The organism is Helicobacter sp. MIT 99-5507, from assembly GCF_003364295.1.
Lineage (GTDB): Bacteria > Campylobacterota > Campylobacteria > Campylobacterales > Helicobacteraceae > NHYM01.
On record NZ_NXLO01000001.1, the window covers coordinates 57,672 to 115,342 of the forward strand.

General features: G+C 28.4%; 56 protein-coding genes, 5 tRNA genes and 2 pseudogenes (2 of these 63 cut by a window edge). 43 read left to right on the plus strand and 20 right to left on the minus strand.

The features are described from left to right. The 15 genes and pseudogenes from CQA42_RS00285 to CQA42_RS00355 form a co-directional block, all read left to right on the plus strand. Nucleotides 1-848, plus strand: a pseudogene (locus tag CQA42_RS00285) (sigma-54-dependent transcriptional regulator) (it extends 441 nt beyond the left edge of the window). A 34-nt stretch (nucleotides 849-882) separates the two neighbouring features. Further along, nucleotides 883-1,203: a rhodanese-like domain-containing protein gene (locus CQA42_RS00290; protein WP_115582717.1), complete on the plus strand. Its 321-nt coding sequence runs from the start codon at nucleotides 883-885 to the stop codon at nucleotides 1,201-1,203. Between the two features lie 3 nt (nucleotides 1,204-1,206). After that, nucleotides 1,207-2,562, plus strand: coding sequence for a TolC family protein (locus tag CQA42_RS00295; RefSeq protein ID WP_115582718.1), 1,356 nt, complete (start codon nucleotides 1,207-1,209; stop codon nucleotides 2,560-2,562). Nucleotides 2,563-2,593: 31 nt separating this feature from the next. Continuing rightward, nucleotides 2,594-3,586, plus strand: a complete 993-nt coding sequence (locus CQA42_RS00300; protein ID WP_408941426.1) for an HlyD family secretion protein — start codon at nucleotides 2,594-2,596, stop codon at nucleotides 3,584-3,586. 21 nt (nucleotides 3,587-3,607) lie between these two features. Beyond that, on the plus strand, nucleotides 3,608-4,738 hold the full coding sequence (locus CQA42_RS00305) for an ABC transporter permease (RefSeq protein ID WP_115582719.1): 1,131 nt from the start codon (nucleotides 3,608-3,610) through the stop codon (nucleotides 4,736-4,738). Further along, entirely contained in the window at nucleotides 4,735-5,874 is a 1,140-nt protein-coding gene (locus CQA42_RS00310) for an ABC transporter permease (RefSeq protein WP_115582720.1), read from the plus strand. Before CQA42_RS00305 ends, CQA42_RS00310 begins: the two co-directional genes overlap by 4 nt. A 4-nt stretch (nucleotides 5,875-5,878) precedes the next feature. Beyond that, a complete protein-coding gene (locus tag CQA42_RS00315; RefSeq protein WP_115582721.1) occupies nucleotides 5,879-6,574 on the plus strand; it encodes an AzlC family ABC transporter permease in 696 nt (231 codons plus the stop codon). A 1-nt stretch (nucleotide 6,575) separates the two neighbouring features. Then, on the plus strand, nucleotides 6,576-6,890 hold the full coding sequence (locus CQA42_RS00320; RefSeq protein ID WP_115582722.1) for a branched-chain amino acid transporter permease: 315 nt from the start codon (nucleotides 6,576-6,578) through the stop codon (nucleotides 6,888-6,890). Further along, on the plus strand, nucleotides 6,880-7,401 hold the full coding sequence (gene nadD, locus CQA42_RS00325; RefSeq protein WP_115582723.1) for a nicotinate (nicotinamide) nucleotide adenylyltransferase: 522 nt from the start codon (nucleotides 6,880-6,882) through the stop codon (nucleotides 7,399-7,401). The genes CQA42_RS00320 and nadD overlap by 11 nt, the downstream gene beginning before the upstream one ends. Before the next feature lie 42 nt (nucleotides 7,402-7,443). After that, complete coding sequence (gene rsfS, locus CQA42_RS00330; RefSeq protein ID WP_115582724.1) at nucleotides 7,444-7,782, plus strand: ribosome silencing factor; 339 nt, start codon at nucleotides 7,444-7,446, stop codon at nucleotides 7,780-7,782. An 88-nt stretch (nucleotides 7,783-7,870) separates the two neighbouring features. Continuing rightward, a complete protein-coding gene (locus CQA42_RS00335; protein WP_115582725.1) occupies nucleotides 7,871-8,806 on the plus strand; it encodes a radical SAM protein in 936 nt (311 codons plus the stop codon). 41 nt (nucleotides 8,807-8,847) lie between these two features. Further along, on the plus strand, nucleotides 8,848-9,516 hold the full coding sequence (locus tag CQA42_RS00340; RefSeq protein WP_115582726.1) for an ankyrin repeat domain-containing protein: 669 nt from the start codon (nucleotides 8,848-8,850) through the stop codon (nucleotides 9,514-9,516). 57 nt (nucleotides 9,517-9,573) lie between these two features. Then, nucleotides 9,574-9,648 (plus strand) — tRNA-Asn (locus CQA42_RS00345). A gap of 155 nt (nucleotides 9,649-9,803) precedes the next feature. After that, the gene (gene asd / locus CQA42_RS00350; RefSeq protein WP_115582727.1) at nucleotides 9,804-10,829 is read left to right on the plus strand and encodes an aspartate-semialdehyde dehydrogenase; all 1,026 of its coding nucleotides are present in this window, start codon (nucleotides 9,804-9,806) and stop codon (nucleotides 10,827-10,829) included. A 134-nt stretch (nucleotides 10,830-10,963) separates the two neighbouring features. Further along, nucleotides 10,964-13,330 carry an outer membrane protein transport protein gene (locus tag CQA42_RS00355; protein ID WP_258865510.1) on the plus strand — a complete coding sequence of 789 codons (2,367 nt, stop codon included), beginning with the start codon at nucleotides 10,964-10,966 and terminating at the stop codon, nucleotides 13,328-13,330. On the opposite strand, the gene CQA42_RS00360 is transcribed toward CQA42_RS00355, so the two are convergent. The 10 genes from CQA42_RS00360 to CQA42_RS00405 form a co-directional block, all read right to left on the minus strand. Next, a complete protein-coding gene (locus tag CQA42_RS00360; RefSeq protein WP_115582729.1) occupies nucleotides 13,311-13,814 on the minus strand; it encodes an HIT domain-containing protein in 504 nt (167 codons plus the stop codon). The two genes, CQA42_RS00355 and CQA42_RS00360, sit on opposite strands and share 20 nt — an antisense overlap. 126 nt (nucleotides 13,815-13,940) lie before the next feature. Next, nucleotides 13,941-15,380 (minus strand): UDP-N-acetylmuramoyl-tripeptide--D-alanyl-D-alanine ligase, encoded by a 1,440-nt coding sequence (locus CQA42_RS00365; protein WP_115582730.1) that lies wholly within the window; start codon nucleotides 15,378-15,380, stop codon nucleotides 13,941-13,943. After that, nucleotides 15,373-16,077, minus strand: coding sequence for an alpha/beta fold hydrolase (locus tag CQA42_RS00370; protein ID WP_115582731.1), 705 nt, complete (start codon nucleotides 16,075-16,077; stop codon nucleotides 15,373-15,375). The genes CQA42_RS00365 and CQA42_RS00370 overlap by 8 nt, the downstream gene beginning before the upstream one ends. Further along, nucleotides 16,077-17,105 (minus strand): D-alanine--D-alanine ligase, encoded by a 1,029-nt coding sequence (locus tag CQA42_RS00375; RefSeq protein ID WP_115582732.1) that lies wholly within the window; start codon nucleotides 17,103-17,105, stop codon nucleotides 16,077-16,079. The genes CQA42_RS00370 and CQA42_RS00375 overlap by 1 nt, the downstream gene beginning before the upstream one ends. Before the next feature lie 12 nt (nucleotides 17,106-17,117). Continuing rightward, nucleotides 17,118-18,227, minus strand: a complete 1,110-nt coding sequence (locus CQA42_RS00380) for a glycosyltransferase (protein WP_115582733.1) — start codon at nucleotides 18,225-18,227, stop codon at nucleotides 17,118-17,120. Then, complete coding sequence (locus CQA42_RS00385) at nucleotides 18,224-19,186, minus strand: glycosyltransferase (RefSeq protein WP_115582734.1); 963 nt, start codon at nucleotides 19,184-19,186, stop codon at nucleotides 18,224-18,226. The genes CQA42_RS00380 and CQA42_RS00385 overlap by 4 nt, the downstream gene beginning before the upstream one ends. Before the next feature lie 25 nt (nucleotides 19,187-19,211). Beyond that, nucleotides 19,212-20,168, minus strand: a complete 957-nt coding sequence (locus tag CQA42_RS00390; protein WP_115582735.1) for a glycosyltransferase — start codon at nucleotides 20,166-20,168, stop codon at nucleotides 19,212-19,214. Nucleotides 20,169-20,170: 2 nt separating this feature from the next. Continuing rightward, on the minus strand, nucleotides 20,171-21,367 hold the full coding sequence (locus tag CQA42_RS00395) for a HAMP domain-containing sensor histidine kinase (RefSeq protein WP_115582736.1): 1,197 nt from the start codon (nucleotides 21,365-21,367) through the stop codon (nucleotides 20,171-20,173). Next, entirely contained in the window at nucleotides 21,357-22,064 is a 708-nt protein-coding gene (locus tag CQA42_RS00400) for a response regulator transcription factor (protein WP_115582737.1), read from the minus strand. The genes CQA42_RS00395 and CQA42_RS00400 overlap by 11 nt, the downstream gene beginning before the upstream one ends. Nucleotides 22,065-22,152: 88 nt before the next feature. After that, nucleotides 22,153-22,599, minus strand: coding sequence for a DUF1104 domain-containing protein (locus CQA42_RS00405; protein ID WP_115582738.1), 447 nt, complete (start codon nucleotides 22,597-22,599; stop codon nucleotides 22,153-22,155). Nucleotides 22,600-22,717: 118 nt separating this feature from the next. Here CQA42_RS00405 and CQA42_RS00410 point away from each other — a divergent pair, with 118 nt between their 5' ends. Continuing rightward, a complete protein-coding gene (locus CQA42_RS00410; protein WP_115582739.1) occupies nucleotides 22,718-23,755 on the plus strand; it encodes a GDP-L-fucose synthase in 1,038 nt (345 codons plus the stop codon). Nucleotides 23,756-23,787: 32 nt separating this feature from the next. Here the strand turns inward: CQA42_RS00410 and CQA42_RS08175 are convergent, their stop codons facing one another. The 4 genes from CQA42_RS08175 to CQA42_RS00425 form a co-directional block, all read right to left on the minus strand. Then, nucleotides 23,788-23,946 carry a hypothetical protein gene (locus tag CQA42_RS08175; protein ID WP_181881431.1) on the minus strand — a complete coding sequence of 53 codons (159 nt, stop codon included), beginning with the start codon at nucleotides 23,944-23,946 and terminating at the stop codon, nucleotides 23,788-23,790. Between the two features lie 57 nt (nucleotides 23,947-24,003). Continuing rightward, complete coding sequence (locus CQA42_RS00415) at nucleotides 24,004-24,249, minus strand: tetratricopeptide repeat protein (protein ID WP_115582740.1); 246 nt, start codon at nucleotides 24,247-24,249, stop codon at nucleotides 24,004-24,006. Between the two features lie 210 nt (nucleotides 24,250-24,459). After that, nucleotides 24,460-25,449 (minus strand): glycosyltransferase family 10 domain-containing protein, encoded by a 990-nt coding sequence (locus CQA42_RS00420; RefSeq protein ID WP_115582741.1) that lies wholly within the window; start codon nucleotides 25,447-25,449, stop codon nucleotides 24,460-24,462. 98 nt (nucleotides 25,450-25,547) lie between these two features. Next, the gene (locus tag CQA42_RS00425) at nucleotides 25,548-26,387 is read right to left on the minus strand and encodes a DNA ligase (RefSeq protein WP_115582742.1); all 840 of its coding nucleotides are present in this window, start codon (nucleotides 26,385-26,387) and stop codon (nucleotides 25,548-25,550) included. Nucleotides 26,388-26,719: 332 nt separating this feature from the next. Here CQA42_RS00425 and purD point away from each other — a divergent pair, with 332 nt between their 5' ends. The 8 genes from purD to CQA42_RS00465 all read left to right on the plus strand — a co-directional run bounded on the left by purD (nucleotide 26,720) and on the right by CQA42_RS00465 (nucleotide 34,141). Further along, the gene (gene purD, locus CQA42_RS00430; protein WP_115582743.1) at nucleotides 26,720-27,985 is read left to right on the plus strand and encodes a phosphoribosylamine--glycine ligase; all 1,266 of its coding nucleotides are present in this window, start codon (nucleotides 26,720-26,722) and stop codon (nucleotides 27,983-27,985) included. Continuing rightward, nucleotides 27,985-28,452, plus strand: a complete 468-nt coding sequence (locus CQA42_RS00435; RefSeq protein ID WP_115582744.1) for an RDD family protein — start codon at nucleotides 27,985-27,987, stop codon at nucleotides 28,450-28,452. The genes purD and CQA42_RS00435 overlap by 1 nt, the downstream gene beginning before the upstream one ends. A 3-nt stretch (nucleotides 28,453-28,455) precedes the next feature. Beyond that, a complete protein-coding gene (locus CQA42_RS00440) occupies nucleotides 28,456-30,618 on the plus strand; it encodes an LPS-assembly protein LptD (RefSeq protein ID WP_115582745.1) in 2,163 nt (720 codons plus the stop codon). A gap of 6 nt (nucleotides 30,619-30,624) precedes the next feature. Beyond that, nucleotides 30,625-31,311 (plus strand): phosphoribosyltransferase, encoded by a 687-nt coding sequence (locus tag CQA42_RS00445; protein WP_115582746.1) that lies wholly within the window; start codon nucleotides 30,625-30,627, stop codon nucleotides 31,309-31,311. Between the two features lie 2 nt (nucleotides 31,312-31,313). Beyond that, entirely contained in the window at nucleotides 31,314-33,368 is a 2,055-nt protein-coding gene (locus CQA42_RS00450; RefSeq protein ID WP_115582747.1) for a polyribonucleotide nucleotidyltransferase, read from the plus strand. Between the two features lie 106 nt (nucleotides 33,369-33,474). Continuing rightward, nucleotides 33,475-33,792: a F0F1 ATP synthase subunit C gene (locus tag CQA42_RS00455; RefSeq protein ID WP_115582748.1), complete on the plus strand. Its 318-nt coding sequence runs from the start codon at nucleotides 33,475-33,477 to the stop codon at nucleotides 33,790-33,792. A 62-nt stretch (nucleotides 33,793-33,854) separates the two neighbouring features. After that, nucleotides 33,855-33,939, plus strand: a tRNA-Leu gene (locus CQA42_RS00460). Nucleotides 33,940-34,054: 115 nt separating this feature from the next. Continuing rightward, nucleotides 34,055-34,141 (plus strand) — tRNA-Leu (locus CQA42_RS00465). A 9-nt stretch (nucleotides 34,142-34,150) separates the two neighbouring features. On the opposite strand, the gene CQA42_RS00470 is transcribed toward CQA42_RS00465, so the two are convergent. Further along, entirely contained in the window at nucleotides 34,151-35,182 is a 1,032-nt protein-coding gene (locus tag CQA42_RS00470; protein WP_115582749.1) for a bifunctional 3,4-dihydroxy-2-butanone 4-phosphate synthase/GTP cyclohydrolase II, read from the minus strand. A gap of 112 nt (nucleotides 35,183-35,294) precedes the next feature. Between CQA42_RS00470 and CQA42_RS00475 the strand changes: the two genes are divergently transcribed. The 6 genes and pseudogenes from CQA42_RS00475 to xseA all read left to right on the plus strand — a co-directional run bounded on the left by CQA42_RS00475 (nucleotide 35,295) and on the right by xseA (nucleotide 40,856). Then, a tRNA-Gln gene (locus tag CQA42_RS00475) sits at nucleotides 35,295-35,369 on the plus strand. A gap of 13 nt (nucleotides 35,370-35,382) precedes the next feature. After that, nucleotides 35,383-35,459, plus strand: a tRNA-Met gene (locus CQA42_RS00480). Nucleotides 35,460-35,648: 189 nt separating this feature from the next. Further along, nucleotides 35,649-36,215: a cytochrome C gene (locus tag CQA42_RS00485; protein WP_115582750.1), complete on the plus strand. Its 567-nt coding sequence runs from the start codon at nucleotides 35,649-35,651 to the stop codon at nucleotides 36,213-36,215. Between the two features lie 16 nt (nucleotides 36,216-36,231). After that, nucleotides 36,232-38,723, plus strand: a pseudogene (locus CQA42_RS00490) (molybdopterin guanine dinucleotide-containing S/N-oxide reductase). A gap of 118 nt (nucleotides 38,724-38,841) precedes the next feature. Beyond that, on the plus strand, nucleotides 38,842-39,504 hold the full coding sequence (locus tag CQA42_RS00495) for a uroporphyrinogen-III synthase (RefSeq protein ID WP_115582751.1): 663 nt from the start codon (nucleotides 38,842-38,844) through the stop codon (nucleotides 39,502-39,504). After that, the gene (gene xseA / locus CQA42_RS00500; protein ID WP_115582752.1) at nucleotides 39,501-40,856 is read left to right on the plus strand and encodes an exodeoxyribonuclease VII large subunit; all 1,356 of its coding nucleotides are present in this window, start codon (nucleotides 39,501-39,503) and stop codon (nucleotides 40,854-40,856) included. The genes CQA42_RS00495 and xseA overlap by 4 nt, the downstream gene beginning before the upstream one ends. Here xseA and CQA42_RS00505 read toward each other — a convergent pair. Continuing rightward, the gene (locus CQA42_RS00505) at nucleotides 40,851-42,305 is read right to left on the minus strand and encodes a DASS family sodium-coupled anion symporter (protein ID WP_115582753.1); all 1,455 of its coding nucleotides are present in this window, start codon (nucleotides 42,303-42,305) and stop codon (nucleotides 40,851-40,853) included. The genes xseA and CQA42_RS00505 overlap by 6 nt on opposite strands. Nucleotides 42,306-42,443: 138 nt before the next feature. Between CQA42_RS00505 and CQA42_RS00510 the strand changes: the two genes are divergently transcribed. The 3 genes from CQA42_RS00510 to CQA42_RS00520 all read left to right on the plus strand — a co-directional run bounded on the left by CQA42_RS00510 (nucleotide 42,444) and on the right by CQA42_RS00520 (nucleotide 45,876). Continuing rightward, nucleotides 42,444-43,202, plus strand: coding sequence for a DUF3943 domain-containing protein (locus CQA42_RS00510; protein WP_115582754.1), 759 nt, complete (start codon nucleotides 42,444-42,446; stop codon nucleotides 43,200-43,202). A gap of 71 nt (nucleotides 43,203-43,273) precedes the next feature. Continuing rightward, nucleotides 43,274-44,251, plus strand: coding sequence for a flagellar basal body P-ring protein FlgI (locus CQA42_RS00515; protein ID WP_115582755.1), 978 nt, complete (start codon nucleotides 43,274-43,276; stop codon nucleotides 44,249-44,251). 5 nt (nucleotides 44,252-44,256) lie between these two features. Beyond that, the gene (locus CQA42_RS00520) at nucleotides 44,257-45,876 is read left to right on the plus strand and encodes a hypothetical protein (protein WP_115582756.1); all 1,620 of its coding nucleotides are present in this window, start codon (nucleotides 44,257-44,259) and stop codon (nucleotides 45,874-45,876) included. Here the strand turns inward: CQA42_RS00520 and hypF are convergent. Continuing rightward, nucleotides 45,861-48,098, minus strand: a complete 2,238-nt coding sequence (hypF, locus tag CQA42_RS00525; protein WP_115582757.1) for a carbamoyltransferase HypF — start codon at nucleotides 48,096-48,098, stop codon at nucleotides 45,861-45,863. The genes CQA42_RS00520 and hypF overlap by 16 nt on opposite strands. A gap of 115 nt (nucleotides 48,099-48,213) precedes the next feature. On the opposite strand from hypF, the gene CQA42_RS00530 reads away from it, so the two are divergent. From CQA42_RS00530 to CQA42_RS00570, 10 genes are all read left to right on the plus strand, one after another. Further along, nucleotides 48,214-48,639, plus strand: coding sequence for a PepSY-like domain-containing protein (locus tag CQA42_RS00530; protein ID WP_220271567.1), 426 nt, complete (start codon nucleotides 48,214-48,216; stop codon nucleotides 48,637-48,639). Between the two features lie 32 nt (nucleotides 48,640-48,671). After that, nucleotides 48,672-48,923 carry a hypothetical protein gene (locus tag CQA42_RS08180; protein WP_181881432.1) on the plus strand — a complete coding sequence of 84 codons (252 nt, stop codon included), beginning with the start codon at nucleotides 48,672-48,674 and terminating at the stop codon, nucleotides 48,921-48,923. Next, a complete protein-coding gene (locus CQA42_RS00535) occupies nucleotides 48,853-49,560 on the plus strand; it encodes an NAD(P)-dependent oxidoreductase (RefSeq protein WP_181881433.1) in 708 nt (235 codons plus the stop codon). The genes CQA42_RS08180 and CQA42_RS00535 overlap by 71 nt, the downstream gene beginning before the upstream one ends. Before the next feature lie 188 nt (nucleotides 49,561-49,748). Then, nucleotides 49,749-51,125, plus strand: coding sequence for a lipopolysaccharide biosynthesis protein RfbH (gene rfbH / locus CQA42_RS00540; RefSeq protein ID WP_258865514.1), 1,377 nt, complete (start codon nucleotides 49,749-49,751; stop codon nucleotides 51,123-51,125). After that, a complete protein-coding gene (locus tag CQA42_RS00545) occupies nucleotides 51,122-51,388 on the plus strand; it encodes a hypothetical protein (RefSeq protein WP_115582759.1) in 267 nt (88 codons plus the stop codon). The genes rfbH and CQA42_RS00545 overlap by 4 nt, the downstream gene beginning before the upstream one ends. A 1-nt stretch (nucleotide 51,389) precedes the next feature. Further along, nucleotides 51,390-51,788 (plus strand): DapH/DapD/GlmU-related protein, encoded by a 399-nt coding sequence (locus CQA42_RS00550; protein ID WP_115582760.1) that lies wholly within the window; start codon nucleotides 51,390-51,392, stop codon nucleotides 51,786-51,788. After that, a complete protein-coding gene (locus CQA42_RS00555; protein WP_220271568.1) occupies nucleotides 51,781-53,061 on the plus strand; it encodes a class I SAM-dependent methyltransferase in 1,281 nt (426 codons plus the stop codon). The genes CQA42_RS00550 and CQA42_RS00555 overlap by 8 nt, the downstream gene beginning before the upstream one ends. Further along, a complete protein-coding gene (gene rfbC / locus CQA42_RS00560; protein WP_115582761.1) occupies nucleotides 53,058-53,612 on the plus strand; it encodes a dTDP-4-dehydrorhamnose 3,5-epimerase in 555 nt (184 codons plus the stop codon). The genes CQA42_RS00555 and rfbC overlap by 4 nt, the downstream gene beginning before the upstream one ends. A gap of 10 nt (nucleotides 53,613-53,622) precedes the next feature. After that, nucleotides 53,623-54,453 carry an FkbM family methyltransferase gene (locus CQA42_RS00565; protein ID WP_181881434.1) on the plus strand — a complete coding sequence of 277 codons (831 nt, stop codon included), beginning with the start codon at nucleotides 53,623-53,625 and terminating at the stop codon, nucleotides 54,451-54,453. A gap of 28 nt (nucleotides 54,454-54,481) precedes the next feature. After that, nucleotides 54,482-55,810 carry a glycosyltransferase 61 family protein gene (locus tag CQA42_RS00570; protein ID WP_115582763.1) on the plus strand — a complete coding sequence of 443 codons (1,329 nt, stop codon included), beginning with the start codon at nucleotides 54,482-54,484 and terminating at the stop codon, nucleotides 55,808-55,810. Here the strand turns inward: CQA42_RS00570 and CQA42_RS00575 are convergent. The 3 genes in view from CQA42_RS00575 to CQA42_RS00585 are tightly spaced (each overlapping or abutting the next) and all read right to left on the minus strand, a layout consistent with a single transcriptional unit that may run on beyond the window. Continuing rightward, nucleotides 55,807-56,691 carry an NAD(P)-dependent oxidoreductase gene (locus CQA42_RS00575; RefSeq protein ID WP_258865515.1) on the minus strand — a complete coding sequence of 295 codons (885 nt, stop codon included), beginning with the start codon at nucleotides 56,689-56,691 and terminating at the stop codon, nucleotides 55,807-55,809. The genes CQA42_RS00570 and CQA42_RS00575 overlap by 4 nt on opposite strands. Next, the gene (locus CQA42_RS00580; protein WP_115582764.1) at nucleotides 56,688-57,239 is read right to left on the minus strand and encodes a dTDP-4-dehydrorhamnose 3,5-epimerase family protein; all 552 of its coding nucleotides are present in this window, start codon (nucleotides 57,237-57,239) and stop codon (nucleotides 56,688-56,690) included. Before CQA42_RS00580 ends, CQA42_RS00575 begins: the two co-directional genes overlap by 4 nt. Next, on the minus strand, nucleotides 57,240-57,671 hold the end of the coding sequence (locus tag CQA42_RS00585; RefSeq protein ID WP_115582765.1) for an NAD(P)-dependent oxidoreductase. The gene runs 483 nt beyond the window's last position; 432 of the gene's 915 nt are visible here — the last part of the coding sequence; its start codon lies off the right edge, out of view; its stop codon occupies nucleotides 57,240-57,242.

Sequence of the window (57,671 nt, forward strand, 5' to 3'; positions counted from 1 at the left end):
CTAAAGAGTGCTAAAAGTGATATAAATGTATTGCTATTAGGTGAGAGTGGGGTAGGCAAGGAAGTATTTGCAAAATTTATTCATAATAATTCAAATAGAAGTAGCGAGCCTTTTGTAGCTATAAATATGGCTGCTTTACCAGAGAATCTATTAGAATCTGAATTGTTTGGATATGAAAAAGGTGCATTTACTGATGCTTCAACTTCTAAAATGGGACTATTTGAGATTGCAAATAAAGGTAGTTTTTTTTAGATGAAATAGGCGATATGCCGCTACCATTGCAGGCAAAATTGCTTCGGGCAATTCAAGAAAAAGAGATAACAAGACTTGGTGGCACAAAAAGCATTAAAATCGATGTTAGATTTATATCTGCTACAAATACAAATATTTATGAAAAAATCCAAAATCATAGTTTTAGAGAAGATCTATTTTATAGATTACAAACAATTATACTTGAGATTCCACCACTAAGAGAAAGGCAAGATGAGATTATAAGCATTGCAAATTCTCATTTAAATGAGGTTGCAAAAACTTATCAATGTGGTAATAAAAAACTATCCCCCGAAGCAATTTCTTCTTTGTTATCTTATAGATGGCCTGGAAATATTAGAGAATTATTAAGTATTATTGAAAGAGCTACGATATTAAGCGATGGTGAATATATCACAAAAGATGATTTATTTTTAGAATCTAGAAATAAAAAAGTATCAAAATTTGATGATTTAGAGAGGCAATATTTAAAAGAAGCATATATTGCAAATAATAATAATATAGAGCAAACAGCAGAAATGCTTGGTATGAATATAAATATTTTGAAATATAAAATTTCAAAATTAAATATTTTATAGTATTATCTAACTAAAAAATATACGGATATAAATAATGGACACAAAAGCAATAAAGCCAAAAGATTTAAAAAATAAAATTGATGAATTTTTAGTAATTGATGTTAGAGGTGAAGGCTATTATTTGATAGATCATGTAAAAAATGCTATAAATGTAGAATCTGTAAAGCGAATTAGCTATATAGCAAAAGAACATAGTGATAAGAAAATATTATTATATTGTCATCATGGTATAACAGCAAAATACATGAGTGATGAGCTAAAAACAATGGGATTTGATAATATCTATTATATAGATGGTTCATTTTCAGAATTAGTAAAACAAGGCATAGAAATAGTATATTATAGTAAAGAGTAAAAAATGGCTAAAATTATTTACTTATTATCATTTATAATTTCTTTAAATGCATATGATTTGAGCTTAAAAGAATCTTTTGATAATGTTTTACGTAATAATGATGGTTTAAAAGCAAGTGAATTAAATATAGACAAAGCAAGAAAATTAAAAACAGCTACAAATATGCTATATCTACCAAATATAGATATTATAGGCAATTATACATATATTAGTGATCCTATGAAATTCGATCTATCCATCCCTTTAAATATTGCAAATATTGGCAATATAAATCATTCCCTTCGTATTAGCACTAATAATCTTGCATATGGTGTTATAAGTATAATGTATCCATTATTTACAGGTGGCAAAAGAATTGCTGCATCAAATATATCTGATTTAAATATAGATGATTCAAATTTTTTATTTCAATTAAAGAAAATTAATCTATTTGAGACATTGGTAAAAAATTATTATGGTTTGATACTAAATATAGAGATTCTAAAAACTTTAATTGATGTAGAAAATGGACATAAGATACATCTTGATAATGCAATAGAATTAGAAAAAAATGGACAAATTGCAAAGCTTGAGCGGCTAAATGCGCAAGTTGCATATGACAAAGCAAGAAATAAGACGCTTGAAGCAAAAGATTCTCTTCAAATTGCACTTTTATCATTTAAGACAATATTGCAAAATGAAAATATCACAAACAATGTGGAAGTAGGCGATGATGGTATTACAAATCTAAATTTGACCTCATCTTTGCAAATTAGCCAAAAAGAATTAAATGATATTTCTTATTATAAAAAAAGAGTGCTAGATTCTTATCCTATGCTAAAATCAATAGAAATAAAAAAACTACAAGCAAAAGAATTAAGTAATATTGAATTTGCAAGTTTTTTGCCTACAATTGCACTATATGGTGGATATGTTTTAAAAGATAATAATATTTTATTAAATAAGATGATTTCAAATTGGAATGTTGGTGTTATGGCAAAATTCTCAATTTTAAGTAATACAGGCAGAATCTTTAGATATCAGGCAAGTAAAATCGCACAAAATGAGGCAAATTATCTACATTCCCAAGCAAAGCAAGATATATTGCTATTGACAGAAAAAACTTATAAAGAAGTTTTATTTGCAAAAGAAAGCTATCAAAACCTAGCCTCAAGCCTAGAGCTTGCAAAAGAGAATCTAAAATTGCAAGAAGAAGCATTTAAAAATGGTATGAATGATAGCACAAAAGTTAGCGATGCAAGAAATGCGATCTCTGGTGTTACAATCGAGCTAAAAAATGCAGAATATAGATATATTACCGCACTTGCAAAACTCTTAGCTTTAAGTAATGACATTGATTCATTTTATACATTTTATTAAGGCAAATTTCTTATGATAGAGGTTTATGATGATAAATAGGAAAGCTCTTGATTTATTTAAAGTTATAAGTATTGGTATTATTATCGCAATCATTGCAATTTGGCTTGTTTTTAGCTTTTATTTGGCACATAAGCCAAAATCATCTTTTTTGCAAGGACAAATAGAAGCTACTCAATATAGTATTTCATCAAAAGTGGCAGGAAGAGTTGGTGAAATATTTGTTAAAAAAGGTGATTTTATAAAAGAAGGTGAGTTAGCTTATAGTATTTTTAGTCCTGAATTAGATGCAAAAATAAAACAAGCACAAGCTGGATATAAAGCAGCACAAGCATTAAGCGAGGAGACAAATAAGGGTGTTAGGGTAGAGAATGTAGAATCTGCAAAAGATTTATATGAAGCAGCAAAGGCTATGGCAGAACTTGCAGAAAAAACATATCTTAGAATCCAAAATCTCTATGATAGTGGTGTTGTAAGCTTACAAAAAAGAGATGAAGCAGAGACTAATTATAAAAGTGCTAAGTCTAATGAAGATGTGGCTTATCAGCAATATAAAATAGCACTTGATGGAGCTACAAAAGAGACAAAAGAGGCATTAAGACAAAAAGAATTAGCCGCACTTGGCACACTTGATGAGGTAGAATCTTATGCAAAAGATACGCAAGCATTTTCTCCAATTAGTGGTGAAGTAAGCAATGTATTATTACATACAAATGAATTAGCCCCAAGTGGCTTTCCTGTCGTTCTGGTAGTAGATATTAATAATGCATATTTGAGATTTAGTGTAAGAGAGGATAAATTAGAAAGATTTAAGATTGGAAGTGAGTTTGAAGGATTTATCCCAGCTTTGAATAAAAATGTAAAGTTTAAAGTTAGATATATTTCATTGCTTGGAGAATTTGCTGTATGGAAAGCGGCAAATAAAGATAAAAGCTATGATATGAAATCATATGAAGTCGAAGCTTCTTTTGTAGAAAAGATTGATGGTTTTAGAGTTGGTATGAGTGTATTAATACCGCAAGATTGATATTTCTTAAGGTTAAATGCATTGCTAAAGATATTAAATTTAGAAATAAAGAAAATATTGCAAGATAGATTCTTGTTATTTATGTATTTTATTATGCCTTTATTTGTAGGTTTTTTTGTATATAGCACGATTTCTAAAGCTTTGATTGAAGATATGCCAATTGGTATTATTGATTTGGATAATTCATCGGCATCTAGAAGTTTGATATTTGATGTAGATTCTTCAAGCACTATTAAAATAACAAAACAATATAGTAGCATAAAAGAGGCAAAAGATGATATAAGCACAAAAGAAATATATGCCTTGCTTGTGATACCAAAAGATTTTGAAAGCGATATTAAAAAGTATATTACTCCTAGTGTTGCTATCTATTATAATACGCAATTAGTTTTTATTGCAAAAAATATACAAGCTGCTTTGGCTTTGGTATTTAAAAATAAAGATATTACATTAAATTTTGCAAGAAATATTGTAGATTCTAAAAACACCACTTTGGCACTTGGAAAAAGCATAGAATTCATACCAAAAATCATCTCTTTATATAATCCAAGTAGTAATTTTTCACAATTTTTATTAACAGCAATTCTGCCTTGCTCGTGGCAGCTTTTTATTATTCTTTGTATGATTTCATTAATTGCATATGATAGAAAAGATATTGGTTTTATAAAAGGTAAAGTCTATAAAATAAATGCTATATATAGTCATTTAGGTGTAAAATTTTTAATAAATACTATTATATTTTTTATTTGGTGGCTTATTATGAGCTATACATTCCTTTCACTAGATTATCAAAACGGAAGTTTTTGGATTCTATTAATTAATGCAATAATAACAATACTTGCATACAATAGTATAGGATTATTTATTTATTCTTTGATTGGAACGCATGTTAGGGCAATTAGTATCGCTGCTTTTTATGCTGCACCAAGCCTCGCATTTTTAGGTATTACTTATCCTTTAAATAGTATGGATTTATTTCCAACTTTTTGGGGCTCAATACTTCCTATAATGAGATATATGCAAGTCTATATACAACAAGCAAATTATTCCATAGAGCCACTTTGTAGCTTAAGATTAATAATGCAGAATCTTCCATTTTTGTTATTTGGAATCTTAGGTGCAATGGTATATAAAAAGAAGAATCTATCATGATAAAGCTATTTGATACTATAAAATCAGAATTAAAGGTGATTCTAACGAGCTTTTCAATACTTACTATAATAATTGGTGGAAATATTATATATGCATTTTTTTATCCAAGTCCGTATCTAAATGATATTGTAGTAAAACAAAAAATTGCAGTAGTAGATGATGATAGGACAAATTTAAGTAGAGATTTTATATTTGCTGCAAATGCTTCACCAAAAATAAATATCACATATAATACCACGATGCAAGATGCAATGAATTTGATAACAAAACAAGAAATACATGGAATCTTATACATCCCAAGCGGATTTGAAAAAGATTCTATTACTCTATCGGTGCCAAGTGTGTATTATATCGCGGATAATTCATATTTTTTCATTCATAGCACTATTATAGAAGGATTAAATAATGCTTCTAGTAAGCTTGAATTAGATATCAAACTCATGCAATCCTTATATGACAATCACATTAATATAGAAGGTAAAAAAATAATAGATTGGCAATTTATACCATTATTTAATGAGAGTGTTGGATATTTAAATTATGTAATTGCAGCGATACTAATTTTTATACTTCATCAAACATTAATTATGTCATGTGGAATCTTATGTGGAATCCAAAATCAACAATTTTCTCAAGGTAAAAGAGATTATTTTTGTAAAGTAAGTCCATTTTTTTTAATCAATGCTAGAGTGATTGTATTTTGTATCATCTATGCACCTTTATTTTTGTTTTATTTCGGATTTATCTATGATTTATATAATATTACAACTCTTGCAGACTATTTGCAATTAATTTTATTTGGTTTGACTTTTATATCTACAACAAGTGCATTTGGTATATTTCTTGGTAGTATTTTTAATAGAATGGAATATGTTCCACAAATTGCACTTGTGATGAGTATGCCATTATTATTTGCACTTGGTTTTGTGTGGCCTGTAGAGATGATACCACAATGGATTAAGTTTTTTATGTGGTTTGTGCCTATTACACCTAGTATTGATGGATTTTTGAAGCTAAATCAAATGGGTGCAGATTTTCATCTTTTGCAATTTGATTTTTATCATTTAATATTTTTAGGTGTTTTGTATATGTTTTTAGCTTATTTTATTATTCATTTTAGATTCCATAGGAATTGAGATTATGATAGATTCTAAGACACTAAAAGATGCTTTTTTAAAAGATGTAGAAATTATTATTGGATATATTTCTATGGGAATGATTTTTGGCATATTATTAAAAGCAAGTGGTTTTGGTGGATTGTGGGCTTTGTTTATTAGTGTATTTGTGTATTCAGGTGTTATGCAATTTTTAGCAATTAGCTTTTTTGGTGGCTCTTTTGGGTTATTAAATATTTTTATTACAACTTTGATGTTAAATTCTAGACAGAGTATTTATACGCTAATAATGCTTCCAAAATATAAAAAGATGGGATTTAAAGGAATTTTAAATACATTTTGGCTTACAGATGAGACATTTGCAATAATACAAACAAAATCACCAAACAAAGATTCTAATCCAGATTTATTTGTATTTTTTATATCATTGTTTAATTATCTTGCATGGATTTTTGGTTGTGTTTTTGGGACATTTATAAATGATATATTTAAATTTAACAAAGATGGATTGGAATTTATAATGCCTGCAATATTTATAGTGATATTTTTAGAGCAATACAAAAGTGCAAAAGAGCATATTACAACCATTATAGGTATATTTGTAAGTATATTTTTCTTACTTACAATTGGTGAAAAATATTTTTTAATTGTATCAATTATTACTTGTATATTGATTTTTACAATTTTTAGAAAGAAATTAGAATCTAAAATGAAAGAATAAAATGGATATTTTGTTTATTATTTTAGTGATTGCAGTAGCAAATTTTATCACTAGATTATTGCCATATTTTATTGTGCCAAAGGAGATTCCATCATTTATCAATTATATCTCAAATATATTGCCAAATGTAATTATTGCTATGCTTGTGGTGTATTGTCTAAAAGATACAAAATTTTTAGCTCCATTTTATGGATTAAAAGAGATTATAAGCATATTTGTAGTTGTTACACTTCATTTAAGCCTAAGAATATCAATAGTTAGTATTTTAGGCGGAGTTATGTGCTATATGATTTTGGTGCAAAAATTTGGAATGTAAAATAGCAATTTTTGGTGGCTCATTTGACCCACCACATAAAGGGCATAAAGCCATAGTAGATGAATTATTAAAGCTAGATTTTTTAGATTTAATCATAATTTTGCCAGCATTTTTAAATCCATTTAAAAATAAGCCTCTTTTTTTGCCACAAAAAAGACTAGAATTGCTAAATGAAATAATAAAAAAAGATAAAAGGATTCTAATATCCAATTTTGAAATAAAGCAAAAAATCACTCATAGCATAGATTCTATCAAGTATTTCAAGGATTTTTATAAACCAGATTCTATATATTTTGTAATTGGAGCAGATATTTTGCAAGATTTGTATAAATGGCATAAAATAGATGAAATCCTAAATGAGGTAAATCTAATAATAGCAAGGCGAAATGATATAGATATAGAATCTAGTGAGTTTTACAAAAAAGATAAAACCATCATTCTTGATACAAACTATAATATCTCATCTACAATATTAAGAGAGCAATATTTTGCTAATTTTAAAGATTATTAGAATAGAATATAAGCTTTTAGATTCTACATTTAAGAGGCATCATTGAAAGAGAGATTAGATTTTATTATTGATTTATTAGATAGTAAAAAAGCTGAAAATATTACACTTATTGATTTAAAAGATAGTGGATATATCACACAATATGTCATCATTGCTACGAGTATGGCAGATAAACATAGCTTTGCATTGCTAGATTATCTAAAAAGCGAGCTAAAGCCAAAGGGTGAAGTGTTTTATTGCACTGATGAGGAGAGTGGTGATTGGATTATTGCTGATTTAGGTGATATTATGGTGCATATTTTTACAGAAAATCATAGAAAGAAATTTAATTTGGAAGAATTTTTATCAAACTACAAAAAGAATATGACTACAAAAAATTAGCTAGAATGATTATTGATACTAGCTATTAGATTGAATAATATATTATCCTAAAAGATATTTTTACTTAATTTAGTTTTTAAGGAATGCGATGATGGTATTTGGACCAATTTTTTCAAGAAGATTTGGAATCTCACTTGGAGTTGATCTTTCACCACAAAAAAAGCAATGTAATTTTGACTGCCTATATTGTGAGCTAAAACCACCAAAAAGAGGAATGCCAAAAACAATTGCAAATTTTGATAAGGTTTTGCCACTAGAAAATCTACTAGAGAATGTAAAAGAAGCACTAAAAGTTCATAAAAATATTGATGTGCTTACGATTACTGCAAATGGTGAGCCTACCTTATATCCGCATCTAAAAGAATTTATCATACAGATAAAGCCATATATTCCAAAAAATGTAAAAAGCCTAATCCTTAGCAATGGAAGTCTTTTTGGGGATAAAAAATTGCAAGATACGCTAAAAGAATTTGATATTGTAAAGTTTAGTTTAGATTCTATTTCTTCAAGTTTTAAAAAAATCGATAGACCGCATAAAAGCCTTACAATAGAAGATATAAAAGATGGAATAAAAAGTTATGCAAAGATTAGAAAAAATACTCTTATTTGTGAGATTTTAGTAGTAGAAAATATCAATGATAATGATAATGATATGATATTACTTGCTGATTTTTTAAGAGAAATTAAAGTTGATAGAATCGATTTAGGCACGATTGATAGACCGCCAGCTTATAATATCAAGGCTGTCAGTTTTGAGAGATTATTAGAATTAAGTAAAAATTTTGAAAGCAAAGATTCTAAAGATTTGTTTGTAAGCTTACCACAAAGAAAAAATACCAATATAGATATTTTGATAAATTTAAGTGAAAGTGATATACTAAATACATTGCAAAAGCGACCTATTGCGGTAAATGAAATAGAGAATCTATTTAATAAAAATAGTGTAGATAGATTCCAAAAACTATTTAAAGATGGAGTTATTAAGATAAAAAATATGGGCTTAATTGATTTTTATACACTTTAAAAATATAATTTGCACTCTCATTTAAATAACAGAGGAAAAAGATGGGTTTATTTGATAGATTCTTTCATAAACAAGAAAAAGAGGAAGTTGTTGAAGAAATAAAAAAATATGATGGTAATTTTTTTAATATAGCAAGAACAGGTAGCCTTAAAGATGTAAGAGAAGCACTAAGAGATGGTGCAGGTATTAATGATAAAAATGATCAGTGGTGCACTCCTTTGATGTTTGCAGCAGAGGAAAATACAGACCCAGAAGTAATAAAAGAGCTAATAAAAGCTGGTGCAATTTTGGGAATGAAAACAAAAGGCGGAGCCACTCCACTAATGGGTGCAGCACAAAAAAATAGCAATCCAGAAGTATTACAAGCCTTGATTGATGCGGGTGCAGATGTAAATATTGTAAATGATATAGGATTTACACCTTTAATATATGCAGCCATATTTAATCCAAACCCAGAATTTATAATAAGATTAGTAAAAGCTGGTGCTCGTGTAAATTATTCTAACAACATAGGCTATACAGCTTTTATATACGCTGCATTAAATAGTAAAAATATAATCATATTAAAAACATTGCTTGAACTTGGTGCAAATCCAAATCATAGAGATATGAACAATTTAAGAGCAATTGATCATTTAAGAAAAGAGACTGACTATCAAAATAATGAAATATATAAATTTTTATTAAGCTTAGAATCTGATTCTAAATAGTAATAAATATTGACTTTAATATATATTTCTATTATAATCCCATCTCTAAAATTTTATTCCGGATTAGCTCAGCGGTAGAGTAGGTGGCTGTTAACCACTTGGTCGTAGGTTCGAATCCTACATCCGGAGCCATCTCTTATTGTTATTAAATTACAGACTTTATGACCAAATTTGCTAACAGCATTCCCTCCATTTGAAAAACCTAGTTTTAAAGAGCTAGGTTTTTTTATATTAAACTTCATACTTTAAGTTATAATGACACATTTTTTACAAAGGATTTAATTTTTATGAAAGATTTTATAGTAGCTATCGTAGGTGCAAGTGGTGCTGTCGGAGAAGAAATAATTACTCTATTAGAAAATGTAGATTTTGGTATTAAGGAATTAATTCCTCTTGCAAGTTCAAGAAGTGTAGGGAAAAGTATAACTTTTAGAGGAAAAAAAATACCTATTTTAGAAACTACTCATGATATATTTGCAAAGCTAAATATTGATATTGCATTTTTTTCTGCTGGTGGAAGCATAAGTAGTGAGTTTGCGCCAAGTGCTACAAAAGCTGGAACATTAGTCATTGATAATACTAGCTTTTTTAGAATGCAAGATAATGTACCTCTTATTGTCCCAGAAGTAAATCCAGATGATATTAGATTATGGAAAAATACAGGAATAATAGCAAATCCAAATTGCTCTACTATACAAATGGTGCAAGTCTTAGATCCATTGCATAAAAAGTTTGATATACAAAGAGTTGATGTTAGCACTTATCAAGCAGTTAGTGGTGCAGGAAAAAAAGGCATGGAATCTCTACTTACTCAAACAGCAAAAGAAATCAACAATAGCAATGATAAAGTGCTAGATTCTTTTACTCATAAAATCGCATTTAATCTAATACCTCATATTGATGTATTTTTAGATAATGGATACACAAAAGAAGAAGTAAAAATGATAAAAGAAACTAGTAAGATAATGCATTCAAATTTTGCACTTAGTGCTACATGTGTGCGAGTGCCAATCTTGCGTAGTCATAGTGAATCAATTAGTATTAGATTTAATTCAAAAGTAAGTGCAAAAGAAGTAAGAGAAGTCTTAGAATCTGCAGAAAATGTAATAGTCATAGATGATATAGCTAACAATAAATATCCAATGCCAATTATTGCTACTAATACAGATAATACCTATGTAGGAAGGATTAGAGAAGACTATTTTGATAAAAATACTATCCATCTTTTTTGTGTTGCAGATCAAATTAGAGTAGGAGCAGCAACAAATGCTATTAGAATCGCACAAAAATGGGTAAAAATAAGAGAATCTTAATCTCTTATTAACTTTTTATTTACTTTACCTTAAAATTCACTCAATATTCAATAATAATAAGCAATTTGTTGTCAATATTATATTATAATACCAAGTTTAATTTATAGATTTTCTAAAATTATATGGATTTAAATTTGATTAAAGTAAATAAAAAGTTAATAACAATAATTTCATTTTATTTAGTTTCTCATCACCAAGCACAAGCTTCTGGATTTAAAATAAATGAACAAAGCTTAAAGTCGGTAGCATTAAGTTCTGCTTATGTCGCTTCTGCTTATGGTGCTGATTCTAGTTATTTCAATCCTGCAAATATGGGTTTTACATATGGAGTAAAAAAAACATATAGAGCAAGGACTTGCAATTCAAGGTATGGTTGTGTTGTCTCATCTGATAACAAAACACAAGATGATCATGAATTAGAAATAGCATTAACTGGAATCTACATCCCCGGATTTAATTTTAGCACTGATACAACAACAAAAAAAATAGGTGAGGGTAGTATAAATTGGGGTCTTACATCCCAGACATATATGCATGTTCCACTAAATGATAGCATTATGAATCTAGCTACTGCACTTGGTGTGAATCTAAATTCACTAAAAGATCCTATAATATTAGAGCATGGTGGAGTTGGAAATACAAATCAACATGGGACTATAGGCTATGTAGAAGAGGGCACTAAGGTTTCAGGTTCTGCTGATAGCACTATATTTCCTGTTCCAAAGATATTTTATAAAAGTAAAAGTTTTTTAAATGCTGGTGGTGGTGGATTTAATGTGGGTATATCTTTTACTGCTCCAAGCGGTCTTGCTATGAATTGGAATGGAGAGGCTGGAGCATTTCTAAAAGATGTTATGATTGCCATGGTGGAGCTCTCACCTGCAATTAGCTATCAATTTAGAGAAATAATTGGTATAGGTATAAGCCCTAGAATCTTATATGGTATGGGCAATTTTAATAATATAGTCTATGTGCCTTTAAATGGAAATGTGCTTACAAATCTAAAAGATTATAATGAGATTCCAGAAGAAATGATTCCAGCAGCTATGAAAGATTTAATATATGCTGTAAATACCACAACAGGTGTTGCAGGATTTGCAGGATTATTTGTTGGTGGTGGTGCGCATTATAATAATACATTGCGTTATCAAATGCCAACATTATTTAACCCAGAGGCATGGTTTGGTATGCCTGATGTATCTGCACTTGGTGATCCTAGAAATGTAACAGAATATAATAAAAAAGTTGCAGAAATAAATAAAAAAATCAAAGATAATTGGAATTGGTATAAAAATGAATGGTCAAATGGACATCTTGAATGGAGATATAATGATAAGACTTGTGCTTCTCAAACAACAATATGCTTACCAACTCTATTTAATCCTGTATCCAATCAAACCTATACTACAACGCTTCCAAATGGACAAAGCACAACAGGTTATAAATTTGTAAATGGTATAAATTATTGCATACAAAATGGCTATTCAACAAGTTGGTTTTTTGGTTGTCAAAATCTTGGTAGCACTATGGATGAAGCAAGAAAATTAGGTGCTTATATAAATTGCTATACAGGGACTTTTTATGATTTAAATGGTAATTTACAAACATCAAATCCAGGACCTTGTGCACATCCAAATCCAACTGAAACAGATGCAGATGGTGCTCCAAGAGGATATTTGCCTCTTATGGATGCTAAAGCTTTAGCAGAAGCATTTGGTATGGGAAATATGGATATATCTACTGCACTTCGTGGTTCAACTAGAGTTGAACAAAAAAGCAATGGTGCAGATTTGGCATTTGGATATAGAGTTGGAATCACAATTAGACCTTTAAGCTTTGAGAATTATTCATTAACAATAAGTGGAGTTTATGACTCTCCTGTAGTATTTGATTTGAAGGGAAAATTAGATGCTACAACATATATAGGCGGAAGTCTTGGTAATATAAATATGAAAGCAGATTTAAATTTAAAGACACAATTGCCAGCACAGCTAAAAATTGGTTTAGCACAGAGATTTTATAACTTTACATTAGAATTAGTATATGAAAAGATATATTGGGCTGATGGTAAAAAATTTGATTTTGCATTTTCAAATCCTACATTTACCGCACTTGATCCAAATAGTATTATTGGAACTTTTACAAAAGAGCAGCTTGAAAGTATGATGAGTTTAGCAAATTATGATGCGGTAGCTATGGGAAATGGTTGGAAAAATACAAGTGCTTATAGAGTTGGTGTGAGTTATATGTTTTCTGGTGGTTCTGTGTTGATGGGAAGTTTAGCATATGATGAAAGCCCAGTGCCTCAAGATCAAATAGGCATACCAGATAGCACAGCATATGTTATTGGTGCTGGAATTAATATACCATTAACAAGTAGATTTTCTCTTGGTGGGTCAGCTAGCATATATCTAAAAGATGGCTCAAAGAGTATTTATCAATCAGAAAATGGTATGGGTAAATTGATACTTGTAAATGCTTCTATGGGGTATTCTTGGTAGTTGATAGATATTTATTTGCTAGAATTTTAATTCTTTTGTAAATATCATCAAAATTTACACCATAAGATCTTGTATTGCCTATTGTTGTTATAAAATTTGTATCACCATTCCATCTTGGTAATAAATGCAAATGTAAATGTTTTGGGATTCCAGCTCCTGCGGCTGATTTGATATTCATACCCATATTAATTCCACTTGCACCATATTCATATAAAATATTCATAGAATCTTGAGCGATACTACACATATTTAGCCATATATCTTTTGGTAGTTTTTCTGGAGAATCTATATGCATATTTGGGATAATTAGTATATGACCTGGAGTGTATGGATATTTATTCATCACGATAAATAAATCATTATTTCTAAAAACAACTTTATTTATCTCATCATTTAAAGGTGAATTTACAATGTCACAAAATACACATTCACTGCATTCACTTGTAAAATATGCTTCTCGCCAAGGTCCATACAAAATATCCATAAAATACTCCATAGTAAAATATAAAATGATTCTAACTTAGAATCTATAAAGATTCTGCTTTTATTTTGTATATATTATTTTGATGTTTCACTTTGTTATGGCAAGTATTTAAAAAAGTATTACAATCTAAATATAGCTTGGAGCATCATTTGCAAATAGTATCAAATCTCCATCACTACAAAACTTACTAAGTATATTATTTAAATCCATTTTATCTTTTATGATAATTTTTTGTGCATTAGATATATTTTGAGCTAGAATCTTACTATTTAATTCACCAGTAATAATTGCTATATCAAGCACTTTATCAATCAATATCGCAAGTTTTTCATTGTTTTTGATATTATTTTCTACGATTCCTGGAGTTACAATAATCTTTTTACCACCTTTATGTAATGAAGCTAATCTTATTGCTTCTTTCATACCATTTAAGTTACCATTAAAGCTATCATCTAGGATAATTTTGCCATTTATTTCTATTTTTTCAAGCCTATGTTCTATTTGTTTTAACTCTTTTACTAATTGAGTAATTTTATTTGGAGATACACCAAACTTATAAGCAATCATTATTGCAACGCATAGATTTGAGATATTAAATTCACCTAGAATCTTTGTCTCAAAGCTATAAGTTTTATCATCTAGTTTTATATCAAATTTACTGCCTGATAAATCACTATGTATATTTGAAATGTTTTGTGGGAATGGTATTATAGGAACACTAATATCACTTGGTATTTCATTATCTTTAAACAAAAATACTTCTTTTAATCTTGTGCTTTTAAATAGCTCGTATTTTGTATTTTTTATATTTTCAAGAGATTTGAAATATTGCAAGTGCATTTCACCAATTTCACCTATTACTGCATAATGATGATTGATTAGATTTGATATTTTTTCTATATCGCCTTTTACTCTAGCTCCTGCTTCAACAATATATATTTGGCAATCATTTGGGAGATTATTGTTTATATCGCTTATTATTCCATTTATTGTATTTACACTTCTTGGGGTAGCATAAGTTTTAAATTGTTTTGATAATAAAGAATAAATAAAATTTTTGATACTTGTTTTTCCATAGCTTGCAGTGATTGCTATGATGGTTAGATTCTCCATAGAATGTAGTTTTTCTATCGCCATTTTTTTATATTGTTTGATTATTATCATCTCACTTATATATGATATTAGAAGCGATATAATTAGCGATATAAATAAAATATATTTTGTTATGTTAAGAATAATTATTGCAACAAAACTAATTACAATGAATATAAAATAAGTAATAAAGAATCTACAGATTCTACTCGTCCAAACTAGTTTTTTATCAAGCTTTTTATACCAGATGATAAGAAGTGCTATATGAATAATATTATAATAGATAAAATAATCGCCTAGTAAGCAAAATAAAATCACAGGCAAAATAAAATATATTAAATGCCAATAAAATTTATTGTGTTTGAAAATAACACGCAATATATTGTAGTTATACCATTGGAGATTCTGTAATAAATAATATCCAATGGATAACATAAAAATGATGTTTGAAATTTGTAAGATTACATTATTCATTTACAATCCTATCTATTGTTTTGGCGTGTTTTAAAAAAAAGAAATGATCACCTTCTAAAATATATAATTTAGAATCTTTAATTATACTATGAATCTTTTGTGCCATATAAAGGGGAGTTGTATCATCATTTTTGCCCCAAAATATAAATGCTTTATTGTCAAATTCACTAAATTTTATACTAAAATCTTCATTGACTGCAATTTTTAGGCATTCATACATATTTTGAGGTAGATTTTTGGCATCTTTTGTGCGAAATATCGTGCTTTTAATTCCAAAAAAATTCAATAACTTTGCTGATTTTATTTTTAGCCTTACTTTTATACTTTTTTCTTTTATAATCCCAGCACTGCTAAGTAATATTAGAATCTTTGGATTTAGAAGTGTTACAATTTTTCCTCCAAAGCTATGACCAATAGCTACATCTGCTTTTATATGTAGTAAATCTAGTAAAGCTTTTATAACATCACAATAATCATTAGAATCTAAAATATAATCATTTGAGCTATTACCAAAGCCAGGCAAATCAATATATATATGATTGTAAGAATTAAAAAAATCACCAAAAGTATTTTGCAATAATTCTTTATTACTTCCCCAACCATGCAAAAAGATCGCCCAAAGTGGTGAATTATTATTTTTTATCATATAAGAAATATCAAATTTTCTCTCACCTAGCACAATATTTTTTAATGCCATTATTTACCTTTTGAAGCTTGAATCTTTGATATATATTTATAATTTATTTTTATTGTTTCTCTATTTGGCAGATTGATTGAGAGTAAATTTATTTTTTCATTAAAATTATCAAAAAGATATGATGCAAGAGAGCCTGGAATTGGATTTATTTCATTTAGATATACTTCATCATCAATGATAAAAAAATCACAGCGGATAAGCGAACCTTCAAAGCAATTTTTATAAATATTAATAAAAGAATCTTTTAGCTTTTTTTCTAAATTATCATTTAAATCTGCAACTTTTGGCTTACTTGTAGCATTAAAATCTAAATATTTTTTATCAAAATCTAAAAATTCGCCTTTATTTACTTCTTCAATTATAGAAAAATGCATCTCTCCATTTGCATAGAATCCTGCTAGATTGTATTCTTTGATATTTGAAATAAATGGCTCTACTACAATAACATCATCAAATTCAAAAGCAGTATCTAGTGAATAATCTAATTCTTTTTTATCTTTTATTACCGAAATTCCAATAGAGCTTCCAAGTCTTGCAGGTTTGATAATAGCAGGGAGATTAATATTTATTTTATCACCTTTATTAAATACTTCATAAGGCAATACTTTTATATTTCTTGATTTTGCAAAATCTTTTGTCAAAGCTTTATTAAAGCTAATTACACTTGCCTCGATTCTAGGTCCAATAAAATTCATTCCATAAAATCCAAGTAATGATGCGATTTCTCCATCTTCACCACTTTTTCCATGCACTAGATTTATGATAGTTCCGCTAATGATTTTGTTTCCAAATAGGCTTTTTTGCACAAATCCATTATATGTGAGATACAGCTCTTTATCTTTTTTGTATGCAAGGTTTACAAAGTGCGTTGATTTCATGCTTTCACTAGGCACAAGATAAAATTTATTATCAGAATCTAAAAAAATAAAATGCTCTATATTATCTATTTTCTTTTTTATTGTTATGGCACTAACGATGCTTATTTCATGTTCAAAAGAATTTCCACCAAAAAGGACAATAAAACCCATATTCTCTCCAATTTATTGTAATAATTTATTATATAGATTAATTATGCTATTTATCATTTTATCTTGTGTAAATTCACTTAAATATCTTTGATACGCATTATTTGCGTAAAATTCATAATTAGATTCTATTTTTTTAATAGCACAAGCTATTGCTTTAGAATCTTTAGATTCTACAACCAAACCTGTTTTATTATTTTGATTTATCCAATCATTTCCAGATGGAAATAATTTTGTGCAAATTACAGGTTTTTTAAAACTCATAGCCTCAATAAGGACTATGCCATAAGATTCTTGAATAGATGGTAATACAAAAATATGACAATTTGAATAATAGTGTTGTAGATTGTGCCTGCTAACTTTGCCTATTAAAAAAACTTTATTATTAAGATTGTTTTGTTTTATTAAAGATTCTAGATTCTCTTTTAATGCTCCACTTCCACCGATATATACTACATAATCATCATCTAAATATTTTGCACTCTCTATTAGGTATTCAAATCCTTTATTTAGAGCTAATCTACCAAGAGAAAAAATCACTTTTTTATTTTTTGGAAATTGAATAATAGAATCTTTATTTATATTTTTGTTTAATAAAGATTGTTTATCTACACCAATTGGAATGTCTATACATTTGTCACTAAAAGATTTCAAAAATGATGATTCATCGATATATTTTTGCGTTGTCCCGATAATGCAATCTGCAATTTTTAATAATTTTGTTAGTAAAGGTGTATATATTTTTAAGAGATTTTTTTGTCGAATGATATCAGAATGCCAATGAATTATTATTTTTTTATTTTTATAATTTGCTAGCAACAATGCCACATTTGCCATAGGATCAGGTAAGTGCATGTGTATGATGTCATAATTATCTATAATCTCTTTTAGTTTAAAAATCATTTGAGGAGAAATTGAAGTAGAAGCCAGCTTGCCAAATGAAGCACAACGCATAATCTTTGCACCACAAGGCAGAATCTCTTCTTTGTATTCTTTTTTAGAATTAGAACATAGCACATCACATTTAATCCCATTTGTATTTAATGCAATCGTCAAATCCTCAATAACTACCTCTATTCCGCCTATATCTGGAGGATAGAATTTTCCAAATTGTAAAACCCTCATACATCCTCCTTTTTGCTAGATTTCAATATTTCTATTATATTTGGATAATGATTTATTATAGATTGTAGTTGCTTATCATTTCCACTTATTAGATTATTTAGCCATAGTGAATGCCCGCTATGTGGTGATATTGTCATAGCATTTCCATTTGCCATCAAATTATTTTTTACGACCGCAATTTTAGTGCCATTTAAAATAGCCATAGCAAAAAGCCATAAATCATCAGCTTTTGGAGATAATTTCATAATCTTTTTATCATCAACTACATCTTTGTATAAAGAATTTGGTGGATAAAGCACGCCGCCCACACCTTCTAAAAATAAATCAAATCTAGGATTCTCTTGATTTTTAAAATCATTTTTCTTTACTAGATTCCAAGTGCTAAATGAATTTATTTTATCATTAGAGATATTTACAATCCTTGCTCTTTGTGCCCAAATAACATTTTTATTTTTTAAATGAGATTCAAATAAACCTTTTAATAATCCTTGTGGGTAAAATATATCATCATCTAGGGTGATAATGACTTCATTGTTATATTTTTGTAAGACTGGAATAATTTTATTATATTGATATAAATTATTTTCATTCCATAAAATATCTAGCCCATATTTTTGAAATTCCAAAATCTCATCTGGCAAGATTTCATTTTCAAATTCTTTATTGCTAAGCGATAATATAACTTTTTTTGGTTGGAGATTTTGCATAAAAATAGAATAAAGTGTATATTTGATTGTGTGGATTCTCTTTGGAAATGTAGTAAGCGATACGATAAAATCGCCTTTTTTGGCATTTATATTTGAAAGATTTATATTTTCAATCTTGCTAAGTTCATTTTTATTTAATTCATAATCTCTACCAAAAAACTTTAATATTTTATTTTTTAGATTTTTGTTTGGAATAATTGTATGAAAAATAGCTTTTAAAAAAAGTTTTATTTTTAATTTTATATTTGCCATCTAGAATCTTTATAATAGTTTATTTTTATAATTGTTTTTTACCAAATGTTAATAAATAAATTATCATTTTTACTAATATCTGCCATCGTGGCATATATTTCATAGAAATAATAGAATATTTTAGATAAGGTAAAATTATATCATCATTGCAAATAAATTTTTTAGAAAAGCAAATAAAATAAGAGAGCATATCATCAATCTTTTTTAAAGATTGTTTGAAATATTTGTGTGAATTTAAATCTTTATTGTTTTGAATAATTTTTAAAACTTCTTTTAGATAGGTTCTATCATCAATTTGTTTTTGTAATTTTTCTTGTGTTCTTACCCTTGTGATTGAAGAATCATTTTGACAATAAATATATAGATTCTCATCAATCCCGATACTCTTTTTTGCCAAAAGAGTAATGATAAAAAATAAAATTGTATCTTCTGATGAAATCAAATGTCTATCTATAAAATCTATTTTTTCTATAGAATCTTTTATTAATTTCGTTTTATACATCCTACCTGCGAGATTAAGCCAGCTTTTATTGAAATTATCAATAATGATTTCTTTTGTGATATTTTCATCTCTTAGTTCATTTATGTGTATTTTTGGCAAGGTGGCGTATTTTATGATAGGCTTATGCATAATTCCAAAATGAATCATGCAAGCATCTTTTATAGAATCTAGCAATAAAGACACGCTATTTTCTAACAAATAATCATCAGAATCTAAAAATATAATATATTCACCACGAGCTATTTTTATCCCTTCTTTTCTAGCTAGAAAAGTCCCAAGATTTTTAGTATTTTTGATTAGTTTTATTCTAGAATCGCTAAAAGATTCTATTACTTTTAGGCTAGAATCTGTGCTTTTATCATCTATGATAATAATTTCAATATTTTTAAAAGTTTGATTTATGCAAGATGATATTGATTTTTTTAGATATTTACTAGTATTAAATACAGGTATTATGATGGATACTTTGGGATTTGTCATATTTATTTATCCCAAGTTAGACTAAATATCGTGCCATTTGAGTTGGTATTTACATCAATTTTTATATTATATTCATTACAAATCTTTTTTACCAAAAACAAACCTATTCCAAAGCCCCCAGAATATGTGCTAAAACGCGTATATCTTTCAAATATATTATCTATATCTTTTATATTTATACCTTTTCCACTATCTTTAATCACAAAACTATTTTCATTTAAGCTTAAATGCACGCTTCCATCTTTTATGTTGTATTTTATCGCATTGCTTAAGAGATTATCAAATAAAAGGGTAAATTTTTCTTTACTACCATTAAAAACAACAGGTTTTATATTTGTAGTGATTTTAAGTTTTTTTTGCACAAAAAATGGTGTAAAGAAATTTATTCGCTCTTTTAGTAAAATATCTAGCTGCAGATTGGTGTTATTATTTTCAATGCTATGTGGAAAATTATAAGCTGCTAAATCACTATAAATTTTACTAAGCTGCATTGAAGCAAGCCTTATTCGTTCTAGCTTTTTTTGTTCTTCTAATTCAAGATTATCTTTTTTTAGTGTTTCAACACTCATTAAAATCACACTAATTGGCGTATTTATTTCATGTGTTGTATCTTTGATAAATATATCTAGGCTTTTTATATATTCATTCATAGGTTTTAAAAAGATTCTTACTAAAATAGTAGCTATAATGCCTATAATAGTAAGTATTAAAATAAAAAAGATTCCAAATTTTATTTTCATAAAAAAGATTTCATCATCCAATATATTATCTTCTAAAAATACCTTAAATGGAAATGGTTTTTTTTCTCCTTTTATGTATTTAATTTTGTGTGGAACCATTTCGGGATTTGTGATGATTTTTTTATCAACTCTATATATTCCTGTTTTTAATTCTAATTTATTTGGATTTCTTGTAAGATTGGAATATATTAGATTGTTATCTTTATCATATATTGCAAATGGAATCTCAGTATTTATTATGATTTCTGGGAGAGCTCTTTTTGTATTATTATCGTATTTACGCAATGTATCAAATATTTCAAATGCAATGCTTCGCAAATTTGACATTTGGGAAAAAATGATATTTTCTTTTTCTTTTGTTATCAAAAAATAAAAACCTATACACAAAAATACCGCACTTGTGCCTAAATACAAAAGCAGAATCTTTAATATTGTCTTTTTTGATGAACTATTTAACATAGCAATAGCCTTTATTATGACTATTTAGAATCTTATCTTTGCCTATTATTTTTCTAATATTTTTTATATATGCTCTAAGACTAAGTTCGCTTGGTTCTTGGTCTAATTCCCATAATTCATCAAAAATTACACTTTGTGATACATAAGAATTTGCATTTTGCACTAATAAATTTAGCAATAAACTTTCTTTTTGAGTTAGTGGGATTTTTTTGTCATCTTGATATAAAATCTTTGATACAAAATAAAATTTTAATCCATTACCAAAATCTTCAAATTCATCTAGGCGACTTTTAAAAACTCGCTTTAATAAAGTCTCAATTCTTAATTTCAATTCTAATAATTCAAATGGCTTTTTTAAAAAATCATCACAGCCTACCCCATATCCACTTTGAACATCTTGCAAGCTTGATAGTGAGGTGATAAATATACAAGGGGTAGTTTTATTTGTTTCTCTTAGTGTTTTTAATAGTTCAAATCCAGGTAAATTTGAAGATTCTATAAAATTATTACCAAATTCATTATCACTTGGGACTTTTACATCTAAAAGCCAAATATCAAATTGTTTTTCATACGCGAGATTTAGTGCATCATTTGCATTATCGCAATGTGTCACATTAAAACCAGATTCAACTAAAAATTCACATATTATCTCAGATAGTATAAAATCATCTTCTAATAGTAGAATCTTTGCTGCCACTTTCTCTCCCAATATTTAACATTAATAGAATTGATAAAGCAAATATGATAGCAAATCATACTTTTTGCTATCATAAATTTATATAAAATTATTTTGGTTGAATTTGTGGCATTGATCTCATATCATCATTTGGCATAGGCTTTCTACCACAATTACAATCTGCTTTGTGTGGATTGTGTGGTTTTTGATCCATTTTGTGTGGTGGTTTTGGACAAGATGTTGGATCTTTGCTGCATTGTTCTTTTATGGCATTGAAAATCGCTTCTTGTCTTTGTTTTAAATCTCTTACTTTCATCTCACCATATACTTTTTCTTTTTGTGTTCTTAATTGCTCTTTAAATACTTTTGCATCATTTCCTGTCATGTTGTTTATACGATTTTCAATCTCTTTTTTATAGTCTAATACATCTTTTGGATCAACAATACCAGATAATTTTACTAATTCATCATTTGTTTTTTTGCTAAAATCAGCTCCAAAAGCAAAACTGCTAAAAATCAAACTTCCCATTAAACTAACTGCTAGAATCTTATTCATATTTAGCTCCTTTAATAAAAATCCTAGATTAAATCTAGTGATGGAATACTATATTTTAATTGTGTAATATTTGTGAAATAAATCTTATAATGCTAAAAATATAAATTTTGGAGATAAAATGAATTTAGATTCTAATATTTTTATAGCTGGACATCGTGGTTTGGTAGGTAGCTCTATATTAAAAGTGCTAAAAGATAAAGGATATAAAAACATCATAGTAAGAAGTAGAGATGAGCTTGATTTAAGAGATTTTTCTTTAGTAAAAGATTTTTTTAAAAATAACAAAATTGATATAGTCGTGCTTGCTGCCGCAAAAGTAGGCGGAATCCTATCAAATAATACATTTCGTGCGGATTTTATATTTGAAAATCTAGCAATCCAAAATAATATTATTCATAATTCATACAAATATGGCGTAAAAAAGTTATTATTTCTTGGTTCAAGTTGCATTTATCCAAAGCTCTGCACACAGCCAATAAAAGAAGAATATTTGCTAAATGGTGAATTAGAATACACAAATGAACCTTATGCCATAGCAAAGATTGCTGGATTAAAAATGTGTGAATCTTATGCACTGCAATATGGTTGCAATTTTATCTCTGTGATGCCTACAAATTTATATGGGATTAATGATAATTTTGATTTATATAATTCACATGTTTTGCCAGCAATGATTCGGAAAATGTATTTAGCAAAATGTTTGCAAGAAAATGATTATGATTCTATAAAGTTAAATCTTGGTGAAAACTATGAAAATATTTTAAAAGAATTTGGAATCTCAAAAGATAGTGTAAATATTTGGGGTAGTGGAAATGTAAGAAGAGAATTTTTACACTCTCTTGATATGGCTAAGGCTTGTGTATTTGTGCTAGAAAATATAGATTTTAAAGATTTAGCAAAAGGGCAAAATGTGCGAAATACACATATAAATGTGGGCTGTGGTGAGGATATAAGTATAAGAGAATTAGCATATTTAGTAAGAGAGATTGTAGGATTTAGCGGAGAAATAGTATTTGATACTAGTAAGCCAGATGGAACACCTAAAAAACTGCTAGATATATCAAAGTTAAAAAATCTAGGATTCTCTCCTAGTATAAGCTTGCGAGATGGTATAAAAGAAGTATATAATGAATATAAAAATAGGGCAAAGTTGTAGCCTATCTACCATCGCAATCCTTTTTTACTTTATCATTGTGATGGAATCCCACCCCATGTCATTGTGAGGGAATCCCCCCCCCTTTTTTTTGTCATTGCGAGGGAATCCACACCTCTTGTCATTGTGATGGAATCCCACCCCATGTCATTGCGAGAGAGTGAAACGACCGAAGCAATCCAAAAATAAAGCAAGGCACGCGAAGCGTATCAAACCAAACCAATCAAATCAAACACTACACCAAAGAAAGACTAATAACCTGCTTCATTTAATCCTCTATAAGCATCACAACCTCCCTGATCTCTCAAATCACAAGCCTTGCCAAAAAATTCTTTTGCTTGCCTATAATCTTGACGAATACCTTTTCCATTGTGATACATTAAACCAAGATTAAAGCATGCAATTGTATTTCCACCATCGCATTCTTGTTGCAGTGATTGTGATATATCTTCCGCCCATATTATTCCAAAAACACATAAAATCATAAGTATTTTCATTTATTTTCCCTTGTTTAGATTATAAAATGTTTGTATTCTAAAAGAATCAGACTTATATTTATTGTTATTTTTTGTTTGGTTTTTTGATTGTGTGGATTCTTGTGGATTGCTTCGCTTACACTCGCAATGATGATAGAATCCGCGGGGAATCGCTCGCAATGATGGAAAAATCTTGCAATGATGAAAACTATTTTTTATGAGTATGTTTTGCTATTTTTGTGGTATTTTAAGTATTAAAAAACGCCAAATATTTGTAAGCTTAATGATTATATTTCTAGTGTGTTGAAATTTTTTATAACGTTTTTCAATATTTAATCGCCATTGCCCAAATCCCCGCCGATATGCTTGTTCTTTATTTTGTGAAAATATATGATCAAAAAAATTTTTTAAGCGTTCATCAAAGATTTTGTCATGATTTTTATCTTGCAAAAGTGGGGCATTTAGCATTTTTAGATATGCTTCATTATTAGAATCTAGATATTTAATAAATTCTATTGCCTCATAAATATTTTTAAAACTTGAGATATTGATAAATGCTTTTTCATTTAACCCTCCCCCTAAATTGGATAAAGGTTTAGAAATCGTGCTATCACCCCAATAGATTGGTATGCTACCTGCTACCTTGGCATCAAAAATCTTTTCAGTGATATAGCCATGTGTAGCAGAGTTTTCAAATGCAATATTAAATTTATATTGGCTTAAGAATTTATGTTTATCATTTATAGGTGCTCCGATATTATTTTTATATCTTCCACCAGAATCTACGCGTTTATACTCACTTAAAGCATTAAAAAATTCTTCACGCAAAGAATCTGCCTTACTATTGCTAACGACAAAAGAACAAAACTTGCGATTTAGTGCTTCTTCTCCAAAGCTATAAGTTTTATCCCTTTCATTATCGCATATTTGGCGGAAACTAGTGGTATTAAGATACAATGGATAACGCAGATGCCTATCTTCAAACTCTAAATAATCAAAACTTATTGCATAATCACAGAAATTAAAGTCTGGACGCACATTTTCTCCAGTGCAAAAAATCCTTATACAATCATATTTTATATGTTCTGCTTTTCCAAATATATCATAAAAGATAAAATCAGGATTTATAGAATCTAGCACATAGCCTTGTGGTAAAAAATTTTTATAAGTGCTATCTTCGCTACAACCATCTATGAAGTGAAGTTTTATGCACTTTTGCATATCACCCCTTTTTGTAAAATAACGAAATTGTATCTTATGTCTCTTTTAGGGGGCTTAAATTTGGAGGCTTAAAGATGTTATTCTTTTTTAGTTTTTATCTAATCTTTTGGTGTAATCCTCATAAATACTGGGAATCTAGGTTTATTATCATTTGTTAGATTCTGGAATCTGTAAGTTATTATTACTCCTATTTTTGGTGGATTTTTACGCATATTCATATCAAAGCCACTGCCAATTTTAAAAGTCTTGTTTGTAAAAATATCTTTACAAGTTATACTCCCCATAATTCCTTTGAATCTACCTTTGCCCTCATTTATAGAGATGATTTTGCATTCACTATCTTTCATCTTTTTTAGTTTTAATATATTGCTACTTCGTCCGCTTTCATAAGGTGCATTTGCATCTCTAACTACTATACCTTCACCACCATTATTTATTATTTGTTCTAAAAATGCAAATGCAGCTTCATTATTTTCAACTCTTATTTGTTCTATGATTTGAATGTTTGGATGAGATTTTAAAGTAGCTAGATATGATTTTAGTGGTGCTAGACGCTCATTTAGTGGCTTAGTATTCCAATGTGCTTTATCAAAATTTGGGCTATCAAAAATCATAAATTTTATTTCTTTCCAATCTTTTGTCGGTATTTTATTGCTTATAATACTAAGGATTTTTTGAAATTCTCCTCTATTACTCCAAAGTTCGCCATCAAGTGCAATGTCTTTTGGTAGATTTTCTAGCCACCATTTTGGTGCATTTATTATCTTTCCATTTCTAGATTTTAGAATCTCACCATTCCAAAATGCACGCACTCCATCATATTTTTCACTCATAACAAAACCACTTAAATCTTCTCCATTAAATTCTTTTAAAAGCATTAAGTTTTGTGCATTTGCTATTATCAAAAATGAAATTAGAATCCAAAATAAAAATCTCATTTTTAGCCTTTAAATTTTAAATAGAAATAATTTTATTTAAATTATCTTTTTTTGTAGTAAATATTTTAAATAAAATTAAAGACATTTTTAATGATAATAACATTTGCCTAAATGGTGCGCTTTTCTGTTATAAAATTGCAAGTCCGATAAAATGTATTTTTTAGAATCTTGTAGTCATTTATGTGTGTTGGCATTTCTGTTATTTAGATATTTTTGTATCTAGGATTTGCCCCTAAGTAATTGCTCAGAATCTAGGTTTAGTATCTTGTAATAGGGGCTAGACAATTTTTAAGTAACGCCCATTTGGGTATAAAATATCATAAGGTTTAAAATTGAAAATTTTAATAGTTGGAAGTGGAGCAAGAGAATATAGCATAGCTTTGAGTTTATTAAATGATATTAGATTAAGTCAGCTTTATTTCTGTCCTGGAAATGGCGCTACATGTGAATTAGGTGAAAATATTAATATAAAAGGTAATGAGGAAATAGTTGCTTTTTGTATCAATAACAATATAGCACTTGTTATTATAGGACCTGAAGCACCGCTAACATCTGGACTAAGTAACCAACTAAGAGAAAATAATATAAGAGTTTTTGGACCTAGCAAAGAAGCAGCTAAGTTAGAAGATTCGAAAATATTTATGAAAAATATATTAGATAAATATAATATCAATACAGCAAAATTTTTTAGTGGTAATAATAAAAATGAACTTTGTGATTTTATAGATAGTTTGGATACTCAAAAAGTAGTAGTAAAAGCAGATGGGCTTTGTGCTGGAAAAGGCGTAATTATAGCAAATAAAGATGAAGCAAAAAAAGTGCTAGATGAAATGCTTAATGGAAGCCTATTTGGGGAGGCTGGAAGTAGTGTAGTCATAGAAGAATATTTAGATGGATTTGAATTATCAATATTTGCTATATGTGATGGTGATGATTTTATCATATTGCCAAGTGCACAAGATCATAAGCGATTATTAGATAATGATTTAGGACCAAATACAGGAGGTATGGGCGCATATAGCCCAACTCCACTATGTAGTGATGAATTATTAAATGATATAAAACAAAATATAATAAAACCTACATTAGAAGCGATGAAAAATGAAGGTGCAGAGTTTTGTGGAGTGCTATTTTGTGGGATAATGGTAGTAAATAATAAACCATATGTATTAGAATTTAATGTAAGGTTTGGCGACCCAGAATGTGAAGTAATATTGCCACTATTAAAAACTCCACTTCTTGATATCATAAATGCTAGCATTGATAAAAAAATCAAAAATTTCAAATATGAGATTTTAGATAAAAGCTGCGTTGGTGTTGTAGTAGCATCAAAAAATTATCCATTTCAAGCATCACCAAAAGAAGAGATACGATATTCAAAAATTAATTTTTTAAGTAATCAATTATCTCATATATCATTTGCAGGAGTTAGCAATATTGATGGTAAGCTATATGCAGATGGAGGGAGAGTGTTTGTAGCAGTTGGTATCGGTGATACTATAATAGAAGCAAAACAAAATGCTTATAAATTGATAGAAAATATAAGTTTTAAAGGCATGCAATTTAGAAATGATATTGCATATAGGGCATTAAAATAATGGATATTGGAGAAATATTAGATAGAGAAGGTTTGCACCTTGCTTCAAATGATAAGAGAATCTTAGCACATATTATAGATGACTTTATTGTATCATTTATAATATTTATAGCATTTTATGAACAAATGATGTCTTTAAATGGTGATATAAAAGCTTTGCAGCAATTTGTTGTTAAATTGGTGCCATATATCATTCTTTTAGCAATCATATACCACACTATATTTACTGCTTTGTATGGTGGAAGTATAGGTAAGATTCTATGTAAGATTAAAGTTGTAAGATTAGATACTCTTGATAAACCAAGCTATTTACAATCATTTTATAGATCTTTTATTAGAACAATAAGTGCAAATTTATTGCTTTATATACCATTGCTTTTTGCTTTTGTTGATAATTTTAAAAGAGCATTTCATGATATTGTTATGCAAACAATAGTAATTGATATAAGTATCCCGCAAGATATATAAATAATGCGAAAAATTTTATTATTCGTTTTATTGTTAAATATATTATTTGCAGAAACTGCAATAGAACAATATGATAGTGATAATAATAAAATTTTTGAATTATTTGCTGACAATTTAGATTCTATTGATTATACGACAATTATTGCCACTGGGAATGCTGTTGTTATTAGTCAAGATATGTATGTAATAGCTGACTACATAAAATATGATATTAAAAAAAAAGAAGCAAATATTTCTGGAAATATAAAATTTTATAGAGATGGATCATTATTTTTAAGAGCACAAAAAGCATTTGTAAGATTTGATGATGATTATTCAATGATTGAGCCATTTTATATGCAAGATTCTAAAAGTGGTATATGGATAAGCGCATCTTCTGCAAAAAATGAAAATGATGAATATGAATTTAAAAATATTGTTGTTTCTGGTTGCGATATAGATAGCCCTATTTGGCATATAGAAGGTAGCTCTGGATATTATAATCAAGATAGTGCAATAGCAAGTATTTGGAATCCAAGAATATATATAAAAAATATTCCTGTGATGTATCTCCCATATATATTTATATCAACACAAAATAAAAGAACTACAGGTTTTTTATATCCTGAATTTGCCACCTCATCACTTGATGGATTTGTATATATTCAGCCATTTTTTTTAGCTCTGCAGGATTTTTGGGATATGACTTTTAGCCCACAATTTAGAACAAGTAGAGGACTAGGTATAAATACACAAGCAAGATTAATAGATCCATTTGGAGAAATGTTTGTCTTAAATGCTGGAATCTTTTGGAATAATGATAAATACAAACAAAAATATAATATAGAAAATCAAATCGTATTTGGTTTTGATTTTTCACATCAAAGGCGAGATCTTTTAAGCGATTTTATAAATTTTGATAGTGATGGATTGTATCTTGATTTTCGTTATATGAATGATTTAGATTATATAAGATTGCAGAGCACAAAAGATACTACCATAGAAAATAGATTGCAAACTTCAAAAGCGAATTATTTTGCAACAAAAAATGATAATTATTTTGGATTATATTTTAAATATTTTTTAGATTTATCAAAATTAAGCAATAGCGATACATTCCAAACCTTGCCTCAATTTCAATATCACAAATCACTAGAACAAACTGATATTAAAAATATTATGTATTCAATAAATGTAAGCACAAAAAATGTAGCTCGTAGTGTTGGATTTGGATATTTTGATAGCAGTATTTCTGTGCCTATATATTTTTATACACCACTTATTGCAGATTATTTTACAATTGGTGCTAATATTAATTTGAATGCCAATATCATATCTTTAAATAATATAGATGAAGAAATGTCATCACAAAATAGAAACAGCTCTTATTTTGGTGCTACATATGGATTATTTATAAACTCTGATATTGCAAGGCAATATGACAAGATATTTCATACAATGGGATTCAAGGCAAGTTTTTCAAGTCCTTTGTATCAATATTTTAATGATAATAATAATGTATTTAATCCTTTATTATCTGGTAGATATGGACGCCTAAGTGATGTCGCACTAACAAATCAACAAATCCAATTATCATTTTCTCAATACTTTTTTGGATTAAATGAAGTAGAGCTTGTATATCATAGAATCTATCAAAATATCAATCTACAAAATGGCGTGGAGAAATTTGATAGTTTGAGAAATGAATTTGGATTTATTCCAATTGAAAATATAGATATTATGACAACTTTTTTCTATTCTCATGTAAATAAAAATATAGAAGAAGCTTCATTGTCATTTAATGCAAGATATGCTTATTTTCAAGGTAATATTACATATTTTTTAAAGAAAAAATTTGAATATTCAAATTTGATACTTACGGACAAATATACAGAAGAGAGTGCAAATTTTTTACGAATAAAATTAAGTAATGATTTTGGTTATTTTGCACTTTATGGTGATGTAGGATATGATTTCAAACTACGATATTTAAGAGATTGGAATGTTGTAATATCAAAAGATATTAGATGTTTTGGTATTGGACTTAGATTTGCAAATGAAATTGTGCCAATTCTTACAACATCAGGTACGCAAACAATTAGAAATAGATTCATTAGCTTAGAATTTAGATTTATACCAGTTACTGCCACATCTCTTTCATATAGATTTAAAGAAAGTAGGCAATAATAAATTATGATAGATAAGTTTTATAAACCATTTAATAATAGAGATGATGCATTGCATAAATTATTAGATATTATTCACCTTGAGAATCTAATAAAAGATAATGTAATTTTGCTTGCAATTAGTGCAGGTGGGTTATTGTTTGCAAATGAAATATCCAAAAGAACAAATCTATCACTTGATTTTTTATTTAGTGAGCCCATTTTTGCGCCAAAAAATCCTGATTGTAAAATTGCAATTGTAAGTGAAAGTATGGATATAATGATCAATGAAACTTTAGTTGATTGTTTTGATATATCATATGATTTTATATATGGTGAAGCACAAAGAAAATATGAAGAAAAGATTCTACCTGATATTTATAAATATAGAAAAGGAGAGAATCTAAGATCTCTTGATAAAAGAAATGTGCTAATAATAGATGAAGGCATTGAGAGCGGACTTTCAATAGGTGTTGCAATTAAAAGTTGTCTTAAAAAAGGTGTAAATGGAATCATGGTAGCAGCACCTGTAATTAGCAATGATATAATATTATTATTAGATTCTTCTGTAGATGATGTATATAGTGTATATAATCCAAAACATTTTGTAAGCACAAAACATTATTTTAAACATAGAGAAGAAATAGATTCATCTATTATTGTTGATATTTTAGATAAATCACTCTCAAAGTTAATACAAACACAAAAAGGGTAAAAATGGAAATTAAAATAGAAAATAACAACTCTTTAGAGACAATATGTCTAAATGAAGTAGGCAAAGCTGCAAATGGTGCAATTTTGTATAAAAAAGGAAAAGCAGTTCTTCTTGCTACAATAGCAACGGATATTAATGCAAATATAGAAGGTGATTTTCTTCCACTAACCGTTCAATACATCGAAAAGAGCTATGCAAATGGAAAATTCCCAGGTGGATATATAAAGCGAGAGGGCAAACCTAATGAATTTGAGATTTTAACTTCAAGACTGATTGATAGAAGTCTTCGCCCATTATTTCCTAAAAGTTATAGATATCCTATACAAATAACAATTATGGTGCTTAGTGTAGATAAGGATTTGGATTTGCAGATTCTAGCACTAAATGCTGCATCTATTGCATTGCTTATTTCGGATTTACCAATCAATAGGGCTATAAATGCGATTCGTATCGGTAGAATCGATGATAATTTTATTATCAATCCAGCGCTAGAGCAGATGAAACAATCAAGTATTGACTTATTTATTTCTGGTGAAAATGAAAATATATTTATGATTGAATTTAAAAGCAAAATTGGAGAACTTAGTGAAGATAAAATGATAGAGGCAATAAAGCTAGCACAAAAATATATAAATACAACTTCACAAATATATATACAAAATCTAAGCCCTCACATAAAACCACATATAAAGATCAATTTACAAGATTCTAGTTTTAATACTGATGTTTTCAATGCTATAAAAGAAAAATATAACGCTACACTAGAATCTTGCTTTTTAAATATGGCAAAAAATGAAAATGCTGCTCTTTTAAATAATATCATCCAAGATATTACAAATAATGAAGGTTATAACAAAATAGAAGTAGAAATTGCTGTATCAAAAATAAAAAGAGATTTTATAAGAAATAAGATTCTAAATGAAGAAATAAGGCTTGATGGACGAGGATTGGATTGTATTAGAGATATAAGCATTTGCACAAATATACTTCCAAATGCACATGGAAGCACATTGTTTACACGTGGGCAAACCCAAGTGCTTGCTGTTTGCACGATAGGAAATGATAGTGATATGCAATCATATGAAATGTTGGCATCAAAATCTCCACTAAAAAGTAATTTTATATTCCATTATAATTTTCCTAGTTTTAGCACAGGCGAGGCATACCCTATTGGTTCTGTTAATAGAAGAGAATTAGGACATGGAAATCTTGCAAAAAAAGCATTAGAATCTAGCATAAGGGGAGATAGTAGAGCAATTCGCATTGTATCTGAAGTGCTAGAATCTAATGGCAGTTCATCAATGGCAAGTGTATGCGGCGGCTCACTTAGCCTTTTTAGTGCTGGTATTGAGCCATTATTTTTGGTTGCGGGCATTGCAATGGGACTTGTAAAAGAAGGTGATAAATATAAGATTCTAACTGACATAATGGGTATAGAAGATTATGATGGCGATATGGATTTTAAAGTCGCAGGAAATAGAGATGGGATAACTGCTTTGCAGATGGATATAAAAATAAATGATATTAATATTGACATATTAAAAGATTCTCTACTAAATGCAAAAAAAGCAAGATTAAGTATATTAGATAAAATGGAAATTGCAAAAGATAATATTATTTTAAATGAGAATACACCTATTTCAAAAAGTTTTCAAATTCCAACAAATAAAATATCAAGTATCATAGGGCAAGGTGGTAAAAATATCAAAGATATAATAGAGAGATTTGATGTAAATATCGATATAAATAAAGAAAATGGTAAGGTTAGAGTAACTAGCACAAATAAACAAAATATAGAAAATGCAAAAGATTATATATTATCTAGTGTATTTGTAAAATTAGATGATTTTAAAATTGGCGATAGATTTAGTGGTAAAGTCAAACGTATCACAGATTTTGGATTATTTGTAGAAATCAAAGATGGAATCGATGGGTTAGTGCATAATTCAAGACTTATAAAAAATAATATAGATATTAAGTCATTTAATAAGGATGATATTTTAAGTATAGAAATAGTTGCAATAAATGACAATAAAATAGAACTGACTATATTGTAAGTTATTTTTTATTTTTTATTAGCAATAATACGCATTCAAGGCTGTTTGTAAGTAGGGGAGAGAACCGAAACGGCATTGCTTTGAAATATATAATTTGGAGTTTATAATGAAAAAGATACTATTTGTATTTTTTGCTTTTATGGGTGTTGCTTTTGCAGCAGATGGCATGAGTGGTGTAGATTTAATTAAAGCATATTCAGCAATTGGTGCTGTTGTAGGTCTAGGTATAGCAGCACTTGGTGGTGCAATAGGTATGGGAAATACAGCTGCTGCAACTATTTCTGGTATTGCTAGAAATCCAGGAATAGGTGGTAAGCTAACAACTACAATGTTTATTGCAATTGCTCTTATAGAAGCACAAGTTATATATACACTTGTTATTGCTCTTATAGTTCTTTACTCAAACCCTTTACTAGCAGCATAAGGTTTTTTTAGAATCCTTTTTTAAAGGATTCTAGATCTATTATCTAAATCATTTTTTATTTTGCGGTTGTGGTGGAATTGGTAGACACGCCATCTTGAGGGGGTGGTAAGGCAACTTGTGCGAGTTCGAGTCTCGCCAACCGCACCATAATTTTATATTTTAAAAATCTTAATATTATTTTGTAAGTAAAAATTGGAATCTTTTATAATATTTTATATTACTTAAAAAATAATAGTATTTTATGTTAGAATTCTATTTCTTAGCCGGAGTGGTGAAATTGGTAGACGCGCTAGACTCAAAATCTGGTAGGGGCGACCCTGTGTCGGTTCGAGTCCGACCTTCGGCACCATTTATATTGCTAATCTTTATTAAAAATATCAATCACATTTATTTTTAGATTAAATCCACTTAGTCCTACATAGTGTCTATTTGCATGCGTAGAAAGTAGTGTAAATTCACTAATTTTAAAATATCTAATGATTTGAGCACCTATTCCAAAATTTTTAGATTCTAGCTCTGTATCATTTTTGCTGCCATGCATACATATAAGATAGCCACCATTATTTTTTAGAAATTCTATTGATTGTTTTAGTATGCTAAATTCATTATTTTCAAGCAATCTTAAGGTATTATCAAATGTATGAAATTTAATAATATTGTTTTTGATAGGAAATTGATATACTATGTGCTTATTTTTTAAATGATCTAAAAATACAAATTTCAAACATTTTATATCAAAAAAAGTAACTTCTACTTCTTCTATTTTATGCACTAATTGTTCGTATTGCATTCTATAATAAATCAAATCTGAAACATATAGAATCTTTAGATTATGTTTTTCTGCAAATTGAATTACAAAATCATCATTATTATTTGCCATCGTGCCATCATCTTTTATTAATTCACAAATAACTGATATAGGCTTTAATCCTGCTAGTTTGCAAATATCTACACTAGCTTCTGTATGTCCTGTTCTCTCCAATACTCCACCATTTTTTGCAATCAATGGAAATATATGCCCTGGACGAGCAAAATCGCTTGGTTTTGAATCTTCATTGCAAATAAGTTTGATAGTCATATCTCTTTCAAATGCACTAACACCTGTTTTTGCTTCTTTTGCATCTACTGAAATTGTAAATGCAGTTTCATGATTTGAATTATTATTAGTTACCATCAAGGGAAAATCTAATTTATCTGCTATTTCTTTTGTTAGTGATACGCATAGCACACCTCTTGCTTGTGTAATTAGAAAATTTACTTTATCTGCAGAGCTAAATTCACCTGCATAAACTATATCACCTTCATTTTCTCTTTCTTCATCATCCATTATAATGATAAGCTCACCATTTTTTATAGCCTGTAAGGCTTCTTTTACTCTTTTAATTTGCATAATAATTCCTATATAATCATTGTTTTTTAAATTACAAATTATAACTAAAAAATAAAATATACTTGACAATAGAAAATAAAATAAATATAATCTAAGCTTTTAAAAAAGTTATTGGGGTATAGCCAAGTGGTAAGGCAGCTGGTTTTGGTCCAGCCATTCAGAGGTTCGAATCCTTTTACCCCAGCCATACTTATCTTTAGCGCGGGATAGAGCAGCTCGGTAGCTCGTTGGGCTCATAACCCAAAGGTCGGTGGTTCAAATCCATCTCCCGCAACCAAATCTTATAGAATCTACAATAATACTACAAAAATAATACACCAATTACATACTTTTTTATTTAAGTTTTTAAGTAATCATCTAATACCAAAATATAAATATGAACATATTGCTAATACGAACATTGGATAACATAATAGGTCCAATCTTAAAGAATTTAAGATTATATAAATTCTAGGAGTATTGGTAAATGGGGAAGATTCTAAGTTTCATGATTATTTTTATAGCTTTTGTATTTGGAGCTGATTATACAACTAGTGTTAGCTCTTTATACAAAGAAGGAAGTGAAAAAGTAATAGGCAGATTGCTTCCAACTGTAGAGGTAGAAATCTTAGGAAAAGTTGAAAATAAGATTAAAGTATCATTTGTAGGATATATCCAAGATGGTGTAGAAAATGCAGTGTATTTTGTGCCAAATCGCAGAATCTTAGTTGCTGGAATAACAAAAGGTGTTGATTATGATTATAAAGTAATTGACACTATAAAAGATGGTGATAAAGTATGGAAAAAGATAAAAACTACATTTCTTAGTGATGAGGATGAATTTACAAAAGATGTAAATAGCTTATATCAAAAAGTAGATACATTATATTCTGATAATTGTTCATTATGTCATGCCTTGCATAATAAAAAAGAGTTTAATGCAAATCAGTGGCCTAGTGTAGTTAATTCCATGCTAAGTAGAACTGCAATATCAAAGGAAGAAAGCTATTTACTAATTCAATATTTACAAAAAAATGCAAAAGATATGCAATAAATTTAATGGAGTGATTATGAAAAATATAAATAAAAATATGAATAGAAGAAACTTTTTAAAATTAGGAGCAGTGTTTGCAGCAATACCTCTTATAGATAATGCGGCAGGGAGAGGTAAATTATTTGCAAATAGTAATATAAGTAAATATTCTCTAGATTTAGTAAGAAATGGTGAAGTTATCACAGGAGCTCACTGGGGAATCTTAAAGGTAACAATAAGAGATGGAAAAGTAGTAGATTCTACAAATGCAATAGAAAATAAAACCCCAAATCCACTTCAAGGTGTTACAAAAGATTTGATTTATACTCAATCAAGAATAAGATATCCAATGGTAAGAAAAAGCTATATAGAGAATCCTGATAGCCCAAAACCTGAATTAAGAGGAAAAGATGAGTGGGTAAAAGTAGATTATAACACTGCTATAAAATTAATAGCCCAAGAGCTTAAAAAACATATAGAGACAAAGGAGCAAGTGGAATCTATGCTGGAAGTTATGGCTGGTATAGTCCTGGAAGAATGCACAATTGTAGAGTATTGCTATGGTGTTTCTTAGGTATGGCTGGTGGATTTGTTGGAAGCACTGGAGATTATTCAACAGGTGCAGCACAAGTCATCATGCCACATGTAACAGGAACGATAGAAGTATATGAGCAACAAACTTCTTGGGATTTGGTATTAAGCGATTCTAAAGTCGTTGTTATTTGGGGAGCAAATCCTTTTGCAACTTTAAGACTTGCATGGGGAATTACAGATTCTGAAGGTATTGAGTATCTAAAAAGATTAAAAGATTCTGGTAAAAGAATTATCCACATAGATCCTATATACAATGAAACAGCACAAATGCTAAATGCAGAGTGGATTGCACCTATTCCAAATACAGATGTTGCATTGATGTTAGGAATCGCTCATACAATGTATAAAAATAATAAATATGATAAAGATTTTATAGAAAACTACACAACAGGTTTTGATAAATTTTTGGATTATTTACTTGGTAAGAGTGATAAAACTCCAAAAGATGCGAAATGGGCTTCTAGTATTACAGGTATTAGTGAAAAAACAATCAATGATTTAGCAGAAACTTTCTTTAATAATAGAACTATGCTTTTATCTGGCTGGGGAATGCAAAGAGGGCATCATGGAGAGCAACCACATTGGATGCTTGTTACATTAGCTTGTATGATTGGACAAATCGGATTAGCTGGCGGTGGATTTGGATTATCATATCATTATGCAAATGGCGGTGTGCCTACAGCAACTGCTCCAGTGCCAGGAGGTATTACTTCTGGAAGTTCTAGCGGTGGTGCTGCATGGTTAGAGCAAGCATCAAAAGTAAATATTCCTGTTGCAAGAGTTGCTGATATGCTATTAAATCCAGGGAAAACAATAGATGTTAATGGTGAGAAAGTAACATATTCAGATATTGATTTTGTGTATTGGGTCGGCGGGAATCCACTTGTTCATCATCAAGATACAAACAATTTTTTAAAAGCATGGAGAAAGCCAAGAACTATTGTAGTGCTTGATCCATATTGGACTCCAACTGCAAGACATGCTGATATTGTAATGCCAATTACAACTACATATGAAAGAAATGATATATCACTTACTGGTGATTATTCAAATCTAAATTTAGTGCCTATGAAACAGCTAGTAGAAAAAGAATATGAAAGCGTTGATGATTATCAAGTATTTTGTGATTTAGCAAGAGAATTTAAAGTATTTTATAAATTTAGTGAGAATAAACATGAAATGCAATGGATTGAAGAGTTTTATAACACTGCATTAGAACAATCAAAATCACTAAATATAGCCATGCCTACATTTAAAGAATTTTGGCAAGCAAATAAGCCATTAACATTTCAAGCCCCTTATGAAAATACAGAATTTATAAGACATAAAGATTTTAGAGATGATCCTATATTAAATCCACTTGGCACGCCATCTGGTCTAATAGAAATATATTCACAAACTATTGAAAAAATGAATTATGATGATTGTAAGGCACATCCAACTTGGATGGAACCAATTGAATGGCTTGGAATGAATAATAAACCTGCAGAATTTCATATGATTAGCTCACATCCTGCAGATAGATTGCATAGTCAATTAAGCAATACAAGTCTAAGAGATTCTTATGCTATAAATGATAGAGAACCAATCTGGATAAATCCAAAAGATGCAAAAACAAAAGATATAAAAGATGGTGATATTGTTAGAGTATTTAATGCTAGAGGACAAATTCTTGCTGGAGCAAAGCTAACAGAAAATATAAGAGAAGGTGTTGTTAAGGTTAGTGAGGGGGCTTGGTATAATCCACAAGAAGAAGGCGAAATTGGCTCACTTTGTAAAAATGGATGTGCAAATGTGCTAACTATTGATATACCAACATCAAAATTAGCAAATGGAAATATTTCTCATACTGCATTAGTAAATATTGAAAAATATAAGCAAGAAGCACAAGAAGTAGATATTTTTAGGCAACCAAAAGGTATTTATAATCAATAAAAATTAGATTCTATGGGATTCCATAGAATCTTAAAGAACAAAATAATATTAACTGCATATAATTCATAATCAAAATATCTATCTTAAATCTATTACAAAATCACATTTGGGAGCTAAAATGCGTGATATAGTATTGATTGGTTCAAAAGCAGAATCTAATATAAAATCTCTAGTTGTAAGTGAGATTGAATTGCTTGAATTTACATTGAATCTTGCAAATATAGATGCATTAATTTTCACTTCAAAATATGCGATTAAATCGCTTGCAAATAACGCAGATAGACTAAATGATCATACTTGGAAAAAGATTCCTAGCTTTGTTATAGGAAAATCTAGTGCAGATTATTTAAGGCAAATGGGTGGCAAAATCGAATATATAGGCGAAGATTCTCATGGTGATGGTTTTGCAAATGAAATCATTCCACTTTTAAAAGATAGGAATCCTTTATATATAAGAGCTAAGAAAATCGTATCACATATAAATGAAAAACTCATTCATCAAAAAATCAAATTACATGAAGTAGTTGGATATGAAAATAAAATAAAAAAGCTAGATTCAAAATTAGCACCAAAACCAAATTCTATCTTGATATTTACTGCACCAAGCCATTATAAAGCATTTTTATCTAATTTTAAATGGGATGGTAGCTATATTGCAGTGGCAATTGGTATGACTACTTTTGGCGTTTTTGATGCTGGAGTAAATGCGTTTGTATCACCAAAACAAAGCATACAAGCTTGCATAGAACTTGCAGAAGAATTAAATACAAGATTACCATGAATATTTTAAGTGTCACGCAGCTAACAAAACAAATAAAACAAACATTGATAAATTATTTTGGTGAAATTCAAATTCAAGGTGAAATCGGAAGCCTTACAAATCATCAAAGTGGGCATTGTTATTTTACATTAAAAGATTCTAATGCAAGTATAAGATGTATGCTTTTTAAGGGGACAAGGGCAAAGCTAAATAATATTATTTTAAAAACAGATATGCAAGTAATTGTAACTGGGAATCTAAGTATTTATGAGAGTCGTGGTGAATATCAAATCATATGTTCAAATGTCAAAGAATATGGTATTGGGAATCTAGCAATAAAATTTGAAGAATTAAAAGAAAAATTAAAAAATAAAGGTTATTTTGAATCTAGTATCAAAAAAGATATTCCAAAATTTCCCAAAAAGATTGCACTAATTACATCTTTAAGTGGAGCTGCACTAAAGGATATGAAATTTGTTGCAAATAGATGTTGGAATCTTACAAGATTTACTATCTTTGATACTTTGGTGCAAGGCAATGAAGCAAAATATATGATTGAACGAAATATCAAAATAGCAGATTCTCTAGGATTTGATATTATTGTTTTGGCAAGAGGAGGTGGAAGCCTTGAAGATTTATGGGCTTTTAATGAAGAGATTGTCCTTGAAGCTATATACAATGCAAAAACTCCAATAGTATCTGCAATAGGTCATGAAACTGATACTCCGCTTAGTGATTTTGTAAGCGATCTAAGAGCTCCTACGCCATCAGCTTGTATGGAGATGATACTTCCAGATAAAAATGAATGGTTACTAAGACTTAGTGATTTGTTTGATAATATAAATAATATAGAAAATAAAAATTTACTACGATTCAAAGAGATGCTAGATTCTGCATATTCAAAATTAAATTTTTTTAAATTTAATTACAATAGCTTGAATGATAAATTGCATTCTATGAGAGCTAGTTTGAATCTAACACTAAATAGACATTTAAATGCAAAAATAGAAACAATAAAAAACTTATCTATTTATTTAGATGTTAGCTACAAAAATATATATCCATCAAAAATCCAAAATATAAAGATATTAAAATATTCATTGCAGAATCTATTTTCTATTTTATTAGCACAAAAGAGAATTTTTGACAAAAAAGAATTAGATTTTCAATTTGATATTTTTTTGAAAAATAAAGAGAATGAATTAAAAAAGTTAAAATTACTTCTAGAGGCAAAAAATCCAAAAAATAAATATCAAAAAGGATATGCACAAATAACAATAGATAATAAAATATTATCATTAGATGAAGTAAAAAAAGGTGATACTATCACATTAAGTGATGGTATCACTTCAAAAGAAGCTAGAATCTTATAGCCATCTATATGCTACAAACTGCACCCAAGGAATGCAAAGCACTAAAAATACTACTAGATAAATTATTCCAAATATAAATCCTAATTTCCAAAAGTCTTTACCACTAACATAACCAGAACCAAACCATACAGGCGAAGGCCCTGTGCCATATGGAGTGATGATTCCCATAATACCAAGTGATAACATTAAAAATAATGTAAATTGTCTGATATCAATACCTTGTATAGTCCCTGCAACTGTTATAAATAATGCAAGTAATGCAGTAACATGGGCAGTTGTGCTAGCAAAGAAATAATGTAATAAATAAAACAATACAACAAGTCCAATCATTGCTTCCATTGCTCCAAAAGTGCTTAAATATTTACCACCAATATCAGCAATAAAGTTTAAAAAACCAACATTTTTTAGTCCGCCAGCAAGTGTAACTAATGAACCAAACCATGCTAAAACTCCCCAAGCTGCTTTATTAGTAAGCACATCATCCCAAGTAATAATATTTAATAACACCATAGCAATCATAACACTAAGTGCAACTGTTGTAGCATTTACATTAAAAAAATCACCAAATATCCAAAATATCAAAGCAAAAAATGCAAGTCCTATCATAGACCATTCTTTTGATGTTATAGAGCCAATTTTTTTAAGTTCTTCACCAGCCCAAATTGACGCTTCTTTTGAACCTTTTGATGTTGGTGGATAGAATATATATGTTAAATATGGTGTAGCAATAAATAAAACAATACCAGCAGGTAAAAATGCCATAAACCAACCAAACCAACTTATAGCCTCAACTCCACTTTTTGTAGCTGTTTCCATTGCAAGTAAGTTTGGTGCTAATCCTGTAAAAAACATAGAGCTAGTTACGCAAGTTGCTGCTAGTGATACCCATATCAAATAACCACCTATTTTTCTAGGTTCTTTATCTGGATAACTGCCAACCATAGGTGGAATAGAACTTACGATAGGGTAGAGTGTGCCACCACTTCTTGCTGAATTTGATGGTATAAATGGAGCCAAGATTCCATCTGCAATAGCAATTGCATATCCAAGTCCTAGAGTAGTTTTACCAAGTAATTTTATAAGTATCAAAGCCATTCTTCTGCCAAGACCACTTTTTTGATATCCAAGCCCAATCATAAAGGCAGCAAATATTAACCAAACCGTTGAATTTGAAAATCCTGCCAAGCCCCATGATACAGCCTCACTTGATTTGATGACTTTAGTTACATCACCGCTTCCTGCAGGACCAATTTTAAACCAAATGCAAATACCAACTCCTACAAGACCAACTAATGCCGCAGGAATTGGTTCTAATATCAAGCCAACAACAACACCAATAAAAATACTAAAGTAAAGCCAAGTATTTTGACTTAATCCTTCTGGTGTAGGTAAGATAAAAATTATCATAGCTACTAATACAGGGATAAATAGCTTTATGTATTTCACCATTTAACTCTCCTTAATTTAACTCTCCTTAATATTGTTAAGCATTACTTATTGCATATATTTTTTAAAAAAGTTTAGATATATATCAAAAATTTGTTATCATTTTTATTCAACTTCTTTGATTTGAGATTAATATTTATTATGTTTAGAGTTCTAAAAATTTGTTTTATTGTGTTGTTTATTAATTTGTCATTTCTTAAAGCATATGATACGAAAGAATTATTACAAAATGCTAATGTGCATAAACCATCGACATATTATGAGCCAAGTAGCAAATGGGGATATTTAGGTTTAGGCGTAGGGCTAATAGCTGTTAGTTCTATTGTTGCTACTGGATTATTATATATTATGCCAGAGAGTGTAACTAAATGGAATAGAGATGATATTAATGATATCTTTAATAAATGGAAAATGCGCACAAAGCAAGGTCCTGTAGTCGATAATGATGAATTATGGCTAAATTATATAGCACATCCATATTTTGGAGCAGTGTATTATTTGCAACCAAGGATGGCTGGATTTTCTTGGAGTGCTTCTGCATTATTTTCTTTTTTAGCTTCAAGTTTCTTTTGGGAATATGGCATTGAGGGATTTGCAGAGATTCCAAGTTGGCAAGATATCATCATTACTCCTGCTTTTGGTGCATTGCTTGGAGAAGGATTCTATCAATTAATAAGATATATACAAACAAATAACAATGAGCTATTTGGTTCGTGGTGGCTTGGAAAAAGTATTATTTGGATTTTAGATCCACTTGGTAGCTTGATATATAGCACTGGGCTTGGAGAAGCACTTGGAATCTATAATATAAATGATAAAAATAATCTAGAGATCATATCATCTCCAATATTTATAAATACAAAAGGTGGATTTGGGCTAAGCCTATATATTAGATTCTAAAAGATTCTGGAATATTTTTTGCTTTTTATCAAGAAGATTCTATAAAGTTCTTGTTGGTAAAGGGAATTGTAATGCAAATAAAATGGATTTTTATTTTTATTATTTGTCTGGATTTAATGTATGGCGCAAAAATAAAAGATATAAGTAATATTTTAGGTGTTAGAGAAAATGAGCTAACAGGATATGGGCTTGTCATAGGATTAAATGGGACAGGCGATAAAAGTAATTCAAAATTTACTATGCAAGCAGTATCAAATATGCTAGAGACGATGAATATAAAAGTATCTCCAAATGATATAAAATCAAAAAATGTAGCTGCTGTAATAGTGAGTGCGAAACTTCCACCATTTGCACGAGCAGGAGATAAGATAGATATATCAGTATCTTCACTTGGAGATGCAAAATCACTATCTGGCGGGACTCTTGTTTTAACACCACTTAGTGCTATTGATGGGAATGTATATGCAATAGCACAAGGAAATATTTCCAATCTTTCAGATTCTCTTACAGCCACTATTCCACAAGCAGGCACAATAGAAAGAGAGCTAGTATATGATATATATAATAAACCAAATGCAACATTAAGCCTAAAAGATGCTGATTTTAAAAATGCTATTAATATTCAAAAAGCTATAAATAATCATTTTAAAGCCAATATAGCTCTAGCTAAAGACCCAAGGACTATATCACTAACAAAGCCAAATAATATAGGAATGGTAGAGTTTTTGAGTATGGTAGAAGATATCGATATTGAATATCAAAAAAATGATAAAATCATTATAGATGAACAAAGTGGCACGATTATTACAGGAAGTGAGATTAGAATCACGCCAATTACAATAAGTCATGGAGATATGACAATAAAAATCATAGATTCTACAAATACTCAAAATCAAACACAAAATAATCTAATAGTAGCAAATAAACCAACTATATCTTCACTTGTTGGAGCATTGCAAAAAATAGGAACAAGCTCTAGTAATATCATATCAATTTTAAATGCTATAAAAAAATCTGGTGCAATCAATGTTGATATAGAGAGTATTTAAAAATTGTGTATAAAATAAAATTTAGCAAAGTTTTAGGGGGGGGGTATCAAGATAAGATATTTTATCTTGTATTGATATTATTTTGCGTAGGAATAATCATATATAGCAGATATAGCTTCAACCTAGATGATATAGCGTGGTGGCTAAATATTTTTCATAATATACCAATTGAAAATAATATACATTTAGATCTTGGGAGATTCTACCCCCTAGCCTTTTTAGACTTAAATCTATTGATGAAAATTTCAAATTCTCCATATTTATTTTTCTCTTTTAATGCAATTATTGTATTTGTAATTGGTGTATTGTTTTATAAATTATTAAAATTGAATAATATTAACTACAAATTATTAATATTTATCATTTGTTTTTTTAATGTTGGTTTTATAACGATTAATGTAGGCATTTGTTATCCTGAAAGGGTATTGATATTATTTATCGTTATTTTTATTATATGTAGTTATTATGCACAATATAGCAATAAATATGCAATTATATTAGGGATTATTAGCGCAAATATTGCAATTTACCTTAAAGAGCCTGCATTTGTTGTCATTGGTTTGTTTGGATTATTTCATATTATATATCACTTTTTTAATAGATGTTATTCTAGGATATTTTTATTTTATAATATTGCATTAGTTATTAGTGCTTTTATATTTATAAGCATATATGTATTTTATGTATCACCACAAATTGTAGTAAGTTATAATGATAATATTTTAAATCAAGAAGCATTGGATCATAAAGAATATATTATATTTCTTGCAAAAGGATTGTTTAATTTTACAATAGAAAATCCTTTTTTGATGATTTTACTGCCATTTGTTGTAATAACAAAGATTCTATTTTTTAAATATTTTAGATTAAATCCATTTTTAGATAGTCTTTTGTTTGGTGGATTTTTGTATTTATTGGTATATTTAAAATTACAAATATTTACAAATTATTATCTTGCGCCTATATATTTTATAGTTTCTTTTTCTCTTGCATATTATGTAAAACGATATAAAATTTATAAATACATTGCATTATTTTGCCTCTTGTTTTACACGATAAATACACTCCCACAAAGCATTTGGACTTTTATTAGTCTCAAAAAAGATGGCGTAGCTTTTCATTTAAGCCTAGATTTTGTAGATAAATACACAAAAATAGCTAATGACAAAGTAAATATTTATTTTGATGGTATAGGTAGAGGGGAGAATTATAATGATCATTATTGGGTTTATTTTATTAGATATTTAGAAGAAGTTTATAGTGCAGATAATTTTGATATAAAAACAAAAGATGAAAATTCATCAAATTTATTATTAAAACCACTGCATTTTGTATTTGATAAAGATTCTAAATATAGCATTTATAACTCTTTTAGAGTAGATAAGCCAAAAAAAGGAGATTTAATCATATTAAATAACTTTACTAATAAATATATCAATAAAGAATATATAGAAAATATGAATAAAAATTATTCCCTGATATACAAAACAAATCTCCTAGGCTTGCCACAAATAAATCTAAAAACGATGATAAAATATTTGCTAAAAGATTCAAATATACAATACACACAAAATAGCAATGTATTCAAATTGCCAATAGATACTTATATTTACATTGTAGAATAATCTTTATTTATATATGCACCAATTTGTCCAAGCGAGATTCCGCCATCATTTGGAGTTATTTTTTTATGCATATATAGCTTGATATTATGTTTTTTTGTAAGATTATGTAGTTTATTGCATAGAATCCTGTTTTGAAATACGCCTCCACTTATAAATAATGGATATTTATATTTGAGTGCTACTTTTATGATCAAATCTGCAATAGTATTTATAAATTTACTTGCTATTTTAATCTTGTCTTTTTCTTTTAAGATTTCTAAAATTATAGAATCTAATATTATTTCATCATCTATTATTTCAAACAAAAAAGAATCTTTTATATTTTTATCATACAAAGATTCTATTATCATCCCGCTTTCACCTTCATAGCTTTGTTTTTCTAAGCCACAAAAATATGCGACAAAATCAAAGATTCTACCCATAGATGAGCTAGAAATGCAGTTTAGATTATTTTTATAGATTTGATGATATAAGGCTATATTATCTATATTCAAATTTAAAATCTCATCTCCTAAGATTCCATATAAAATTCCAAGTGCGATTTTTTTATTATCTTTTATAAGATTATTATCGCTAATTAGTGGAAAATATTTTATATGTAAGATTCTAGATATTTTATCACCACATTTCAAAAAAAACTCTCCACCCCAAATATTATTATCATCTCCAAGTCCAGTGCCATCAAATATCACTCCCAAAGCATTTTTAATATCTAGCAAATTATTATCAAGTAATACACTATAAAAATGCGCTTTATGATGATAAATATTTAGAATCTCTGCGTTAAATCTATCTCTTAATTCTAATGCAATTTTGCTTGAATTATATTGCAAATGGCAATCTCTTAGAATGATTTTTGGAGTGATATTATAAATCCCTAAAAATAATTCAATGACTTTTTTATAATAAATAATAGAATCTACACTCTCTAAATCCGCGATATATGGCGAAATAATGATATTATCTTTATAAAAAAGTGCAATTTGATTTTTTTGATTTGCTCCAAGTGCAAGTAGTGCATCTTTGCTATAAAATTTATTTAGTTTTATACTAAGTGGATAATACCCTCTTGCAGGACGAAGAAATATAGATTTGTTACTTTCTAGTTTTACTATCAAACTATCATCAATAGGATTTATTATATCTCTATTATAATCTAGTAAATAATCAAAAATATTAGCAATTTTTTCATACATTTCATTCTTAGAAACGATAATTGGCTCACTTGAGAGATTTGCAGATGTAAAGATGAGTGGCTCATCAAATTCTCTTAATAACATCTTATGCATCGCAGTATATGCAATAACTACGCCTATTGTATTTAAATTTGGAGCGATATTATCTGGAAGTGGAAGTATTGGCTTGTCTAATAAAACTATTGGTGTATATTTTGAAACTAATAATTTTCTATCATATTTATCTATATTAAAATATTTGCTAGCTTTATTTATATCTCCAAAGATTATGGCAAATGGCTTATTTGGACGATTTTTTAGTAATCTTAATTTTTCTATGATATTAGATTGTGCTTTGCATACGAGATTAAATCCTCCAACTCCTTTTATTGCGAGAATCTTTCCACTTTTAATAAAAGATATTGCTAGATTTATAGCATCATTATTATTTGCTAGATTATTTTTATTTTTATCAAATAAAAATAGTTTTATACCACAAATTGAGCAAGAATTTGGCTCTGCGTGGAATCTCCTGCTTTCATTAGAATCATATTCAGCTTTGCATGTGCTACACATTTTAAAATCACTCATTGAGGTATTATGTCTATCATATGGCAGTGATTTTATGATGCTATATCTTGGACCGCAATATATGCAATTTATAAATGCATAATCAAATCTTCTATCAAATTTGTTATTTAATTCTTTTAAGCAAAATTTACAAATCCCCAAATCTTGAGGCAAAGCAGAATAAATTAGATTCTCTTTATTTTTAGAGCTTTTTTTTATGCAAAAATCATCATATAGAATCTTAGATTCTATTTTTTTTATTGTTATATCATTGATGGAAGCATTGTGTGGTTTGTTTCTTTTTAATTCAAATAAAAATTTATCAATATTTATAGATTTTCCTTGCAAGATGATATAAAGGCTACTTCCATCATTTTTTACAAATCCATTGTATTTAAATTTATTTGCTAGATTGTATATAAATGGACGAAATCCAACTCCTTGGACAATCCCAAAAATAGATATTTTATAAGTCATTAATCAAACATACCTTGCAAATATACCTCTAAATTTTTTATGCTCGTATATTAGTATAAATTTTACAAATATTGCTATAATCTAATTTCATTTTTGTTATATAAAGGAGAAAGAAATGCAAAAAGTCGTTATTAGATTTATATTAGGTTTATTTTTATTAAGTGGCATAGCAAATGCTGATATGGTAGTTCCTGCGACTGCATTACCAAAAAATGCACAAAGTTTTATATCTAGCACTTTTAAAGATGCACAAGTAATGTATGTAGAGCAAGATTTTGATAGCTTTGAAGTGAGATTATCAAATGGTGTAAAAATAGATTTTTATAGAGATGGTAATTGGAAGGAGATAGAAAGCTATAATGGTATAAATCCAGCTCTTTTGCCAGCTCAAGTAGCAACAACTTTACAATCAACATTTCCAAATGTAACTATAATAAAAGTAGAAAAAGAATGGAGTGGTTATGAAGTAAAACTAGCAAATATGCTAAAAGTGTATATAAATGAGGCTGGACAAGTTATAGGTCAAAAATCCGATGATTAATTTTTCAAATATCTGCTAAGATTTAAATAAATATGAAAACAAATTTATTTATCACTGGTGGAAGTGGATTTATCGGTAAGCATTTTATCGATAAATTCTATCTAGATTATGATATAAAAGCTATAGCACGAGATTCTAGTGTAATTGATAAAAATAAGTGCAAAGTTTTTTATTATGATAGGGATATTAATAAATTAAATAATTTTTTTATGAATGAAAATAGTGTTATGGGGGGGGGTATTACACCTAGCAACATTATATCTATCAAATCACAATATTTGTGATATAGAAAAGCTTATTGATAGTAATATCACTTTTGGTAGTGAAGTCTTAGAATCTGCCTGTAACAACAATATAAAATTTTTTATTAATATCCTTACTTTTTCAATATTTGCAAATTCAACTACTTACAATCCACTTACATTTTATGATAGCACAAAGCAAGCATTTTATGATATTTTAGAACTTTATAAAAGTAATTTTAAAAATACAAAATTTATTAATCTTTTACTTTATAACACTTATGGTGCTAATGATACAAGACCAAAAGTGCTAAATCTATGGCACAAGATAAGTAAGAGCGGTCAATGTCTAGAGATGAGCAAAGGTGAACAGCTAATTGATATAAGCCATATCGATGATGTTATAAATGCAATAAATATTGCTATTAAAAATATAGATTCTCTTGATAGTGATATTATATATACTATAGAAAATACTCCGCGTTTAAGTTTGAGAGAATTAGCTAAAGTATTTGAAAATGCTACAAATACAAAATTAAATATAAAATGGAATAAACCATATAGAGAAAATGAGATTTTTAATCCCATATCAAGTCTAGATTCTACAAAATTACAAAAGCTACCGCATTATATACCAAGTATTAATATAAATGATGGCATTAAAAGCGTCTTTGGATAATATTTGTAAGAAAAATCATAATATCTAGATATGAATAATTTAATTAAATAAGATTCTAGAATCTTTATAAATATCTACTATTTATATATTTTGGAAAATAAGGAATATTGATTGAGTGAGTTTTTTAAATGATAAAGATATAATTCTTAAGATATAATATTTATTTTATATTTTTAAAAGGGGTAGATTTGATAAGTCTAAGAGATGAAATCTTGCAAAAAGTAAGAGATTATTACAATCTTTATCATAAAAAAAGTAAAGATTTTACTAAAGGTGATAGGATAAATTATGCAGGAAGAATTTATGATGAAAATGAAATCGTAAATTTAGTGGATAGCGCACTTGATTTTTGGCTTACAGCTAGTAAATATGCTAGAGAATTTGAAAATAAATTAGCTAAATATTTAGGTGTAAATTATGCACTTTTAGTAAATTCTGGTTCAAGTGCAAACTTGCTTGCATTCTCTACTTTAACTTCTCCTTTACTAAAAGATAGAGCTATAAAAAGAGGAGATGAGATTATTACTCTTGCAGCTGGATTCCCAACCACTATATCACCTATTGTGCAATTTGGTGCAATACCTGTATTTGTAGATATTACTTTAGAGAGTGCAAATATTGATACAACTATGATAAAACAAGCAATCTCTCCTAAAACAAAAGCAATTTTTATAGCACATACACTTGGGAATCCATTTGATTTAAAAGCAATAAAAGAGATTTGTGATAAATATAATCTTTGGCTTATAGAAGATAATTGTGATGCACTTGGTGCAAAATATGATGGTAAATTTACAGGAACTTTTGGTGATATTGGCACATCTAGTTTTTATCCAGCACATCATATCACAATGGGCGAGGGCGGTGCGATTTATACAAATAATCCACTTTTAAAAAAGATTGCTTTAAGTATAAGAGATTGGGGTAGAGATTGTTATTGTGAAGGTGGAAAAGATAATACTTGTGGAGCGAGATTTTCTCAAATGCAAGGAAATCTTCCATTTGGCTATGATCACAAATATATCTATTCACATTTTGGATACAATCTAAAAGCTACAGAAATGCAAGCAAGTATTGGTGTTGCACAACTTGATAAGCTTGATTTTTTCATCCAAAAACGACAAGAAAATCATAAATATTTATATCAGAGTCTAAGTAAATTTAATGATATATTTATTTTGCCACAGGCTACACCTAATTCACAGCCAAGCTGGTTTGGATTTTTAATCACTCTAAAGGATGGTGTGAATTTTAGTAGAAATGAGATAGTTGAGTTTTTGGAATCTAAAAATATCCAAACTAGAAATCTTTTTGGTGGTAATATGCTGCTTCACCCTGCATTTGATAGCCTAAAAGAAGGAATTGATTATAAAGTAGTAGGGGATTTAAAAAATACTAATAAAATTATGAAAGATAGTTTTTGGGTTGGCGTATATCCTGGAATCTCAAATATAGAAATAGAATATATTAGAGATGTAATAGATGATTTTATGGGGGGGGGGAATAAGCAAAATCTAAATTTAGCTACTTTCTTTAATCCATCTCTTACAAGGCTTGTAGCATGATACAAGCCATATTTCAAACAATCATAAATAAATTAAAATGGAAGCAAAAATTTAATTCTTTCTTAAAACAATATAGACTTAAAAACTCACATAATTTTACAACTCCTGTAAATATTTTTAATCTAGATAATGTAGTTGTTGGCAAAGGAAGTTATGGTCCATTGCAAGTTTTAGATTATGGAAATATTGATGCCAAAGTAAAAATTGGTAATTTTTGTTCTATTGCAAATGGTGTGATATTTTTATCGGGGGGGGGGGCATAGCATGAATTGCTTTTCAACATATCCATTTTATGCTTATTACACCGATAAAATTGAGAAAAATACAACAAAAGGCGAGACTATCATTGGAGATGACTGCTGGATAGGGCTAAATGCTATTATATTATCTGGCAGCAAAATAGGCAAAGGCTGTGTGATTGGTGCAGGAAGTGTCGTCCGTGGTGAGTTTGAACCATATAGTGTAATTATTGGCAATCCTGCGATACAAGTAAAAAAGAGATTTAGTAATGAAATAATTGAGATTCTAGAATCAATTGATTTTGATACTTTAGATAGTGATAAAATCTTAGAGCATTTGCATAGATTTTATACTCCCCTTGATAAGAATCTCGCATTAGAAATTAAATATTTGCTTAAAAAAGAGGGGGCTTACAATGAATAATAAATGTAAAAATTGTGGCTCTATCTTAAAGTTAAAAATAGCAGATTTATCATTTGCTCCTCCATCAAATTCATTTCTAAATAAAGATGATTTACAAAATGCAGAATCTTATTATCCGCTAAAAGTATATTTATGTCAAAATTGCTTTTTAGCACAAGTTGATGAATATAAAAATGTAAAAGAAATTTTTTCAAAAAATTATGTATATTTTAGTTCATATTCTAGCACTTGGGTTGCTCATGCAAAGTCGTATGCAGAGATGATTATCAAAAAACTAGATTTAAATAAATCATCTCAAGTCATAGAAATTGCAGCAAATGATGGATATTTATTGCAGTTTTTCAAAGGGATTCCAAGCATTGGAATTGAGCCTACTTCTAGCACTGCAAAAGTTGCAAAATCCCGTGGTATAGAAATAATTGAGAAATTTTTTAATAAAGCCCTAGCTTCTAATCTACCAAAAGCAGATTTAATAATTGGTAATAATGTCTTAGCACATGTGCCAAATATAAGAGATTTTGTAGCAGGTGTGAGAATCGCTCTTAAAAAAGATGGTGTAGCAAATTTTGAATTTCCACATATTCTTAATCTAATAAAATATAATCAATTTGATTCTATATATCATGAGCATTTTTATTATTATAGTTTGCATTCTGTAATTGATTTATTTAAAAGAGAGAATCTTTATATTTATGATGTTGATATTTTAAAGACACATGGCGGAAGTTTGAGGATTTATGCTAGTAAAAATAAAAAGCAAATAAGTAAAAATATCATAAATATCTTAGCATTAGAGAAAAAATACAATCTTGATAATAAAGATGGTTATTTATCTTTGGAATCAAATATGCAAAAAATAAAGATTGATTTTTTATCTTTATTGTTAAAATTAAAAAAGAATAATAAAAAAGTTATTGCATATGGAGCTGCAGCAAAGGGAAATACTTTGCTTAATTATTGTGGTATCAAAGATGATTTGATAGCTTATGCAATAGACAATTCACCCCACAAGCAGAATCTTTTCTTGCCCGGAAGTCATATAGAAGTAAAAAATAAAGATTTTATAAAAGAGCAGATTCCAGATTATATTTGGATTCCAGCATGGAATATCAAAGATGAGATTATCAAAGAAGTAGAATCTATATTTAAGGCAATTTTAAGCAACCCTAAAAATAGTAACATGGGGGGGGGTAGTATGCAGATTTATCATCACTACTCCAAAAGTAAAAATTATCACCAAACATATCACCATATCCAAAGGGGAGCAATATGAGTCGCTTCACCTTTGTAGAAACAAAAATAGAAAATTTATTTGTGATAGAACCAAAACAAATAAAAGATGAAAGAGGATATTTTGAACGATATTTTTGTAAAGAAAATTTCAAAGAAATCGGGCTTTCAAAAGAAATAGTCCAAATAAACCACTCTTTAACAAAATTAAAAGGTTCTATTCGTGGTATGCACTTCCAAACTAAGCCTTTTAGTGAAATAAAGATTATCCGCTGTATTTCTGGCAGTATTCAAGATGTAGCAGTCGATTTAAGAAAAGATTCTAAGACATTTTTAAAGCATTTTACAATCACACTAAGCAAATCAAATAACAAATATTTATATATACCAGAAGGCTTTGCACATGGATTCCAAGCCTTAAGCAATAATGCAGAGATTTTATATCTTACAACAGCACCATTCCAAAGTAGCGCAGATAGCACTATAAACCCACTTGATAAAGTTTTAAATATAAAATGGAATCTAGATATTACAAATATTTCACCAAAAGATAAAAACGCCCCTTTTATAGATGGCAATTTCAAAGGAATTTAAAGGAGAAAAAATGCAGAAAGAAACATTATTGGAATATTTACAAAGAAAAATCAAAAGACAAAGAGGAGATTATAAAAATAAGATTCTATTTTCACAAAGAATCTTAAATCCATATCTAAAGGTAAAATACAGATTTAGCAAGGATTACAAAAATGCACTTGCAATGCAGCTTGATTTGATAGAAAATGCTATTGTTGATCCAAATGGAATTGGAGGGATAAATCTAAAACTTCATAATGCCCATGTGCCAAAAAGATATTATGATATTTTTTATCGTATTTTTAGAGAAATGGGGGGGGGGAATCCAAAGATTACAATAGATTGTGGTGCGCATGCTGGGCTTGTTACTGATTTGTTGCTTGATTGTGGTGCAGTGGTGCATTTGTTTGAACCAAATGATATTTTATTTCCAATTTTACAAAATAAATACAAAAATAATAAAAATGTGATACTGCATAAAGCCGCCTTATCAAACAAAGATGGCAAGGCAAAGTTTATGCTTAATGATAGTATTTCACAAGGAAATAGGCTAGATTCTAGTGGTGATTATAATGAAGGCTATGATGAATATTATGAAGTAGAAGTAATTGATTTGGTGAGATATATTAATGAAAATATATTAAATACAAATGACAGAATCTATTTTTTAAAGCTTGATATCGAAGGTGCAGAGTTTGATATTATCGATAAGATAATAGAAACCAAACTATATGAAAAAATCGATTATATCGCTTGCGAAACACATGAAAGATATTTTATAGATGGTAAAAATAAAATTACAAATCTAAAAAGATTAATCAAAGAGCACAATATCAATAATATTTTATTAGATTGGATATAATTTTGCATTTTATAAACAAGGGGAGTAAATGCAAGAAGATATTCAAGATTATTTAGAAATAAAAATTTCTGATTTAATTGATGAAGATTCAAAAGAATATAAGAGTTTGCTAAATTTAGACAAAAAATTTAACATGCAAAGCGTAAATACAAATCTATTAAATACTCGAGGGATTCCAAATAAAGAAGCAAAAATTGCTAGATTTATGAAATTTAAATTAGCACCATTTGATATATTACATTTTGATCATATTGAGATTGTAACTACAAGTGGTGGTGCATTTTATAATGGCAAAATAGTGCAAGAAAATACAGGTGGATTTGGCACTCATGGCTTTGTAAATAATAATTATAATTTTTATAAAAAATTGCAAAAACATTTTTTTATACCAACAAATATGACAGAACTAAAACAAGTAATAAAAGTCATAATCAGCCTTTTTAAAGGAAAAGAACAAAGAGAATTAAAATCAAACAAACAAAAGATTCTATGGCACTCACCAAATTGGGATTGTTTTTCTCATTTTAGTTTTGAAGAATTTCCAAGACTTCTTGCTACACTAAAAGCACTATACAATAAGAAGCAAGTAATTAGGGGGGGGCAGCAACAAGAATCTAAAATATATGATATAGATTTTAATGAATTAGTCATTATTGCTCCTATTAGAAATTCATGGCAATTTGATCAATATATCTACCCAGCACTTCTAAGTCTCACACAAGAACATAATAAAAATTGTCCATTTGCAATAAAAAAAGAAAATATTATTTGTGTTAATGATGCAAAAATGCCACAAAAAATGGTAACTGATGTAAATAATGTTTTTATTCCAACTCAAGTAAAATGCAACAAAAAATATTTAGTAGATGCGATGGAACATTTAAGAGCGTTTTATTATGATGAAAATTTTATTAATAATTTTGAGCGGATATATATATCAAGGGCAAAAAGCGCAAAAAGATTCTTGATAAATGAAGATGAATTTAGAGAATTTTTGGAATCTAAATATGGATTTAAAACATTGTATATGGAAGAAGTGAGTTTCAAAGATAAGATTAATTATCTAAGTAGAGCTAAAGTAATACTAAGCATAGATGGCACTTCTATAATGAATTATGGTTACATGAAAAGCGGAGGAAAAGCGATTGCATTAAGATCATCAGATTTTGCAGAATATCCTATTGATTATTTATTTGGAATTGAATTTTTACCAATTATTTGTGAGTTAAGAAATGAAAAAGATACCGATCATATGGATGGATTTGTTGGTGCTTGGTGGGCTTCAAATCTGTATGCAGATATTGATTATGTAGAAGAAAAATTTAGGGCATATGGAATAACTAAGATAGAATCTTAGCTTTTTATAATTTTTGTTATACCATCTTTAAAAGTGAAGCATTCTTGCCAATTTGGCAGATCTTCACCACCTTCAAATGGGATGAAGTTTTCTCTTTGCATATATGGTTTTGCACCCCATAATATATTTAATTTCTTGCCTATTATTTCTTCAAATATATTTGCAAGCTCACGCAATGTTTTTCTTTCTTTTGTATGAAGTGCAAATATTTTATTTTTTGCTAGAGTTTTGTATTTTGAGTTTAATAAATCAATTAGCACAATAAATGCATTTATTACATCATCAATATATATTATGTCAATTAGTTGCTCTCCTTTGCTCATTTCTAGTGTCTTGCCACTATTTGCAACTCTAAGCCATAGATTAAATATTTTTTCTCTAGTGTCATTTGGTCCATATGTATCATTTAGATAAATAGTGCTAAAGGTGATATTTGTCGTGTTTGCATAGAAATTAATAATATTATTAAAAGCACTTTTAGATGCTGCGTATAGATTCAAAGGATTATTTGGCATATTTTTATAAAATTGCCAAAATGTGCCAACATTTATAAACCAACCATCAAATTTTAATAATGATAGAATCTCGCATATCTCACTTCCAAAAGTAATATTAGAATCTATAATACACTTGATGTCATCAATTTTGTGTGTTTTTATATATAAAGTTGCTAGATGTATTACGCCTATTAAATCTTTATCTTTTAAATATTCTAGTAAGCTTAGGGCATTTTTGTATCTATATATTTTACAAAAAGATTCTATTCTACTAGAATCCGAATTTTCTCTTATAATTGCTATGATGTGATATGATTTGCTTAGTGTTTTTATTAGATTTGAGCCTATAAACCCACTGCCGCCTGTAATTAGAATAGTTTTCAAAAATATCCCTCTATTCTATCACTAAAAGATAAATCACGATTAGAGATAATAAATTTATCAATATTATATTTCTTTGCTATTTCCTCCCATCTAAATCCAAAGCTATCATACTTCACCCCGCAATCATGTTCTTTGCTGTATTCACTTGTTTGCATATAATGCACTTTTGTATTATCCTCAAGGCTTAAAAATCCATGTGCAAATCCTGCTGGTATATATAGGCATTGAAGATTAATAGAATCTAATTGAATATAAAAATTTTGCTTATATGTTTTGGAATTTTGCCTCAAGTCAAGCACTACATCAATAATACTTCCATTTGATACATATACTAATTTTGCATGTTCTTTTGGAGGAATCTGAAAGTGCATACCACGAATAACGCCTTTTTGTGATACAGAATAAAATGATTCAAAAAATTCAGCATTAAGTTTATAAGTCTCAAAAATATTTTTATTGAATTGTTTTACAAATTGTCCTCTTAAATCTTTATGTGGAGTGATATTTATGATGTATAGATCTTTAAAAGTAGTATTTATTATCTCCATTTACGCAACCTTCTTATGAAGATAATAAATATATGTTATAAAATCATTTTTTAGTGCGACCCCCCCCCTATTTAGGTGGTAGGCTATCGTTTTTGTAATACCATCTTTATTGCTATATTTTGGTATATAACCAAAACTCTGTAGCAGTGATATATCAGTTTTTATATTCATATTTTCTAAAGGATTATATGGCTTTTCTCCAAATAATAATTTTGAATTTGTATTTGAGTATTGATTAAATATATCTAATGTAAGTTCTATAAAATCCTTTAGTCTAGTTTGTTTTCCACTTCCTAGCTCACAACGTGTGTATTTTTTAAAAGAATCTATATTATTAATGATGATTTTAAATGCATTTATTACATCATCAATATATATAAAATCTCGTAGTTGCTCACCTTTGCTTAGTTTTATATTATTATTTAAAATCAT

What these genes read in the sequence shown, in the direction of transcription:
- CQA42_RS00290 (WP_115582717.1), top strand. Translation starts at nt 883, where the DNA reads ATGGACACAAAAGCAATAAAGCCAAAAGATTTAAAAAATAAAATTGAT.
- CQA42_RS00295 (WP_115582718.1), top strand. Translation starts at nt 1,207, where the DNA reads ATGGCTAAAATTATTTACTTATTATCATTTATAATTTCTTTAAATGCA.
- CQA42_RS00310 (WP_115582720.1), top strand. Translation starts at nt 4,735, where the DNA reads ATGATAAAGCTATTTGATACTATAAAATCAGAATTAAAGGTGATTCTA.
- CQA42_RS00315 (WP_115582721.1), top strand. Translation starts at nt 5,879, where the DNA reads ATGATAGATTCTAAGACACTAAAAGATGCTTTTTTAAAAGATGTAGAA.
- CQA42_RS00320 (WP_115582722.1), top strand. Translation starts at nt 6,576, where the DNA reads ATGGATATTTTGTTTATTATTTTAGTGATTGCAGTAGCAAATTTTATC.
- CQA42_RS00335 (WP_115582725.1), top strand. Translation starts at nt 7,871, where the DNA reads ATGATGGTATTTGGACCAATTTTTTCAAGAAGATTTGGAATCTCACTT.
- CQA42_RS00340 (WP_115582726.1), top strand. Translation starts at nt 8,848, where the DNA reads ATGGGTTTATTTGATAGATTCTTTCATAAACAAGAAAAAGAGGAAGTT.
- asd (WP_115582727.1), top strand. Translation starts at nt 9,804, where the DNA reads ATGAAAGATTTTATAGTAGCTATCGTAGGTGCAAGTGGTGCTGTCGGA.
- CQA42_RS00360 (WP_115582729.1), bottom strand. Translation starts at nt 13,814, where the DNA reads ATGGATATTTTGTATGGACCTTGGCGAGAAGCATATTTTACAAGTGAA.
- CQA42_RS00365 (WP_115582730.1), bottom strand. Translation starts at nt 15,380, where the DNA reads ATGAATAATGTAATCTTACAAATTTCAAACATCATTTTTATGTTATCC.
- CQA42_RS00370 (WP_115582731.1), bottom strand. Translation starts at nt 16,077, where the DNA reads ATGGCATTAAAAAATATTGTGCTAGGTGAGAGAAAATTTGATATTTCT.
- CQA42_RS00375 (WP_115582732.1), bottom strand. Translation starts at nt 17,105, where the DNA reads ATGGGTTTTATTGTCCTTTTTGGTGGAAATTCTTTTGAACATGAAATA.
- CQA42_RS00380 (WP_115582733.1), bottom strand. Translation starts at nt 18,227, where the DNA reads ATGAGGGTTTTACAATTTGGAAAATTCTATCCTCCAGATATAGGCGGA.
- CQA42_RS00385 (WP_115582734.1), bottom strand. Translation starts at nt 19,186, where the DNA reads ATGGCAAATATAAAATTAAAAATAAAACTTTTTTTAAAAGCTATTTTT.
- CQA42_RS00390 (WP_115582735.1), bottom strand. Translation starts at nt 20,168, where the DNA reads ATGACAAATCCCAAAGTATCCATCATAATACCTGTATTTAATACTAGT.
- CQA42_RS00395 (WP_115582736.1), bottom strand. Translation starts at nt 21,367, where the DNA reads ATGTTAAATAGTTCATCAAAAAAGACAATATTAAAGATTCTGCTTTTG.
- CQA42_RS00405 (WP_115582738.1), bottom strand. Translation starts at nt 22,599, where the DNA reads ATGAATAAGATTCTAGCAGTTAGTTTAATGGGAAGTTTGATTTTTAGC.
- CQA42_RS00410 (WP_115582739.1), top strand. Translation starts at nt 22,718, where the DNA reads ATGAATTTAGATTCTAATATTTTTATAGCTGGACATCGTGGTTTGGTA.
- CQA42_RS00415 (WP_115582740.1), bottom strand. Translation starts at nt 24,249, where the DNA reads ATGAAAATACTTATGATTTTATGTGTTTTTGGAATAATATGGGCGGAA.
- CQA42_RS00420 (WP_115582741.1), bottom strand. Translation starts at nt 25,449, where the DNA reads ATGCAAAAGTGCATAAAACTTCACTTCATAGATGGTTGTAGCGAAGAT.
- CQA42_RS00425 (WP_115582742.1), bottom strand. Translation starts at nt 26,387, where the DNA reads ATGAGATTTTTATTTTGGATTCTAATTTCATTTTTGATAATAGCAAAT.
- CQA42_RS00435 (WP_115582744.1), top strand. Translation starts at nt 27,985, where the DNA reads ATGGATATTGGAGAAATATTAGATAGAGAAGGTTTGCACCTTGCTTCA.
- CQA42_RS00440 (WP_115582745.1), top strand. Translation starts at nt 28,456, where the DNA reads ATGCGAAAAATTTTATTATTCGTTTTATTGTTAAATATATTATTTGCA.
- CQA42_RS00445 (WP_115582746.1), top strand. Translation starts at nt 30,625, where the DNA reads ATGATAGATAAGTTTTATAAACCATTTAATAATAGAGATGATGCATTG.
- CQA42_RS00450 (WP_115582747.1), top strand. Translation starts at nt 31,314, where the DNA reads ATGGAAATTAAAATAGAAAATAACAACTCTTTAGAGACAATATGTCTA.
- CQA42_RS00455 (WP_115582748.1), top strand. Translation starts at nt 33,475, where the DNA reads ATGAAAAAGATACTATTTGTATTTTTTGCTTTTATGGGTGTTGCTTTT.
- CQA42_RS00470 (WP_115582749.1), bottom strand. Translation starts at nt 35,182, where the DNA reads ATGCAAATTAAAAGAGTAAAAGAAGCCTTACAGGCTATAAAAAATGGT.
- CQA42_RS00485 (WP_115582750.1), top strand. Translation starts at nt 35,649, where the DNA reads ATGGGGAAGATTCTAAGTTTCATGATTATTTTTATAGCTTTTGTATTT.
- CQA42_RS00495 (WP_115582751.1), top strand. Translation starts at nt 38,842, where the DNA reads ATGCGTGATATAGTATTGATTGGTTCAAAAGCAGAATCTAATATAAAA.
- xseA (WP_115582752.1), top strand. Translation starts at nt 39,501, where the DNA reads ATGAATATTTTAAGTGTCACGCAGCTAACAAAACAAATAAAACAAACA.
- CQA42_RS00505 (WP_115582753.1), bottom strand. Translation starts at nt 42,305, where the DNA reads ATGGTGAAATACATAAAGCTATTTATCCCTGTATTAGTAGCTATGATA.
- CQA42_RS00510 (WP_115582754.1), top strand. Translation starts at nt 42,444, where the DNA reads ATGTTTAGAGTTCTAAAAATTTGTTTTATTGTGTTGTTTATTAATTTG.
- CQA42_RS00515 (WP_115582755.1), top strand. Translation starts at nt 43,274, where the DNA reads ATGCAAATAAAATGGATTTTTATTTTTATTATTTGTCTGGATTTAATG.
- hypF (WP_115582757.1), bottom strand. Translation starts at nt 48,098, where the DNA reads ATGACTTATAAAATATCTATTTTTGGGATTGTCCAAGGAGTTGGATTT.
- CQA42_RS00530 (WP_220271567.1), top strand. Translation starts at nt 48,214, where the DNA reads ATGCAAAAAGTCGTTATTAGATTTATATTAGGTTTATTTTTATTAAGT.
- CQA42_RS08180 (WP_181881432.1), top strand. Translation starts at nt 48,672, where the DNA reads ATGAAAACAAATTTATTTATCACTGGTGGAAGTGGATTTATCGGTAAG.
- CQA42_RS00535 (WP_181881433.1), top strand. Translation starts at nt 48,853, where the DNA reads ATGAAAATAGTGTTATGGGGGGGGGTATTACACCTAGCAACATTATAT.
- CQA42_RS00545 (WP_115582759.1), top strand. Translation starts at nt 51,122, where the DNA reads ATGATACAAGCCATATTTCAAACAATCATAAATAAATTAAAATGGAAG.
- CQA42_RS00550 (WP_115582760.1), top strand. Translation starts at nt 51,390, where the DNA reads ATGAATTGCTTTTCAACATATCCATTTTATGCTTATTACACCGATAAA.
- CQA42_RS00555 (WP_220271568.1), top strand. Translation starts at nt 51,781, where the DNA reads ATGAATAATAAATGTAAAAATTGTGGCTCTATCTTAAAGTTAAAAATA.
- rfbC (WP_115582761.1), top strand. Translation starts at nt 53,058, where the DNA reads ATGAGTCGCTTCACCTTTGTAGAAACAAAAATAGAAAATTTATTTGTG.
- CQA42_RS00565 (WP_181881434.1), top strand. Translation starts at nt 53,623, where the DNA reads ATGCAGAAAGAAACATTATTGGAATATTTACAAAGAAAAATCAAAAGA.
- CQA42_RS00570 (WP_115582763.1), top strand. Translation starts at nt 54,482, where the DNA reads ATGCAAGAAGATATTCAAGATTATTTAGAAATAAAAATTTCTGATTTA.
- CQA42_RS00580 (WP_115582764.1), bottom strand. Translation starts at nt 57,239, where the DNA reads ATGGAGATAATAAATACTACTTTTAAAGATCTATACATCATAAATATC.